The organism is Paenibacillus sp. GCM10012306 (assembly GCF_042649265.1).
Taxonomy (GTDB): domain Bacteria; phylum Bacillota; class Bacilli; order Paenibacillales; family Paenibacillaceae; genus Paenibacillus_AQ.
The window spans coordinates 1-57,671 of record NZ_JBHRYW010000015.1 but is presented as its reverse complement, the minus strand read 5'-3'; the positions used below and the strand labels follow the sequence as shown (position 1 = coordinate 57,671).

General features: G+C 50.0%; 47 protein-coding genes, 1 tRNA gene and 1 riboswitch. Of the genes, 12 read left to right on the top strand and 36 right to left on the bottom strand.

What is annotated here, in order from left to right; genetic code table 11:
* Positions 1-31: 31 nt before the first annotated feature.
* The 4 genes from glcT to ACFORK_RS25375 form a co-directional block, all read right to left on the bottom strand.
* Positions 32-910 (bottom strand): glucose PTS transporter transcription antiterminator GlcT, encoded by an 879-nt coding sequence (gene glcT / locus ACFORK_RS25390; protein WP_379204471.1) that lies wholly within the window; start codon positions 908-910, stop codon positions 32-34.
* A 119-nt stretch (positions 911-1,029) separates the two neighbouring features.
* The gene (locus ACFORK_RS25385; RefSeq protein WP_379204359.1) at positions 1,030-1,683 is read right to left on the bottom strand and encodes a YIP1 family protein; all 654 of its coding nucleotides are present in this window, start codon (positions 1,681-1,683) and stop codon (positions 1,030-1,032) included.
* 120 nt (positions 1,684-1,803) lie between these two features.
* Positions 1,804-3,372 carry a flotillin lipid rafts scaffold protein FloT gene (locus tag ACFORK_RS25380; protein ID WP_379204355.1) on the bottom strand — a complete coding sequence of 523 codons (1,569 nt, stop codon included), beginning with the start codon at positions 3,370-3,372 and terminating at the stop codon, positions 1,804-1,806.
* Positions 3,372-3,908, bottom strand: a complete 537-nt coding sequence (locus ACFORK_RS25375) for an NfeD family membrane protein (RefSeq protein WP_379204353.1) — start codon at positions 3,906-3,908, stop codon at positions 3,372-3,374. The genes ACFORK_RS25380 and ACFORK_RS25375 overlap by 1 nt, the downstream gene beginning before the upstream one ends.
* A gap of 228 nt (positions 3,909-4,136) precedes the next feature.
* On the opposite strand from ACFORK_RS25375, the gene ACFORK_RS25370 reads away from it, so the two are divergent.
* Positions 4,137-4,742 (top strand): DJ-1/PfpI family protein, encoded by a 606-nt coding sequence (locus tag ACFORK_RS25370; protein ID WP_379204469.1) that lies wholly within the window; start codon positions 4,137-4,139, stop codon positions 4,740-4,742.
* Positions 4,743-4,811: 69 nt separating this feature from the next.
* Here ACFORK_RS25370 and ACFORK_RS25365 read toward each other — a convergent pair whose 3' ends face one another.
* The 4 genes from ACFORK_RS25365 to ACFORK_RS25350 all read right to left on the bottom strand — a co-directional run bounded on the left by ACFORK_RS25365 (position 4,812) and on the right by ACFORK_RS25350 (position 9,982).
* Complete coding sequence (locus tag ACFORK_RS25365) at positions 4,812-5,975, bottom strand: iron-containing alcohol dehydrogenase (protein WP_379204351.1); 1,164 nt, start codon at positions 5,973-5,975, stop codon at positions 4,812-4,814.
* 245 nt (positions 5,976-6,220) lie between these two features.
* Positions 6,221-7,801, bottom strand: a complete 1,581-nt coding sequence (locus ACFORK_RS25360) for a UDP-glucose--hexose-1-phosphate uridylyltransferase (protein WP_379204349.1) — start codon at positions 7,799-7,801, stop codon at positions 6,221-6,223.
* A 13-nt stretch (positions 7,802-7,814) separates the two neighbouring features.
* The gene (gene galE / locus ACFORK_RS25355; RefSeq protein WP_379204347.1) at positions 7,815-8,801 is read right to left on the bottom strand and encodes a UDP-glucose 4-epimerase GalE; all 987 of its coding nucleotides are present in this window, start codon (positions 8,799-8,801) and stop codon (positions 7,815-7,817) included.
* A gap of 2 nt (positions 8,802-8,803) precedes the next feature.
* Complete coding sequence (locus tag ACFORK_RS25350) at positions 8,804-9,982, bottom strand: galactokinase (protein ID WP_379204345.1); 1,179 nt, start codon at positions 9,980-9,982, stop codon at positions 8,804-8,806.
* 215 nt (positions 9,983-10,197) lie between these two features.
* On the opposite strand from ACFORK_RS25350, the gene ACFORK_RS25345 reads away from it, so the two are divergent.
* Entirely contained in the window at positions 10,198-11,082 is an 885-nt protein-coding gene (locus ACFORK_RS25345) for an AraC family transcriptional regulator (RefSeq protein WP_379204343.1), read from the top strand.
* 137 nt (positions 11,083-11,219) lie between these two features.
* On the opposite strand, the gene ACFORK_RS25340 is transcribed toward ACFORK_RS25345, so the two are convergent.
* From ACFORK_RS25340 to ACFORK_RS25330, 3 genes are read right to left on the bottom strand one after another with little or no spacing between them, the layout of a single operon-like run.
* The gene (locus tag ACFORK_RS25340) at positions 11,220-11,966 is read right to left on the bottom strand and encodes an NAD-dependent protein deacylase (protein WP_379204341.1); all 747 of its coding nucleotides are present in this window, start codon (positions 11,964-11,966) and stop codon (positions 11,220-11,222) included.
* 32 nt (positions 11,967-11,998) lie between these two features.
* Entirely contained in the window at positions 11,999-12,766 is a 768-nt protein-coding gene (locus tag ACFORK_RS25335; RefSeq protein WP_379204339.1) for an HAD family hydrolase, read from the bottom strand.
* A 26-nt stretch (positions 12,767-12,792) separates the two neighbouring features.
* Positions 12,793-13,560: an alpha/beta hydrolase gene (locus ACFORK_RS25330; RefSeq protein ID WP_379204337.1), complete on the bottom strand. Its 768-nt coding sequence runs from the start codon at positions 13,558-13,560 to the stop codon at positions 12,793-12,795.
* A 179-nt stretch (positions 13,561-13,739) separates the two neighbouring features.
* On the opposite strand from ACFORK_RS25330, the gene ACFORK_RS25325 reads away from it, so the two are divergent.
* Both ACFORK_RS25325 and ilvD read left to right on the top strand, forming a co-directional pair.
* The gene (locus ACFORK_RS25325; protein ID WP_379204335.1) at positions 13,740-14,777 is read left to right on the top strand and encodes an acyltransferase family protein; all 1,038 of its coding nucleotides are present in this window, start codon (positions 13,740-13,742) and stop codon (positions 14,775-14,777) included.
* A 386-nt stretch (positions 14,778-15,163) separates the two neighbouring features.
* Positions 15,164-16,849: a dihydroxy-acid dehydratase gene (ilvD, locus tag ACFORK_RS25320; RefSeq protein ID WP_175374088.1), complete on the top strand. Its 1,686-nt coding sequence runs from the start codon at positions 15,164-15,166 to the stop codon at positions 16,847-16,849.
* A gap of 183 nt (positions 16,850-17,032) precedes the next feature.
* Here the strand turns inward: ilvD and ACFORK_RS25315 are convergent, their stop codons facing one another.
* Positions 17,033-18,427 carry a polysaccharide deacetylase family protein gene (locus ACFORK_RS25315; protein WP_379204332.1) on the bottom strand — a complete coding sequence of 465 codons (1,395 nt, stop codon included), beginning with the start codon at positions 18,425-18,427 and terminating at the stop codon, positions 17,033-17,035.
* Between the two features lie 248 nt (positions 18,428-18,675).
* Here ACFORK_RS25315 and ACFORK_RS25310 point away from each other — a divergent pair, with 248 nt between their 5' ends.
* Positions 18,676-19,881, top strand: coding sequence for an AI-2E family transporter (locus ACFORK_RS25310; RefSeq protein ID WP_379204330.1), 1,206 nt, complete (start codon positions 18,676-18,678; stop codon positions 19,879-19,881).
* On the opposite strand, the gene ACFORK_RS25305 is transcribed toward ACFORK_RS25310, so the two are convergent.
* The 11 genes from ACFORK_RS25305 to alaS all read right to left on the bottom strand — a co-directional run bounded on the left by ACFORK_RS25305 (position 19,842) and on the right by alaS (position 34,663).
* Positions 19,842-21,653 (bottom strand): peptidoglycan D,D-transpeptidase FtsI family protein, encoded by a 1,812-nt coding sequence (locus tag ACFORK_RS25305; protein ID WP_379204328.1) that lies wholly within the window; start codon positions 21,651-21,653, stop codon positions 19,842-19,844. The two genes, ACFORK_RS25310 and ACFORK_RS25305, sit on opposite strands and share 40 nt — an antisense overlap.
* 153 nt (positions 21,654-21,806) lie before the next feature.
* Entirely contained in the window at positions 21,807-23,861 is a 2,055-nt protein-coding gene (locus ACFORK_RS25300) for a methyl-accepting chemotaxis protein (protein ID WP_379204326.1), read from the bottom strand.
* A 235-nt stretch (positions 23,862-24,096) separates the two neighbouring features.
* Positions 24,097-26,358 (bottom strand): methyl-accepting chemotaxis protein, encoded by a 2,262-nt coding sequence (locus ACFORK_RS25295; protein WP_379204324.1) that lies wholly within the window; start codon positions 26,356-26,358, stop codon positions 24,097-24,099.
* 191 nt (positions 26,359-26,549) lie between these two features.
* Positions 26,550-27,881, bottom strand: coding sequence for a peptidase U32 family protein (locus ACFORK_RS25290; RefSeq protein ID WP_379204322.1), 1,332 nt, complete (start codon positions 27,879-27,881; stop codon positions 26,550-26,552).
* Between the two features lie 44 nt (positions 27,882-27,925).
* The gene (locus ACFORK_RS25285; RefSeq protein WP_379204320.1) at positions 27,926-28,858 is read right to left on the bottom strand and encodes a peptidase U32 family protein; all 933 of its coding nucleotides are present in this window, start codon (positions 28,856-28,858) and stop codon (positions 27,926-27,928) included.
* A 97-nt stretch (positions 28,859-28,955) separates the two neighbouring features.
* Complete coding sequence (gene mltG / locus ACFORK_RS25280; RefSeq protein WP_379204318.1) at positions 28,956-30,005, bottom strand: endolytic transglycosylase MltG; 1,050 nt, start codon at positions 30,003-30,005, stop codon at positions 28,956-28,958.
* 393 nt (positions 30,006-30,398) lie between these two features.
* Complete coding sequence (locus ACFORK_RS25275; RefSeq protein WP_379204316.1) at positions 30,399-30,707, bottom strand: DUF1292 domain-containing protein; 309 nt, start codon at positions 30,705-30,707, stop codon at positions 30,399-30,401.
* Positions 30,700-31,008, bottom strand: coding sequence for a DUF1292 domain-containing protein (locus ACFORK_RS25270; RefSeq protein WP_379204314.1), 309 nt, complete (start codon positions 31,006-31,008; stop codon positions 30,700-30,702). Before ACFORK_RS25270 ends, ACFORK_RS25275 begins: the two co-directional genes overlap by 8 nt.
* Before the next feature lie 11 nt (positions 31,009-31,019).
* A complete protein-coding gene (gene ruvX, locus ACFORK_RS25265) occupies positions 31,020-31,436 on the bottom strand; it encodes a Holliday junction resolvase RuvX (RefSeq protein ID WP_379204312.1) in 417 nt (138 codons plus the stop codon).
* Positions 31,433-31,708: an IreB family regulatory phosphoprotein gene (locus ACFORK_RS25260; protein WP_379204467.1), complete on the bottom strand. Its 276-nt coding sequence runs from the start codon at positions 31,706-31,708 to the stop codon at positions 31,433-31,435. The genes ruvX and ACFORK_RS25260 overlap by 4 nt, the downstream gene beginning before the upstream one ends.
* Before the next feature lie 321 nt (positions 31,709-32,029).
* A complete protein-coding gene (gene alaS / locus ACFORK_RS25255) occupies positions 32,030-34,663 on the bottom strand; it encodes an alanine--tRNA ligase (RefSeq protein WP_379204310.1) in 2,634 nt (877 codons plus the stop codon).
* Positions 34,664-35,152: 489 nt separating this feature from the next.
* Here alaS and ACFORK_RS25250 point away from each other — a divergent pair.
* Positions 35,153-35,226: transfer RNA gene (locus ACFORK_RS25250), tRNA-Pro, on the top strand.
* 33 nt (positions 35,227-35,259) lie between these two features.
* Here the strand turns inward: ACFORK_RS25250 and ACFORK_RS25245 are convergent.
* From ACFORK_RS25245 to ACFORK_RS25235, 3 genes are all read right to left on the bottom strand, one after another.
* Positions 35,260-36,222 carry a threonine ammonia-lyase gene (locus tag ACFORK_RS25245; RefSeq protein WP_379204308.1) on the bottom strand — a complete coding sequence of 321 codons (963 nt, stop codon included), beginning with the start codon at positions 36,220-36,222 and terminating at the stop codon, positions 35,260-35,262.
* A gap of 15 nt (positions 36,223-36,237) precedes the next feature.
* A complete protein-coding gene (locus ACFORK_RS25240) occupies positions 36,238-37,242 on the bottom strand; it encodes an ornithine cyclodeaminase family protein (RefSeq protein ID WP_379204306.1) in 1,005 nt (334 codons plus the stop codon).
* Between the two features lie 445 nt (positions 37,243-37,687).
* On the bottom strand, positions 37,688-38,548 hold the full coding sequence (locus tag ACFORK_RS25235; RefSeq protein WP_483874858.1) for an Rpn family recombination-promoting nuclease/putative transposase: 861 nt from the start codon (positions 38,546-38,548) through the stop codon (positions 37,688-37,690).
* 162 nt (positions 38,549-38,710) lie between these two features.
* Positions 38,711-38,812, top strand: a riboswitch (TPP riboswitch).
* A gap of 128 nt (positions 38,813-38,940) precedes the next feature.
* Between ACFORK_RS25235 and ACFORK_RS25230 the strand changes: the two genes are divergently transcribed.
* From ACFORK_RS25230 to thiH, 5 genes are read left to right on the top strand one after another with little or no spacing between them, the layout of a single operon-like run.
* Positions 38,941-39,585 (top strand): thiamine phosphate synthase, encoded by a 645-nt coding sequence (locus ACFORK_RS25230; RefSeq protein ID WP_379204302.1) that lies wholly within the window; start codon positions 38,941-38,943, stop codon positions 39,583-39,585.
* Positions 39,586-39,589: 4 nt separating this feature from the next.
* Positions 39,590-39,793: a sulfur carrier protein ThiS gene (gene thiS, locus ACFORK_RS25225; protein ID WP_379204300.1), complete on the top strand. Its 204-nt coding sequence runs from the start codon at positions 39,590-39,592 to the stop codon at positions 39,791-39,793.
* Positions 39,794-39,798: 5 nt separating this feature from the next.
* The gene (locus ACFORK_RS25220; RefSeq protein WP_379204298.1) at positions 39,799-40,833 is read left to right on the top strand and encodes a ThiF family adenylyltransferase; all 1,035 of its coding nucleotides are present in this window, start codon (positions 39,799-39,801) and stop codon (positions 40,831-40,833) included.
* A 30-nt stretch (positions 40,834-40,863) separates the two neighbouring features.
* Positions 40,864-41,634 carry a thiazole synthase gene (locus ACFORK_RS25215; RefSeq protein WP_379204296.1) on the top strand — a complete coding sequence of 257 codons (771 nt, stop codon included), beginning with the start codon at positions 40,864-40,866 and terminating at the stop codon, positions 41,632-41,634.
* Between the two features lie 10 nt (positions 41,635-41,644).
* Entirely contained in the window at positions 41,645-42,748 is a 1,104-nt protein-coding gene (gene thiH, locus ACFORK_RS25210; protein WP_379204294.1) for a 2-iminoacetate synthase ThiH, read from the top strand.
* Between the two features lie 13 nt (positions 42,749-42,761).
* Here the strand turns inward: thiH and ACFORK_RS25205 are convergent, their stop codons facing one another.
* The 4 genes from ACFORK_RS25205 to ACFORK_RS25190 all read right to left on the bottom strand — a co-directional run bounded on the left by ACFORK_RS25205 (position 42,762) and on the right by ACFORK_RS25190 (position 46,742).
* Complete coding sequence (locus ACFORK_RS25205) at positions 42,762-43,442, bottom strand: hypothetical protein (RefSeq protein ID WP_379204292.1); 681 nt, start codon at positions 43,440-43,442, stop codon at positions 42,762-42,764.
* A gap of 162 nt (positions 43,443-43,604) precedes the next feature.
* The gene (locus tag ACFORK_RS25200; RefSeq protein WP_379204290.1) at positions 43,605-44,192 is read right to left on the bottom strand and encodes a YjgB family protein; all 588 of its coding nucleotides are present in this window, start codon (positions 44,190-44,192) and stop codon (positions 43,605-43,607) included.
* A gap of 352 nt (positions 44,193-44,544) precedes the next feature.
* Positions 44,545-45,177, bottom strand: coding sequence for a LysE family translocator (locus ACFORK_RS25195; RefSeq protein ID WP_379204288.1), 633 nt, complete (start codon positions 45,175-45,177; stop codon positions 44,545-44,547).
* A gap of 173 nt (positions 45,178-45,350) precedes the next feature.
* Entirely contained in the window at positions 45,351-46,742 is a 1,392-nt protein-coding gene (locus tag ACFORK_RS25190) for an MATE family efflux transporter (protein WP_379204465.1), read from the bottom strand.
* 283 nt (positions 46,743-47,025) lie between these two features.
* Here ACFORK_RS25190 and pdxR point away from each other — a divergent pair, with 283 nt between their 5' ends.
* Complete coding sequence (pdxR, locus tag ACFORK_RS25185) at positions 47,026-48,462, top strand: MocR-like pyridoxine biosynthesis transcription factor PdxR (protein WP_379204285.1); 1,437 nt, start codon at positions 47,026-47,028, stop codon at positions 48,460-48,462.
* A 42-nt stretch (positions 48,463-48,504) separates the two neighbouring features.
* Here the strand turns inward: pdxR and ACFORK_RS25180 are convergent, their stop codons facing one another.
* The 6 genes from ACFORK_RS25180 to ACFORK_RS25155 form a co-directional block, all read right to left on the bottom strand.
* Positions 48,505-49,509: a FecCD family ABC transporter permease gene (locus ACFORK_RS25180; RefSeq protein ID WP_379204283.1), complete on the bottom strand. Its 1,005-nt coding sequence runs from the start codon at positions 49,507-49,509 to the stop codon at positions 48,505-48,507.
* On the bottom strand, positions 49,509-50,531 hold the full coding sequence (locus ACFORK_RS25175) for a FecCD family ABC transporter permease (protein ID WP_379204281.1): 1,023 nt from the start codon (positions 50,529-50,531) through the stop codon (positions 49,509-49,511). The genes ACFORK_RS25180 and ACFORK_RS25175 overlap by 1 nt, the downstream gene beginning before the upstream one ends.
* A gap of 13 nt (positions 50,532-50,544) precedes the next feature.
* Entirely contained in the window at positions 50,545-51,525 is a 981-nt protein-coding gene (locus ACFORK_RS25170) for an ABC transporter substrate-binding protein (RefSeq protein WP_379204279.1), read from the bottom strand.
* Positions 51,526-51,717: 192 nt separating this feature from the next.
* Positions 51,718-53,463 (bottom strand): extracellular solute-binding protein, encoded by a 1,746-nt coding sequence (locus ACFORK_RS25165; protein ID WP_379204277.1) that lies wholly within the window; start codon positions 53,461-53,463, stop codon positions 51,718-51,720.
* Positions 53,464-53,490: 27 nt separating this feature from the next.
* Positions 53,491-55,851, bottom strand: a complete 2,361-nt coding sequence (locus tag ACFORK_RS25160; protein ID WP_379204275.1) for a helix-turn-helix domain-containing protein — start codon at positions 55,849-55,851, stop codon at positions 53,491-53,493.
* Positions 55,852-56,075: 224 nt separating this feature from the next.
* Positions 56,076-57,200 carry a glycoside hydrolase family 88 protein gene (locus tag ACFORK_RS25155; protein ID WP_379204273.1) on the bottom strand — a complete coding sequence of 375 codons (1,125 nt, stop codon included), beginning with the start codon at positions 57,198-57,200 and terminating at the stop codon, positions 56,076-56,078.
* Positions 57,201-57,671 lie beyond the last annotated feature (471 nt).

The window sequence follows — 57,671 nt, the reverse complement described above, 5'->3', positions numbered from 1 at the left end:
TCGAACTTGCAAGTCACTTTTTTAAAAAAACTCATTGGTCGCCAGTACTCCGCCGCATATCTGCCTCATCTTCTTTTTTCTGAGCCAGGCGCTGCAGATGTATGGTCAGATAGCTAACCTCTGCGGGATATACGGGAATGCGCATACGCTGCTCGATTACCTTGGTTAACTTCCATGATAACGAATACATCTCAGGATACTCGCGTTTCATAAGTCCATCCAGCGACGACGTCTCCCGTACCGCCTCACCCCGGCGCAACCTCTCCAGCACAAACCGCAGATGGGTCACCAAGCGGGAGTAATCCAGCGATTCGCGCGGAATATGATACTCAAGGATGTTCTCTACCAAATTCACAAGATCCCCGATGAGCTGGGAATGCTCCTTGACCTCCGAGATATGTCTGTTGCTGATCGCACTAACAATATGCAATGCAACGAAACCCACCTCATCTGCCGGGAGCGTAACGCCCATGGCCTCGTTAATCCGGTCGATCGCATATTCAGCCATGCTGTATTCCTCGGGATAAATCTCCTTGGTCTCATATAAAAACGGATTATGAATAGCAATATCTTGTTCATGGCGACGTATGGCAAATGAGATATGATCGGTAAGGGCAATATGAATATGCTCATTCAGCGGCTGACGGCTGCTGTGCATGATGTGAAGTACAATCTCCTGAACAACCTCAATCAGTCTCTCTTCGACCTGAGGAACGAGCTGTTTATATTGTTCCTGCTCCTCACGACTGCGAAGAATGAACATCTTCTCTACGGAGGACAGATTAATATGATCGCGTACTTTGCGGTTAAAGCCAATCCCCTTGCCAATCACGACTACTTCGGCATACTGGGGATGATCGGCAATGATAACATTGTTATTCAATACCTTGGCTACGGTGATGCTGCTCAATAAAGACACCTCTTTTAGTTCTGAATCCCCGCTGCTGACAGCAGCCATATCGTTAAAGGGCACGAGTAGATTATACATGTGTAGCCAACCCTACAGCAAGGCTTCGGGAAAAGAAGGGCCTACTGCACCACTAGCATTACAAGGAAAAACAACACAAGTAGGATCAGGAAGGGCATTACACTGCTGAGTAGTGCTTTCCAGGCAGAGAAACGGTGTGCTTCTCCAATGGCCTTCATGGTGATTATGAAACTCCAGACTCCAAGTACAAACTCCAGGACTACGCAAATAAAATAAACGGCCGTTGCGGCCAAGTTGCTCTCCAGCGTCGGCATTTCCGAGGTAAACATCTCTTTGCCAAGGAATAGCAACTCCGGAACCCATAGCACCCCAAGCAGGACTGCTGGCATAAACAATCCTCGCGCCAGCGCCGTCTGCAGCTCTGCCCGGCTGCCTTGGCCTCCCAACCATCCGCCGATTATTTTCAGCAGGAAGCTGCTAACATAAAGTGCAAACAGCCCGCCGACAATGCCCGCTGGAATGGACATCAGGAAGATCGTGGGCAGCGACATTTCGTCGCCGAGGTTCTTGGAAGATGCACGCCCCAGCGCACTTAGGAATCCACCGGCCATAGACAGCCAAATCATATTCCGGCGCGGGTTAGCCGAATCCAGAAATCCTCGGATCGTTCGGCGCGGTGCAGTCCAAACGGCCAGCCATGGCGTCAGACTGGTCTTGGCTGGTCGAGTGTTGTTAAGATCTAGCTCAGTGTTCATTAATTAAGCTCCTTCAGGTGTCTTGTTATGTATGCACGGACAGGGATTAGATCGTCAGAACAACAAAATATGTCCGGCAAATTGCCGGACATATTTCACTGCAACTATATTAAGTATTCTCTACTCTCCAGGTTTTTCCTCTAAGACTGTTTTGAAATTTGTGACAGGTGCCTGAACCGAAGTTACTGGAGTCACGGCAGACACTGGGCTAGTGTTACCCGCTGATGCTGGAGTAGCTTTGCGAGTTAGTCCCTTGATCAACTCTTCCACATCAATCCCGGAGACGCTCTTCAGCATTTCAGGCGCAGTGGACATGAGCTGGGTCACATAGTTGCTGACCCGGGCTGCGCCCTCGCCGTTGCCAGTATCGACCACAGTTAGCTTGTCGATCGATGCCAGCGGCTCGGCAATTTTGCCTGCCAGTTCCGGCAACATCTTGACGATAATGTCCAGCACGGCTGCTTCGCCGAACTTCTGGAATGCTTCCGCCAGCTTCTCCTTGGCTTCCGCTTCCGCTAGACCGCGCAGACGGATAACTTCGGATTCCGCTTTACCTTTGGCCAGCTCCGCATCCGCAATCGCTTGACCCTCAAGCCGCTTCTGCTCTGAAGTCGCCTTTGCCTGCGTCTCAATGCTGTACTGCACCGCATCGGCCTCGCGCATTCTTTTCGCCTTATCGGCTTCTGCCGCTTGCTCTACCGCGTAACGGTCTGCCTCAGCCTTCTTCTTCACTTCCGCATCATATTGCTTCTCGCGGACTTGAATCTCTTTCTCCTGCAGGTCGATTTCCCGCATTTTACGAACGAGCTCAACCTTCATCTGCTCTTCCACCACAGTTTGCTTGGCGCGCGCTTCCTGAATGTGGTACGCCTGATCAGCTTCCGCCTTCGCCGTGTCCTGATCGCGTTTGAAGGCCGCTACCTTCAACTGATTCTCCTTGGAGGCCTCAGCAATATTCGTATCACGCAGCAGTTCCGCCTTCTGTCCTTGCTCCTCGGCGTTGGCCTTCTGGATACGCGCATCCCGTACGGCTTCCGCTTCAGCGATCTCCGCATCCCGCTTCACAGCAGCAATTCGCGGCTTACCGAGTGCATCCAGATAGCCGTGCTTATCGCGAACATCCTTAATAGTAAAGGAGACAATCTGCAGACCCATTTTCTTAAGATCGCGTGCCGCTACACCCTGTACTTCCTGTGCGAAGCGGTCCCGGTTACGGTAAACCTCTTCAACGGTCATTGTACCGAGTATGGCCCGTAGATGTCCTTCCAGCACTTCCTGGGCTTCGCTCTTCAGCGATTCAATCGGCTTGCCCATGAACTGCTCGGCAGCGGTCGCCACATCTTCAGTGGAGCTACCAACCTTGATAATGGCTACGCCGTCGGCGATAACCGGCACCCCTTGCTCTGTATACACTTCCGGTGTCGTCACATCGAGCTTATGTGATAGCAAGGACATGAATTCAGCCTTCTGAAAGATTGGAAGAATAAATGCGCCGCCCCCGCGGACAATCTTGATTTTCCGGCCGGAGCCATCATCGGAAATATGATTATTGCCAAGAAATGAACCTGTAACGATCATTGCTTCATCCGGTCCCACCGTTTTGTAACGGGCCCAGAAAGCTATACCAAGCACCAGCAGAACAGCAATTACCACAGCAGGAATTAACAAAAAGTCAGGTATGCCGAACATTAAATATCCACTCCTCTTCCCTCATCAAATTCTGTTACCAGCGCTACACCCTCGTTGACATCGACCACAACAACCTTCAATCCGGCCAATAAAGGGCGATGGTCGAAGCTGGACGCCGTATGCAAACTGTTACCAGCTCCGAATTTTACCATGATCTCCCCATAACCCTCTGCCGGGATGGGAACCGTAATCTCCCCGATCATTCCTGGCAGATCCCGCATGGAAAAACCATTTGAGGTCTGGCTCTTATCCATTGGTTTCACGAACCCCAGGAACAAGAGCACCCCCATGAATGCAGCAGTCAGCAGGGATAAAGCGACAATCGGCCCGTCATCAAGTGTGCTGTAGCGGGTTAGCAGAATGCCTGCGCCGCCGAATACGGTCACTACCCCTGCCAGGACGGTGGGATTAAGAAAATCAACGGACACAATATCGAATATCCCATCCAGTGCACTTCCGATCAGATCTCCCACCAACACGCTGACTATGGCAAAAATGACGCCTAGCGCCAAGCAGCCCAAATACAGCGTTTGCATAGTCTTCTCCTCCCGTCTTTGTTCCGGACTGTCATACTACATTAAACGTAAAAAGTTCGTCCTTGGTTTCACAAACTTTGGATTATTTTCTAATAATCCCTTTGAATACGCTTGTATTTCCGATTTCAATTGCAAACCTAACCCTTTAGAGCGATAGTCTAACAACTATTATTATAATACAATATGCACGAACCTATATTTTCAATTAGCAAAATCCATGAAGAGGTGATGAACGTGAACGTACGTACAGTAGGAATTTTCCTGTTTGATGATGTTGAGGTACTCGATTTCGCCGGACCTTTTGAAGTATTCGCCGTCACCGTTACCCAGCGTTTCACGCCCGAAGCCTTCGCGCCCTTCTCTGTTACGACTGTTTCTGAACAAGGGGGAATGATCACTGCCCGCAATGGACTAAAGGTCACCACCGATTACAGCTTTTCAAGTGCACCTGCATACGACATTCTCGTCATTCCTGGAGGGATAGGTACACGTAAGGAAGTGGATAATCGGAATGTGATCTCCTGGATTAAGGAGAAATTTCCGGAGGTAGAGCTTATGACCTCGGTATGTACAGGGGCGTTCTTGTTGGCGGAAGCCGGCATTTTGGATGGCAAATCCGCTACTACCCACTGGGCTAGCATCGAACGAATGAGAGAGACTTACCCAGCGGTTAGAGTCGAAGAGAATACGAAGTTTGTGGATGCTGGAAGGATCGTCACCTCAGCAGGTATATCTGCAGGCATTCATATGGCCTTTCATGTCGTTCAGCGACTGCTGGACACAGCTGTGGCGCAAGACACAGCTAAACACATGGAGTACGATATTCATTTCTAATCTTATTTAAAAAAGCAGCCTAGGCTCTTAACAAGCCCAGACTGCTCGCACCACATGGAGACGCTTGTCTTACAGCGCCATTGTATAAATCTCTACAACATCCTCACGGTTCAATTTGCGGAAGTTGCCGAAAGGCCCAAAACGCATCGCCTTATCCGCCATCACGCCAATTTGGCTGTCGTCGATTTCGTAATCGGCCAGTGTTTTTGGGGCCCCGATGGCATCCCAGAACCGGCGCAGCGCTTCAATGCCCTCGAGTCCAATCTCTTCGTCAGTCTTGCCCTCAGGGTTCACGCCAAAAGCATTAACCGCCAGCTTGCGGAAACGTGCCGGGTTGGTGGCGAGGTTATATTTCATCCATTGCGGGAACAGAATCGCTAGTCCGCCGCCGTGTGGAATGTCGTATACCGCAGAGACCGCATGCTCAATGTTGTGTGTGGCCCAGTCGCCGGCAAATCCCATGCTGACCATTCCGTTCAGTGCCATAGTTCCACAGTAGAGGATCGTCTCGCGAAGCTCATAGTTCTCCAGATCTTCCACCAGTTTGGGACCTGTCTCAATCACTGTGCGGAGCAATCCTTCGCAAAATCCGTCCTGTGCGAGAGTATTGCCATCGGTATGGAAATAATGCTCCAGCACGTGGGACATGATGTCCACCATGCCATACACAGTCTGGTCACGCGGCAGGGTAAAGGTATGCACAGGATCAAGAATAGAGAATGCAGGGTAAGCATGGATGCTGCCCCAAGCCAATTTCTCCTGTGTAACTTCGTTTGTAATCACAGAACCGCCGTTCATTTCCGAACCTGTAGCTGCGATTGTCAGAACCGTACCCAGTGGCAGTGCAGCTTGCGGTGCCGCTTTGCGTTCCAAGAAGTCCCACATATCGCCGTCATACTTGGCACCAACTGCAACGGCCTTCGCACAGTCGATTACACTTCCCCCACCCACAGCCAGGATGAGATCAATGTTGTGTTGATGACAGAGCTCCACCCCTTTATGTACTGTGGAAAGACGAGGATTCGGCTCAACGCCGCTAAGCTCAGTAATCTGCACATCCAGCTCCTTAAGATGAGCTATAACTTTATCGTAAAGACCGCTGCGCTTGATGCTGCCGCCTCCATACATCAACAGTACGTTCTTTCCGTACTTGGGAACTTCATTACGCAATGCTTCCAAGGTATCCCGGCCAAAGATCAGCTTCGTCGGGTTATAGAATTCAAAATTCTGCACGTGTACAGTCCTCCGTAAGTTCATGAATTGGTAATGCACCCACTATTATAGTCCTCTGCCAGTCTCCTTTCAAATCAGTAACGAAAATAACCAAATATAAAAATAGCAGTACCACCTAAACAGTAGCTGTTCCACTTGTCGTGAGGCGGTATTCCTCAAGAAAAGCACAACAAACGCAAAAAAACAGGGATGCTACAGGAGTCTACGACTCCCAAGCATCCCCGCCTATAAGGTTAATGAATAGATTACTGTGCGCCAAAGCTGCCGACAAATCTGCGGAAAGCCGCTTGACCTTCCGGCGTACGCTTGTAGACACCAGCATGCTCAAGAATTTGTGTGAATTTGATGCCGACTTCGTTCTGCACCGTCTTCACAGCAGCTTCCCGCTCCAGGGAAGTACCGAAACGCTCTACCAGTTCCTCTACCCAGGCGGCATGTAGCGCCAGTGGGTGATCAGTATTGCCTTTAAGCGCCTCGCGAGAAGCCGTATCTCCGGCTAGAATGCCAGCAATGGCATCCAGCTCTTCCTTCAGGCGGCCAGGCAGAATCGCCAGACCCATGACTTCGATCAAGCCAATGTTCTCTTTCTTGATATGGTGCATCTCCCGGTGCGGGTGGAAAATCCCCTCAGGATACTGCTCGCTGGTCCGGTTGTTGCGCAATACCAGATCCATCTCGAAGCTTCCATCTTCACCGCGACGTACAATCGGCGTAACCGTATTATGAGGCTGCTGCTCGCCATCCACTTCGCTGAATGCGAAGACTTCGGCTTCAGGATCGCTGTAAGCTTTCCAAGCTTCATAAATAGCATTGCCGCATTCCAGCAGTACGGCCGGGTCTTGGCTGTTCATACGCAGCACAGACATCGGCCACTTCACAATGCTGATGCTGACGCCCGGATAGTCCGGATGATTGAAGGTATCTTCCTTCGGTGCCTTCTGGATCGGGAATGTATGACGTCCACCCTGGAAGTGGTCATGCGTCAGGATCGAACCGCCGACAATCGGCAGATCGGCATTGGAACCGATAAAGTAATGCGGGAAAGACTCCACAAAGCCAAGCAGGCGCTTCAGCGTATCCTTCGTCAGCTTCATCGGCACATGGTCATGATGGAACACAATACAGTGCTCATTGTAATAAACATAAGGAGAATACTGGAACAACCATTTCTCCTTATTCAGTTCCAGCGGAATAACGCGCAGATTCTGGCGTGGCGGGTGGTTGACCCGGCCGGCATAACCGACATTCTCACGACAGAGCAGGCATTTCGGATAGACTGGCGGCGGAAGCAGCCGGGCCATCGCGATTTCCTTTGGACTTTTCTCTGGCTTGGACAGATTGATCGTCATCTCGATGTCTCCGTAAGACGACTCCTGCAGCCAGTAAACGTTCTTGGAAATACGATCCATGCGGATATAATTGGAATCAATGCTCAATTTATAGAATCGATCCGTTGCAGCTTCAACACCCTGTTCCTGTCTCAGAGTATTGAACTCCTGATTCACTTCCGAAGGACGAGCCATCAGTTGGCCCATAATCTTAGCGTCCAGCAGATCACGGTAAGTATCGCTGTTCTCTGGGAATAAGCCGATTTCGAAGCCGTAGTCGATCAATTGGTCCAGCGGACCCTGCGGGCCTTCCAGCACCGCCTGATCCACTTCTCCGGCAAAAGGCTCAGTGAACCCAAACTGGTCCAGTAACAGGTTGCGACTATAATCAACATCCGCAGGTTTGATGAGGTCTTGCCGCAGGGCGAACAGAACCAACTGCTCAATAGCATGCAGTGCCTCTTGCCCAGAGGCAGCCGTTATCTTCTCGTTGTCCATTTCAAATTCTCCTTTATTCCCCGTACCCTTGCGGATTAGCCGAATGCCAGTTCCACGCACTTTGGATGATGTTCTCCAGATCCGCATGCTGCGGATTCCAGCCCAGTACAGAGCGTGCTTTCGCCGATGAAGCCACAAGTACGGCTGGGTCTCCAGCCCGGCGTTCCTGAATGACTACAGGAATTTCTAGACCGGTTACTTTCTTGGCTGTTTCAATCACTTGCTTCACGGAGAAGCCCAGACCGTTTCCAAGGTTGAAAACGTTGCTTTCGTTTCCGCTGCGCAGATAGCTCACTGCACGCACATGGGCGTCAGCCAAATCACTAACATGAATGTAGTCACGTACACAGGTTCCGTCTTCTGTCGGGTAGTCGTCACCGAACACGGCGATGCTCTCACGCTGCTTCAGTGCAGTTTGCAGCACCAGCGGAATCAGATGGCTCTCTGGACGGTGATCTTCTCCGATCTTACCACTGGCATGTGCGCCTGCGGCGTTGAAGTAGCGCAAAGCCACGTATTTGATGCCGAGTACTTTATCGAACCAGGACATCATGCGCTCCATGGTCAGCTTGGTCTCACCATAGACATTCGCAGGCTCAGTGCGGTCAGTCTCTTCAATCGGCACCTTTTCCGGTTCGCCATAGGTCGCAGCCGTGGAGGAAAAGACGATTTTGTCCACGCCTGCCTTCTGCATAGCTTCGAGCAGACATTGAGTGCCGTAGACGTTGTTGTCATAATATTTAACCGGGTCCTTCATGCTTTCGCCCACCAGGGAACTGGCCGCAAAGTGAATGACCGCTTCAATATTGTTCTCGGAGAACAGCTTCGCCAGCAGTTCCTTGTCACGCAGGTCGCCTTCGTACAATTTGCCACCCAGTAGTGCCTCGCGGTGTCCTGTCAGCAAGTTGTCGATGACTACGACTTCTTCGCCGCGCTCCAGAAGCTCAGCTACCGTGTGGGAGCCGATATACCCGGCTCCGCCCGTTACCAGAATCGCCATGTTTACTTCTCTCCCTTCAGTTCTTCCACGCCATTGCCGATGCCGCATACATAGAACTCGCCGGTCAGACCGGATCTTTCCTTGTAAGCCGCGCCTACTTCACTAATAAAGCGTTCTACGTCATCTTCATGCACCAGGGATACCGTACAACCGCCGAAGCCTGCACCTGTCATACGCGCGCCAAGTGTGCCTGGAATGCGCTGTGCTTCTTCTACCATGATATCAAGCTCTGCACAGCTAACTTCATACAAGTCACGAAGTGAAGCGTGCGAATCGTTCATGTACTGTCCGAACTGCTTCAGATCGTTGTTCTTCAGCACCTCTACCGATTCAAGCACACGCTGGTTCTCTTCCACAACGTGACGTGCACGGCGTCTTACCGTCTCGTCAGCAATCTTATCCTGATGAGTCTCAAACTGCTCACGGGTGAGCTGGGCCAGATAGGACAGAGATGGAACTTCTTTTTGCAGAATGGACAGGGCTTCATCACACTGCTGACGGCGTTCATTGTACTTGGAATCCACCAGACCTCTGCGCTTATTCGTATTGCCGATGATAAGTTTATAAGAACCGGTCACGAAAGGCACCAGGTTGTATTCAAGCGTATCGCACATGAGCAGAATGGCATGATCGCGCTTGCCGTTGGCAACGGCGAACTGGTCCATGATTCCGGAGTTCACGCCAACATATTGGTTCTCAGCACGCTGGGAGAGCAGGGCAATCTCAACAGTGTCGGTATCGCCGCCTTCGAGCGTCAAGAATGCATAAGCGGTTACTACTTCAAGCGATGCGGAAGAAGACAAGCCTGCTCCGTTCGGGATATCCCCGTGGAACAGCAGGTCGTAACCTTTAGTCAGCGGCAGGTTCTTTTTCTGCAATTCAACCATTACGCCGATCGGGTAATCCACCCACTCACCAGTCTTGTTCTTGCCGATATCGCTGAAATCTATAGATGCTTCATAAGGGAAGTTAGTCGATGCAAAAGTGACCTTGCTGTCACTGCGCGGACGCACGATCAGCGTGGTACCGAATTCAAGTGCTGCGGGAAGCACATATCCACCGTTGTAATCCAGGTGCTCACCAATAAGGTTGACACGGCCTGGTGCGTAAAACACGCGTGCTTCCTGGCTGCTCTCCCCATATTTTCCGATAAACGTCTGGCTAAGTTGCTGTATGCTCATAAATGCCACTCCATCCTTTCACTGTTTGCGATCGCGGGATTTGGTAATGCTTTCTTTCTGCTTATATTATAATAAAATCAGACTTGGTCTGATAATGCAATCATGTGTGTAATGTATGGATATATGTGACTTTTCCGGATATAATCAATATTAAAAATAACGCCTGCTAATCAACCATATTTCTGAGCGGCCGACAAAAGGGGTTGTCCTGCCTAATGGATTCATCCAGTTCCAATTCATATACCTATTCCGTTGGCTCAAATCCCGTCTCTTACGACAGCCAACCGCTGCATGTACTGTTTGCCGGCGAGAGCCAGACGCTGCCGCTGCATCAGGCTGGCCCCAAGATCTACGATTATTATCTGCTGCACTTCATTGAATCAGGGTCGGGCAGCTTTCATACAGAGCAGCACAAGTACGAACTGGGCGAAGGGGACTGCTTCCTGATCCATCCTGCCCAGTTGGTTAGTTATATCTCCGATCCGCACCAGCCTTGGCGCTACCGCTGGGCAGCTTTTACCGGAGCGGAGGCCGACCGGCTGGTACAGCAGGCCGGCTTCAGTCCAGACACGCCAGTACTATCCTCTGCTGAGGGCAGCGTGATTCCCGAGGCGCTGGCCGGGATGATGGGCGCCTTCAATGCCAACCGGGAGAGCGCGCATCTCACCTCGCTGGGCTATTTGTATCTTATTATAGGAGAAGCAGCAGAGCGTTTATCCTCTCACTCGCGTCTACCTGGTGTGGGATCACAGGTGCAGCGAACCGTGAAGCAGATGATTCACTACATGTCCTCCCAGTATGCCCACCCTGTCTCTATTGAACAAATGTGCGACAGTCTGGGCTATAACCGAGCCTACCTGTCCCGAGTATTCAAGCAGGAAACCGGCTTGTCCCCGGTGACCTACCTGCTGAAGCTGCGTATCGATAAATCCAGGCAATTGCTGCGCGAACGCCCGGAGCTGTCTGTAGAGCAGGTGGCAGCCTCGGTCGGCCTGACAGACGCGCTATATTTCTCGCGCCAGTTCAGACGCTTTTGCGGCCAGTCCCCGACGGCTTACCGCATTGCCACGGCGAGACCTGGAGACAAATCCTCACGCTAGCCCTTGTCCTCAAATCTCAGCCCTGACACTAGAACAATAACAGCCCGTTTCTGTACAAGGAAACGGGCTGTTATTGTTCCTGCTGTAATTCCTTTAGGTTAAGACTACGCTTGAGCTTCAGTGCCACCTTTGGGGAATCAAGACTTTCGCAGCAGCGAACTCACCTTGCCAAGCGCCTCACCAATACGGTCTCTAACAATAAGATTCACTTGACGGTCATATGGCGTAGGTTCACCATTCAGCAATACTGTATGTCTTCCACGAAAATAAGTAATCAGGCTAGCCGCCGGATACACGGTCAGCGAGGTGCCGCCAATCAGCAGCAAATCGGCCCCCCGGATGGCCTCCACACTCTCAGTCAGCACTATTTGGTCCAGTTCCTCTTCATAGAGCACCACATCCGGCCTAATAATGCCGCCGCAGTCCGGGCAGCGGGGCACGACCTCTTTGCTCTCCATAATCTGCTCCAGACCGTAATATCGGGCGCAAGCCATGCAGTAGTTCCGGTGAATCGAGCCGTGCAGCTCCAGTACCCGGCGGCTGCCCGCTTTCTGATGCAGGCCGTCAATATTTTGCGTAATGACAGCCTTAAGCTTGCCTTGCTGCTCCAGCTCTGCCAGTAGGAGATGCGCCCCGTTCGGCTGAGCCTGTGGATGAATCATTTTGCTGCGATAGAAATCAAAAAAAATGTCCGGTGAGGACATAAAAAACGTACGGCTGAGCATCACCTCGGGAGGATATGGTGACTGATGCTCGGTCTGATACAAGCCTGCCGCAGAACGAAAATCGGGAATTCCGCTTTCTGTGGAGGTACCCGCTCCGCCGAAGAAAACTATAGATTCACTGTCATTGATCCAAGAAGTCAAGGTCTGTAATTGATCCATGGGCATTCAGTCCATCCTTTCTATACTGTAGTTTAGGAAGAAATCCGAAGTTCATGGAAGCCCGATATCACGATATCGGCATCCAGCAGATGTGCGCTTCCGCCGTCTTGACCAGCAATACCGATGGCCAGGGAGACACCTGCGCCTTTGCCGGTCTGCATATCCGCATTACTGTCCCCGATCATCACGGCCTCACCAGGACTCAGGCCAAGCTCGCGGCAAGCCCTCTCCGCCATTTCGGGGTCCGGTTTGCCGTTTACCACATGGTCTCTCGTTACCACCGTCTGAAAATAAGGTGCAATTCCAAGCCACTCCAACTGCTCAGCCGTCGTCTTGACTCCATCCGAAGTCACTACCCCCAGCTTCAGCGAGGCATCCGCACATTGCTTCAGGAAGGGCAGCAGCCCCGGCAGCGGATACGCCGCCTGTCTCTTGCGCAGCTCATTCATCGCTTCCTTGACGATGTGCTTCACCTTAGCTACGGCTTCGTTCCACGAAAGGCCTGAGGCATACAGATGCCACGCCAGCAGCCCCTCCGTTTCTCCCGCTGTTGCCATGGGGAGCGGTCCGGAGGGATCGTAGCCAATTACTTTCCCGTTGTCATCATGGATGGTACCGAGCAGTCCAGATATTCCGCCTTCCAGCCTTTTCCCCCTAATTGCCAGCTGTGTCTCCATCCCGCGCAGTACCAGTTCCGCCCAAAGTCCCCATGTAGCCAGAAGATCCAGCAACGTTCCGTCCTTATCAAAGAGAATGCCCTGGCAAGGAATAGTCGTATGATTCACATGTAATAAAGGCATGTTGTCATTGTCCCCCAGTCTATGGGTTAACCCAGATTACTCAACCAATCGAGCAGTGCGCGAACCGTGCGACTCTGCTGCTCTTCCTCGGAGATTGTGGCTTCCCCGTCTCCCTTTTGCTTACCATAACTACCAAACTGGGCATGATTTCCACCCTCCACGGAGTAATAAATGGTATTGTCCGGCAGATAGGAGCGCCCTTTGCGGTAGTTGGTCCTATTGATTACCCCATCCTCCGTACCCAGGATCGACAGAACCGACAGTGTTGTTGCTTTCAGACTGCCTTTCTCATCCGGATAGGACGCCAGAAAGAACACGCCCTTTAGTTGACGGGGATGCTCCGCGGCATAACGGGATGCCATAACGCCTCCCAGGGAATGCCCGCCGAGTACAAACGTCAGCTTGGGATGCACACGGATAATCTCTTCTGCGGCATCAGCCTTCGTCACTGCAAGATTAAGCGGCATCTTGGCGATATACACCGGATGACCAGCCAAGGCGATGGTCTTCGCGAGCGGAGAGTAAGCTTCCGCTTCCACCAGCCCGCCAGGATACAGGATTACTCCTGCGCCTGTGATAAGTCCCGGTTCAAAAGAAATCCAATTGTCGTTCTGTTCTACCGAAATGCCTCCGCCCGAGATAAGAGCCGTTTCGGCGCTCTGCTCAGGCGCATAGGGCGTCAAATATCTCCACAGAAGCAGGCCCGCAGCGGCGAGAATGATTAATAGGATGACGAACACGCGGCGTTTCGTTATTTTACCCTTCACATATGTCACTCCCGGCTGGTTCTGCATATACTGCTTCCTCTTAATATGAAAATTATAGTTGAATCGTTGCTTTCAAACAACCTTCAACACATCGCCACATTCATTTTGATGACAACGCTTACGCTAGTGAGATTAATCACAATTCAAAGAAATGGAATACGGTATTTTAAAATTAAAGTAATGGATACACTTGGAGGGACATCAGGATGGGAGACGACGCTCTGGAAGCACGCGGGGAGACCTTTTTTCTGAATCTGCGCTTTATGCTTATTGTCACTGTCTTCGTCGGGAATGCCATTGAACCGCTGGTGAGCGGGGTGAGTGTTATGCATCAACTATATCTGTGGATTTTCAGTTTCCATATGCCGCTCTTCGTACTCGTAACCGGGTATTTTGCCCGGAAAAATCTATACGGAACCGCCGGTCGCCGGTTGCTTCTGCAAATCGGATTGCAGTACATTATTTTTCAAAGTCTATATTCCCTGCTCGACAGTAATTACTTCCATGTAAACGGTATTCAGCATTCCTTCTTCGCGCCTTATCTGCTGTTATGGTTTCTTGCGAGTCACGCCTTCTGGCGGCTGCTGATGATTGGAATGAGAGGATGGAAGTTCCGCGCACAGCTAGCTTTTGCCATCATCGCGGGTGTGCTTGTGGGATACCTCCAGCTTGACGGCGTCTGGTTCAGCATTAGTCGCACCTTTGTATATCTGCCCTTTTTCGTGATCGGCTATCACTTTTCGTTTCCCGCCTTCCTCCGCATATTTCGCAAGTGGGCCAAAGCCTCTGCCTGCGTCTGCTCTATCCTACTGCTTATCCCCCTGGGATTATGGGGAACAACTCTTCCACACGGCTGGTTGTATGGATCAATGACCTACATGCAGCTTGACCATCATGAATGGTATGCCGGACTGTACCGTTTGGGACTTTACGGTTGGCAATTGGCAGCTTCCCTTACTTTTCTGGGATGGGTCCCTTACCGAATGAGCCGTATGACTGACTGGGGACGCCGAACGCTATATGTATTCTTGCTTCACGGATTTATTATCCGCTTAGCTGTGGTATCAGGTATATATGATGCTATCAACGGCGCTGCAGGAATTACAGTACTAATTGGTACGGCTGTATTACTGACTATTCTGCTGGCTCAGCCCGCAGTGAAACGCCTCTTGCACCGTCTGGTAGAGCCTTCAGTCAGTTGGATGGTTCACCTGCAACGCGAAGCTTTGCGTCGGTCGTTATAAAAAACTGGTTGGCGTATATCCAGCATCCAAAATAGAATATGAGATCGCTCCTTCTGTCAACAACTGTATTGGTGAATATCCATATCACCGGAAGGAGCGGTCTTTTTGTCTTGAAGAGCAGATATCCTTGACACAAGATCGGTAGAAAAAACTACCCGTTTGTGATAGACTCACTATTAACAATGACGAGTTCGGCTTCGGACAGCCGTCATTCACAGTCATCATAGGCTCATTGCAATCAGTTATAGAAACGGCTTCCCCTCTTCTCTTTGTAAGAAGCTGGACCCCGTTAATTCTATAAACCGCATCTCGTTGCCTCTTATGAGTGCAATGCGTTAATGCGCCACTATATCAGATTTAGCAATTTACTAGGGGGGAAATTCATAATGGCAGTCAAGAAAAAGCGTTCAGACATGATCACCAAAGGTTTCGACCGTGCCCCGCACCGCAGTCTTTTGCGTGCAGCCGGTGTAAAGGAAGAAGATTTCGGCAAACCGTTTATCGCGGTCTGCAATTCCTATATTGATATTGTACCGGGCCATGTACACTTGCAGGAATTCGGTAAAATCGTTAAAGAAGCTATCCGCGAAGCCGGTGGCGTACCGTTCGAGTTCAATACAATTGGGGTAGACGACGGGATTGCCATGGGACATATCGGCATGCGTTACTCCCTGCCAAGCCGTGAGATCATCGCTGATTCCCTGGAGACAGTTGTATCTGCTCACTGGTTCGATGGTATGGTCTGCATCCCGAACTGTGACAAGATCACTCCTGGTATGATGATGGGCGCTCTGCGTGTCAACATTCCTACGATCTTCGTCAGCGGCGGCCCGATGAAGGCTGGCGTGGACAGTAAAGGCAAGAAGCTCTCCCTGACTTCTGTATTCGAAGGCGTTGGCGCACACCAAGTTGGCAAAATCAACGATGCAGAATTGCTTGAACTGGAACAATACGGCTGTCCGACATGTGGATCATGTTCCGGTATGTTCACAGCTAACTCAATGAACTGTCTGGCTGAAGCGATGGGCCTTGCCCTGCCGGGTAACGGTACAATTCTGGCTGTAGCTGAAGAACGTAAAGACTTTGTACGTAAATCGGCGAAACAATTGATGGAACTGATCGAACTTGATCTGAAACCACGCGATATCGTAACTATCGAATCGCTCGATAACGCCTTTGCACTGGATATGGCTATGGGCGGTTCCACCAACACTGTACTTCACACATTGGCCCTGGCTAAGGAAGCTGAAGTGGATTATCCACTGGAGCGTATCAACGAAGTGGCTAACCGGGTACCTTATCTGGCTAAGCTTGCTCCTGCCTCCGATATCTTCATCGAGGACGTAGACCGTGCGGGCGGCGTTAGCGCCGTACTGAACGAATTGCTGAAGAAGCCAGGCGCATTGTACGGTGACTGCATTACCGTTACCGGCAAGACACTGGCCGAAAACGTAAGAGGACATGAGATTAAGGATACTTCCGTTATTCATACGCTTGATAATCCTTATTCGGAAGTTGGCGGCCTGGCTGTACTCTACGGTAACCTGGCACCGGAAGGTTCCATTATCAAGGTTGGTGCGGTTGACGCTTCCGTAGGCGGCTACCACAAAGGTCCAGCAATCTGCTTCGATTCTCAGGAAACTGCGCTGGAAGGCATTGCGAACGGTAAGGTTAAAGAAGGCCACGTTGTGGTTATCCGTTACGAAGGTCCAAAAGGCGGTCCTGGTATGCCAGAAATGCTGGCTCCTACCTCCCAAATCGTGGGCATGGGCCTTGGCGCCAAAGTCGGCCTGATCACAGACGGTCGTTTCTCCGGCGCATCGCGCGGAATCAGCATCGGGCACATTTCTCCAGAAGCAGCTGAAGGCGGACCGATTGCCTTTGTCGAAGATGGCGACATCATCGAGCTGGATCTGATCAATCGCAAGATTGAGCTGCTGGTAGACGAAGAAACCCTTGCTACCCGCCGAGCAGGCTGGAAAGGCTTCGAGCCGAAGGTGAAGACTGGTTACCTCGCTCGTTACTCCAAGCTGGTTACCAACGCTAGTAATGGCGGCGTGTTGAAAATCTAATTACGTCTCAGGCCATGCCAGAACGTAATTCTACATCAAAAGTGGTCCCTCACAGCATTCACCATGCTGTGGGGGACCTTTTTTTTATGCAACTAAATATAAAAAGGGAATGCCTTTCAGCCAAGTTTCGTTGGTCTGAGGCATTCCCTTTTTCCATGATTCAAACTATAATTTCTCTGTGCTTTAATGAACAACAGTTGCACCCGGCAACTCTACTTCATCCAGCGCATTGCTACGATCTATCTCTTCTTCCCTCAGTTCCCGTTTGCGGTTCGCGCTGCGCGGCTGCATCTTCTGATCATGCCGCTTCAACAGTTCAGACAGCGGCATCAGGATGAGCTTAGGCACAAGCACCTCAGTCCGCTCCTTCAGTCTTGCTCCACCAGCCGGATGTATTACGCTTAACAAAAGACTCAGGTAGAGCTTACTAGAGCGGGCGAACCAGCCGTCTGGCATATCCAGTACCGTGAAACCGAACTTCTCCGGTCCCCGATTGATCATGCTGACCCCATATAAAGCCTTGGCTTCCAGAAGGTCTTCGTCATGGGCAATCTCTTCCGCAAGCACCGGCATATCCTTCTCCATCCGGCGAATCATACGGATCGCAAGCTGAGCCGAAGAACGGGAATGCATCCCAAGCTCGAACAGCTCCCGATTATCGACATGTAGCTCGATCACCTTGTCACCTTTGCTTAGCGTGGTTCCATCATCCAAAGTGATCGGTTGTCCCTGATACTTACGCAGACGATAATGTAGGAAAGGCTCGGCCGGTGAAAGAGTTCTTAACTTAAACAGAAATTGAAATAATTTCTCCCATCCTAGCCACAGTCCCACAATCAGGCGTTTTCCGAAGGAAATTTGCTGAATGGACGATTTCTCAGCCGTCTTGATCATTTGGTCAATACGGATGCTACGCAGGCCGCGTTTTTGCGCTTCCTCCAAGGTTCGCTCCAAGGCAATCAGCATCAGTCCTGGAGCATCAGGATCGGCACCGAGCGTCGCACCGCTGTCATGCAGGAGCATCACTTCGCCGGGATTAAGGCGGGCGAGCATTTTCTCCGTAAGCTTCTCAGCCCCTTGCTTCTCGCGCCAATCGCCGAACATCGCTGACCACAATACAATCTTCACACGACGACGCTTCGAGAAATCGAACAAATTCACAATTCCCCAAGGCGGACGATAGTAAGTGCTGTGTTCCCCGGTAATGCTGTAAATAATTTCGTCTGTGCGCTGGATCTGTTTGCTTACCGTTGCCGGACGCATCAGCCAGTTGGTCTTGTGCACATAGTTATGAATACCGATGAGATGGCCCTCCGCATGAATACTGCGGATAAGGTCAGGATAAAGCTCTGCATGGGATCCCACCACGAAAAAGGTCGCCTTAGCGTCATAACGCCTCAGAAGTTCAAGCACCTTCGGCGTAAAACGAGGATCCGGCCCGTCATCAAAGGTCAGCGCAAATTCATGGCTTCCAGTTCCTTTACGGAACACGCGGTAACCGAAAATACGGCTGATAATACCGGGTATAAAGGCATAGAAAGATGAGATGTAAAACAACCAGAGCAGCAAAGTCTGCATGTCTATTCCCCGCTTTTCCAGAGTTGACTTTGGCTCGCCTTAGGTCTGCAAGCAGATACAGCGATACGGCCAAGTGTGTATAGCTTTAACCGCCTTTTTGCGGATATGTATCATCGTCACAAAAAAACGTTACCCCCTATTTTAACACAGCTAGCAAAGAAATAGACGCTTTTTAAGTAAAATCGTGTACAATGGACTCAAGTTGTAAAGACCTTACATATTATATGAAAAGGAGTCGTTAGAATCTTATGCTCCCCTTGTACAAAAAATATTGGCGCACCTTCTTTGATATTGGATTAATTGTACTTACAGTGTATCTGGTCATGTTTGCCTTCAGCAAGCTATACCATTTGGCCGCCCCTGTGTTCCTGTCTTTCTTCGTCTTTATCATTATTGAGCCGCTGGCCCGGTTTCTGAATCGTCGCGGGATCGGCAAACCGTTCGCCTCGGCCATCTCGGTTCTGTTATTCCTCATTCTGCTGTTGGGTACATTGTTCGGTGCTGGCCTTCTGATTACGACTCAGGCACTGCATTTTCAGGACAGCCTGCCCAGATATACAGCTATTGTGCAAGAGCATTTCGTTCAGCTTACCGGCTATCTTCAGAATAAAGTCGACACGCTCCCACCGGATGTGACTCATAAAATCAACGGGTATTTCAAGGATGCCACCGACATCCTCTCTTCATGGCTTATTGTCTTCTTTAAGTATATGATCGGACTGCTGGGCTCGTTCTCTTCTTTTATGGGGAATTTCGGAATCGCCATCATTCTGGCCTTTTTCCTCAGTATGGAGATCAAGGACTGGAAGAAAATTGTCCATGAGAAGATGCCAAAAACCCTTAAGACGGCTTATGCTTTTCTGCAAGGAAATGTGTTTAAAGCGATCGGTGCTTATATCAAAGCCCAGCTCATTCTCATCAGTATCACCTTCGTCATCGTGCTGGTTGGTCTATTCATCCTGGGCACTGGCAATGAGCTGACGATGGCCCTGATCTGCGCCGTGTTCGACGTTCTCCCGCTCCTCGGCGTATCGACCATCCTGATTCCTTGGATCGTGTATCTCTTCATCGTCGGCAATACCTCAATGGCGATCGGACTGATTATCCTTCTCGCTGTAGTGCTAATCCAACGTCAGTTAATGGAACCGAAAATCACTGGTAACTCCATCGGCGTATCTTCCGCGTTCCTGATGCTCTCGTTCGTAATCTTGTCCATGTCAGCGTTTGGCGTAGCTGGCTTGATCCTGTCCCCGATACTGTTGATTCTAATTAAGGAATTAATTCAGCAGGGCTACCTCCAGCGCTGGATCTATCTGCCGCAGGAAGAATTCATCGTCTCTCCGTTCGCGGCATCCGGATCAGAAGCGAAAGCCACGGCTGACCATACTGAACCTGAAACAGAACACCCGGGGGATCAAGCCCCGGAAGTCGACGAGAGCAAGTCGAATACTTGACCGAACAGCTTCGTAGCGGTGTGAGTACTGCCGGGAGACACGTTCTGAACAGACACAGCCACAGCATACCGCGGCTGCTCTACGGGCCCGTAGCCGATGAACCACTGATTATTTCGGGGGATACCCTTGACCTGCGTCTGGGCTGTACCTGATTTACCAGCCAGCGGCCAGTGGGCGGTGCGTAGACTCCTTCCGGTTCCCTCGGTCACTACCTGTCTCATCCATGACAAGAGCAGCCGGGTCGTGGATGCTGAGATTGTTCCAGCCCCGGACGGTGAGAGATGTCCCGGCAATTCCTCCAGCGTCTGGCCGTTCGCAAAAGTGACCTTCTGCAGGATACGGGGAGCGGTGACCTCCCCGCCATGTAGCAGGGTCACTACCAGATTGGCGGCCTGAAGCGGGGTGACCTGCACATCGCGCTGCCCGATGGCGGTCTGTACTCTTGCGCCGCTGTCATCTGGCACCAGGGACGTGAATATCGTCCCGTGCTGCTCCCCCGCCAGCGGCCTCAGAAGAGGCAGTCCCAGGGTATCCTCGGACTGCCAGCCAATGTCTCTTCCCAGTCCCAGCGCCAGCGCGGTGGACTGGATCTGCGCGCCGCTCAGACGTTCGGCGAGCGCGGCGAATACGGTATTGCAGGACACGGCGAACCCTTGCGCCAGCGTAAGGGAGCCGTGTCCTTTTCCTTTCAGGCAGGACAATCCGTACTTCTCATATTGGCCGGAGCAAGTGAAGACTTCCTGCGGTGTTGTAACACCAGCCTCCAGAGCCGCAGCGGCAGTCACAATCTTGAAGATGGAGCCGGGAACGGCGGCTTGCAGCGCTCGATTATTCCATTGTCCACCCTGGGGTGAGATATTCTCTGGATTATATAAAGGCAGAGATACCATTGCTTCAATATCCCCGGTCCGTGAGTCTAATACGACAATTGCGCCCTCCTTCATCCCCGCCTGAACCGCCAGCTTCTCAATACCATCCTGTAGCTTCTTGTCTATCGTTGTGTATAAAGACAACGGGTAATACGGGTTGCCTGGAGAACGGACTTTGAGCGGACTGTCCGGTATACGATTGCCCATGGCATCCACCTGCACATACGCCTCGGTATGCCCTACTCCTCGTAGCAAAGGCTCCAGCGTCTTTTCCAGTCCATCCGTTCCTGTCCTTGGAATTCGAAGGCCTGAAGCACTTGCCAGCCCGCCGTCTGCCTGCGGGACCGCTTCGGACAGGTAGCCAAGCCACTGTTGTCCAGACAACTGACCGTCATACCTGCGGGTAAATGGCAGCACCATCACCCCATCAATATCAAGTCGTTTCACTGCATCAGCTTGAGCAGCGGAAAGCGCCAAAGGCGATTTTCCTATCGGAGATGGCCATAGCAGAGGCTCCTTCTGAATTGCGACCCTGTTCAGCAGTTCCTGATAGCTGACTCCCAAGATGGCCGCCAGTCGATGCATAGGGTCGGCTTCGCTTCGCTCTACCTGTGACTTTACACTAGCCGCCAATTCTTTCTGCGGGAAAAGAGCAGCTGTCCAGATCGTTTCTCCCGCGAGAGGCACGCCGTGACGGTCATAGAGACGCCCACGCCCGCTATCCAGCACCGTTTCGCGCTCGCTCTGGATTTCCGCCATTTTGGCTAAGGAATATGGGCTACCAGGGACAGGCCGATCCTTTATTACGAATTGTACCCAGGCCAGCCGCAAGATCAATATTCCCACGGTAGCGGACAAGATCACTAACGAGCTGAACAGACGACGATGATTGTTGGTGCGCAATGTTGTCTTCCCCCCCTGACAGGATTCCTTATCCCTATTATGTCCCACCTTCCGTCATTAGAATCTTTCCCCTGGCGATTAACAAACTCAAGAGCAAGCCCTAACTTTCGGAGCCTGCTCTTTTGCAATTCACCTTTTAGATTTAATCCGTAACTATACTCTGAACCTTTCAAGACTAGCCTTTAATTTGGCGGAAGCCTTCTGCAAACTTGCGGAAAGCTCCACCAGGTGGTCACTAACACCCTGCTGCTCCCCGCCGAGCGAAGCCACCTCTTCTGAGGCAGCTGACGATTCCTCAGCAATAATACTGACGCTGTCCATCGTCACCGATAGCACCCGTTGCGATTCCCCGAGCCCGTCAATCGAATCGGTAACTGCATCCAGGAAGGTGATGAATTCATTCATCTGACCCTGTACGGATACGAAGAGATCACTGGTGCTTTGTACTGAAGCACTTTGCTCCCCGAACATCGGAGCCACCTCTGCGAGAACCGCGACCGTTTCGTTCATCTCTAGCATGATCTTGTCAGTGATTTCTCCCACCATTGCGATCGAACTTCTGGATTGATCAGCAAGCTGACGGATTTCGCTAGCTACGACCATGAACCCCTGCCCCGCATCACCGGCACGAGAAGCTTCAATGCTGGCATTCAGGGATAAAATATTTGTCTGCTGCGCAATGCGCTGCATGACATCCAGAACCTGAATCACGGACGAAGCTGTTGTCTGGAGGTTGTTCACCTTGTTAACCAGTGTCCGGGTTCTTTCCTCCGTGACCTGTGTCCGGCTCTTGAGTTCCTTCAGCATTGCTACACCTTCGGTGCTGAACTGGCCCACACTGTGCGCTCTGCCATTCATCTCATGCGTAGCGTCTGTTACCCTGTTCATCTGCTCCGAGATCTTTCCGGACAAGGCATTGCCATTGTCCGCTTCCAAGGCTAGGCTGCCCGCACCCCCAGCAACCTCCTCCATAGCGGCAGCAATATCTTTAGCTGCAGATGCCGTTTTGCGAGAAGCACTGCTCAGGATATCTGACATCTCCAGTACCTCCTGAGCGGTCTCATTGGTGCGATCGACAAGTTCTGTAATTCGCTCCATCATTGTGTTGAAGGAGAGCGACAATTGGCCGATCTCATCCCGTGATTTGAACGATGTCCGCACACTAAGATTCCCCTCAGCTCCCTGAAACATCAAGTCCTTGAGCCGGGTCAACGGTCTAGCAACCATCCGCACCATCCACAGCCCCACTAAAAGGGCAATAACAACGGCGGCTCCAACCGCAATGTAGGTCGTCTTCAGAATGCGTACCGTATCTTGGGTTAAATTCTCGGCAGGCACAACCCCCAGCAGCTTCCATCCAGAGCTTTGCATCGTTCCGTAGACCGCCAGAATCGATTTGCCCTCCTCATTCTTGGTCGGCAGTGCACCTGAAGAAGCTTGCTTCAGCCCCGTGAACAAGGTGCCTCCCAGACTTAAGTAAGTATCCGTCTCTTTCTGCATGGAGGATGCAATCAGCTCATCTTTTCCAGTCAGCAGCTGAATGTAGGAGCCTGTACCCAGATTTACCTCGCCTAGCAGCTTTTCAATCTCACTGACCTTTATATCGCTGATCGCTACATATTCTGAATCTGGAGTTTCTCCTGAAATCGCTTTCGCATAATGAAAAACCTCAGGAGCTTTTTCCCCCTTCATCTCTTTGGTCAACCACAGCCCTTCGGGCTTGTCTGGCAGCTGATCAAACCAGGATGCCGAGCGGATACTTTCCATAAAAGCCTCATCCCTCACACCCGCAGCCACAATAGGTATTGATCCATTCGCAGGAACGAGATATACGGCTTGCACACCCTTGGCGCTCGACAACCAGTTGCTGAGCTCTGCGGCAATAACATCGGCTGACAGTCCGGAACCAGACTGACTGGCCTCTTTCATAACTCTCTGTATCTCTTTGTTATAAGCAATCTGGCCCAAATTATCTTCATAACGGAGCATGGTAACATCCAGCTTCTCCGCCGTTTGAATGACCGTTTGCTGGTTGGATGACAATGCATTGTCTTCAATGGTCTGCTTGGCAACGGAATATGAGGTGTAACCGAGCGAGAGCACTATTGCCATAGTGGCAATGAAAAAAACGAGAAAAAGCCGCAGCCCCAAAGACTTAGCGGGATGCAGCCGGTAAAGAAGACTGCGTGGTTGGTTTGTTGACTTCATAAATACAGATCACCTGCCATCATTTACAGTTATTGTTTACTTTAAATATTACAAACTACTATTTTAAACCAAAATTTCCGTGATTGCTGTGATATAGTTGTACGCAGACAATTTGAGATGCAACTCCTTATTTACTTATTTTTTCCTCCTTGAAAAATAAAACTGCCGCCTCTCCAAGGATAAGAGGCGGCAGTGACCGGTATTCGTAGGCCCGGTAGCTTGTCAGTAGTGTTATTTAAATTGTGAACAAGGACAGCTTTTCCTTCAATTGCCCTGATGCGCTTTCCAGCTTCCCGGACAGCGATACTAATTGATCGCTGACATTCTGCTGCTCGCTGCTTAGCGAGGCTACTTCTTCCGAGGTCGCAGACGATTGCTGGGCAACGGCACTTACATTGCCCATCGCTTCAGACAAGACCCCTTGAGAATGACTCAGACTGTTGATGGAGGCCGTTACAGACTCCAAACTCATAATAAATTCATCCATTTGTTCTTTTACGGATACGAAGATATCACTAGTGTTCTTCACCGAACCCATTTGCGCCTCAAAGAGTGGCGTAACTTCGGACAAGACAGCGACTGTCTCATTCATCTCGGTCATGATCTTGTCAGTAATTCCGGCCACCAGCGCAATCGACTGCTTGGACTGGTCTGCCAGTTGGCGGACCTCTCCGGCAACAACCATGAAGCCCCGGCCGGCTTCGCCTGCGCGTGCGGCTTCAATTGTAGCATTCAGGGACAGAATGTTCGTCTGCTGGGTAATATTCTTCATGACATCCAGTACTTTGATGACAGAGAACACCGTTTCTTTCAGATTGTTGACACGCGCGACCAGCGCTCCTGTCATCTCTCCCGTACGGCTCGTCTGACCCAGTAGCTCCTCCAACTGATTAGCACCTCTGCTGCTGGCCTCTCCGACACTGCGCGCTGCTTCATCCATCTCGGAATTGGCAGACACAACCGTCTGCATTTGCGTAGCGATCAGTTCAGTCAATTCATTGCCGCGCTCTGCCTCCAAGGCCAGACTGCCTGCACCACCGGCAATCTCTTCTGTGGCTGCGGCGATTTCTTTGGCAGACACAGCTGTTTTGCGTGAAGCATCGCCCAGCTCTCCGGCAGTTTCCAGTACGTCACGTGCCGTTTCGGTCGTCTGCGCCACAAGCTCTGTAATTCGTCCCATCATCGTATTGAAGGATGCGGACAATTGGCCGATTTCATCCTGCGATGCATATTCGGTACGAACACTTAGGTCGCCCTTTGCCCCTTCTACCATCAGATCCTTAAGCCGGGATAGCGGACGGGCAATCATGCGAACCATCCAGTAGCCAAGAAGGATGGCAAGCAAGGCTGCTCCCCCGGCAGCAACAAAGGTAGTAAGGAGGATTGGATAAGCCTCCTTGACCAACTCCCCAGTAGGAATAATACCAGACAGCTTCCAGTCCGCTTTGGTCATTGGATTGAAGACAGCCAGAACCTGCTTTCCTTCTTCGTTTGTATTCTCCTGACTTTTATTCTTTGTCTTGCTGTCTTTGATAAATGCAAACTTGGATTCCTTCCCATCATCTGCGAGTATATTAGAGGCGATGACGATACCATTAGGATCTACCAATTGGATACGGGCACCGTCGCCCAGCTTAACACTCTTGAAGGCGTCTTCCAGCATATTATTTTTCAGTTCTAGCAGCATCACATACCCTGAATTCTCACCGAGATTTCGGAGTGAGCGTACCATAGCGATATTCGTTCCGCCTTTGCCCTCGACTGCAGTAGAGAACCAGTAATTCTGTGCGCCATTCGTATCGGAATAATGCGATTTATATTCTTTGGTCCGTTCAACCGCCTGCTTGAACCAATCCGTGTCTCTGATCCCTTCAAGCACCAGGCCCGAGCTACCAGTGGTAATAACATCGGAATTCGCCTCTTCTGGAATCAAAGAGATGCTGACTACGTTGGAATCGGAGGTCGTTTGGCTCGATAGCTTCTTGCCGATGGTACTTGAAGCTACAAATTTATCGTAATAGGTATCCGCTTTGCTCAGTGACGTCAGATCACCCTGAATCTGCGGATCAAAAAACAACTGAAGCGCAAGCGTCTCATATTGTTTGAGTATGATGTCCATCTTCTCCGAGGTCTGAATGACCGTTTGACGGTTGGCCTCTGCGACATTACTCTTAATCGTACTTTTCGCTTTTGAATACGACAACAAACCCAGAAGCAGTACGACAATCACGATGGACGATAAAAAGATCAGGAACAGCTTGACCCCGACAGATTTCACCGGATTTACTCTTTTCATCTGACTCACCGAGCCCCGCAGCACGCTTTTCATGCTTACGCCTGATTTTACGCCGCTTTTGAGCTTGCCGATACTGGATGCACCGGACTTACGCTGGTTCTTTTTCTCTGTGTTTTCTTTCACCGACTTCTCATTCTTTCCCACTCTCATCCTTCTCTCTTTCTGCTCATCACTCTTACTCTCCTGTTCCGGAGTTCCCATTAGATCACCCACCAGTTAGATTAGAGATGTATGTAAGCGTTGTCTGACATATATATCGGCAAACAGTCCTTTTTTTCTTAGGTTTTTTGAATAATCTTTTCCATGAGTTTGTAACTTTTAGCCTATTTAGGAAACTCAAAAACGGGACCATCCTCGCTTGAGAGAGGAAAGTCCCGTATCTTTGTCAATTCTTATTTTCTTTTACGCATCATGTCAAAATAAGCCACTGGTGCATCTACCTTCATGCGCACCTTCTGCAGCGGGTGACGGGCGGCATCCAGCGAATTGCCTTCCTCGTCCCAGATCTCTCCTACCGTCTGCTTGAAAAAGGTATCGTTCGGTCCAAAGAACTCCACTTGCTGGCCCGGCTTGAAGTGATTGCGTTGCTGAATCAGTGCGGTACCTGTCTCAGCATCATACTCCAGCACCAATCCGGCAAAATCATACGGAGCCGCTTTTTCTTCAGGTTCATAGATATGATCCTCATGGTCCGGCGTATCGTAGAAAAAGCCTGTGTTCAGCGGACGGTTCGCCGCTTTGTTCAGCTCTTCCAGCCATTCTGGCTTCAGTACATAGCCTTCAGGATCAGCCATGTAGGCATCAATCGCCTTACGATAAGCATTTACTACGGTAGCCACATAGTGAATGGATTTCATCCGGCCTTCAATCTTGAAGCTGTCGATGCCGACTTCGATCAAATCGGGGATGCTCTCCAACATGCACAAGTCTTTGGACCCCATGGTGAATGGATTGTCCTGTGGCTCATGCAGTGGAAGCTGAGTCACTCCTGGCAGCAGACGCTCAGGAGACTGCATAGCTTCCGCCTGCTCTTCTTCAGACACCCAGGTTCCTTCCGGACGCGCATCCTCGAACAGATCGTATTTCCAGCGGCATGACTGACAGCAGCCCCCACGGTTAGAGTCCCGGTCTGTGAAGTGATTGGATAGTACACAGCGACCGGAGTAGGAGGAACACATCGCGCCGTGGATAAAGCTCTCAATCTCAATATCCACATGCTTCTTGATCTCGGCAATTTCCTCCAGGCTAGTCTCCCGGCCGAGAACGACACGAGGCAGCCCCTCCTCCTTCCAGAAGGATACAGCTTGCCAGTTCAAAGTAGACTGTTGGGTGCTGAGATGCACCTCCAGACCCGGAACCAGGCGGCGAGCCGTATCGACAATGGCTGGGTCGGCTACAATGATCGCGGCGATGCCGGCTTCATATAAATTACGCAGGTATTCTTCAATCCCCGCGACATCTTCATTGTGAGCATAGATGTTCGTTGCTACAAAGACTTTCGCGCCATATTTCTTGGCGAATTCTACACCTTCGCGCATTTCCTCAAAACTGAAATTGTCAGCATTGGAACGCAAGCCATATTTCTGGCCGCCAATATAGACGGCATCTGCACCATAATGTACGGCGAATTTCAATTTTTCCAAATTGCCCGCCGGAGCCAGGAGCTCCGGTTTGTCCAGACGATAACGTTTGCCCTTATGCTGCGGCTTGGTCATGGTACTCATTCCTGTTCTCCCCTCCATTTCCCCATTCTGCGGGGTCTATACGTTTAGTACACTTGCTCTTTATAAAAGAATCCGAAGGACAGCTCGCGCTCAGGGTCCTGCAGCTTACGAACCTCATCCAGCCATTCCTCCTGGAAGGCATAACCTTCAGGATCAGCTGCATACGCATCAATCGCTGTGCGGTAAGCTCGAACAACGGCAACATTATAAGCTGTCGGCTTCAGCAGCCCTTCAATCTTAAAGCTCTGCACACCTGCTTCCAGCATGATATGCAGGTCTTCCATAATGCAAATATCATCCGAACTCATAATATGAGTGCCGTTGTCATCTTCATAAATCGGAAATATCTCACCCGGACGCTCGGCTTCAACCAGGAATAGACCGCGCTCCTTGCCCAGGCTTCCGCCATCTGTTGGACGTCCTTGGTGGGTCATGTAACTCGCTACGAGCTTACGCTTGGAATGATAAATATTCGTCATGCCATGCACCTGAACCTGGGCCTCTATTTCCAGCAGCGGCACCATCTCCGTAATCTCGTCCATATTCAGCTCACGAGCCAATACAACCCGGGATGCGCCTTTGCGTCCCCAATAGTTAGACGTAGCGTAGTTGGTGGATGTCATCTCCGCGTTCCAGTGCAGCTTGAGGCCCGGTGCCTCCTGTCGCACGGCAGCCAGCACCGCCGGGTCACCGAATTCAATAGCGTCAACACCCAATTCGCCTATAGCTTTCACATAGGCTGGCAGTTCTTCCAGCAAGCTGTTGGGCATCAGACCGCCCAGCCCAGCAACGATTTTGCAGCCCCGGGCATGGGCCATCTCTACGACTGCCTTGGTATCTTCTAATGTAAAATGCCCAGCCAACCTCATGCCAAAACGGTCATCCCCGATCAACAGCGCATCTGCGCCTGCATCCAGCAAGACTGCCGCTTCTTCCAGCGATGCTGCCGTCGCCAGCAGCTCCGGTTTTTTGTTCATTGATAATCCTCCTACGTCTGTCACAGCTTGCAAGCCGGTGATGACCTGCGGCACCTTGAGCAGGCCCACAGTATGCACCACCCTCCATTGTAATGCGTTACTGCGAAGTTTGTTTGCTTTTTTGAATATTGGCTAAATGTTCCTTATACGTCTTGGCAAAGAGATGACCCTTGCTGCCATCCTTCTTCGTGACATAGAAATAATAATCAGAAGCTTCCGGCTCCAGCGCCGCCTGGATCGACGGCAAACCAGGGTTGCAAATTGGTCCCGGCGGAAGCCCTGCATGCCTGTACGTATTATAAGGACTCTCAATCTCAAGATCCTTGTAGAGCAGTCTTTCCTTCGGTTGATCCAGCAGGTACTGAACCGTGGCGTCAATCTCCAGCTTCTGTTCTTTCTTCAGCCGGTTATAGATCACTCCCGCTACCAGCGGACGTTCCCTGTCAACTACAACCTCACGTTCCACCAGGGAAGCGACGGTCAGCAACTCATGCAGACTGAGGCCTCTTGCTTTGAGCTTTTCGTGCCAATTCGGAATGGTATCAAGCTTCTTCGCCAGCTGTTCCAACATCGCTTCCAGAATTTCCTGTGGTGTACTATTCTTCGGCAACTCATAGGTTTCCGGGAACAGATATCCCTCCAGACGATGACGCAGCATTGGTTCCTGGGGAATACCAAGGACGTCGGCTTCTTTCAGCGCCTTGCCGGAATTCATAAGATCCACAAAGACAGCCGCATTCAGCTTGGAGGCAACAGCTAGCTTGTCTGCCACCTGTTCTGCCGTGTACCCTTCAGGAATGGTGAAAGTCAGGGTCTCTTCCTTGACCACATCGCCAGCGTTTAGCCTTGCAATTAGCTCATCATAGGTGTCGCCTGGTTTCGCCATATAGGTGCCAGCCTTGAATTTCGAGCCTTCTTTGGTCCATTTCAGATATCCTTTGAAAAAAAGACTGTTGCGGATTATCCCGTTCTTCTCAAGCAGGTCAGCAATTCCTGCGCTTCCCGTGCCCTTCTCAATCGTGAACGTTACGGGCTGTCCGGCAGGAGCTACCGGTTGCATCCCGTTCCAAATATACCACGCTCCTCCACCTCCCACTGCTATTAGCAGAAGAAGGATCAGCAGCACAGTGCGGATTGCGGATTTCAATGGATCTCCTCACTTTCCGACTGAATCGATTTCATAATGCGGATTTCAATCCGAATAGGTATGATATCTAGTTACACCTAAACCATGTCCAACTAGATATCGATGATTAGACGCTCACTTATGGATTATGAAATCGATTCGACTATAAAGTATAAAATTCTATCGTCCCAAATTCAACCTATAATTTTATGGCTCTATACCAAAATCAGCGGTTGACGCTGCATGGGGGCATTACGGGCTCAGAGGGTTCTTCCGATCGCTGTCAAAGCCCAATTTATAGATTATACAAGGAATTATAGGTCCAGTTAAATTAAGCCTTTCCAAGCAAAAAGAGCGCGGAATACTCCGCCCTCCTTCATGCCAATTCTAAATGTGATGTACGCCGCCAGCGTCCTATTCCAAATCTTCCTCTGGAAAAGTAAGCTCGTCATACAGCTCTGAAATATCTTCCCATTCTTCATCGTCGACGATGACTTCCAGTTCAGGAAGCCCGTCAGGCGAGACTACAATCCGAAGAATATCATATTCTCCGTTCTTGCCGGAACCCTCCAGCACCGCATAACCGCGGCCACCGACTTCAAACTCCGCAATAATATCGTAAACGGAAGATTTGCCCTGCTCATCTTCCAGTTCTACAGTCTCTCCATACGCATCTTTAAGACGGGAAGTCCATACCGCCTGATCAGCGGACAACTCAGTCATTCTCTGCTCCCCCGTCCAGCTCGTCGACCAGGGTATTGAACGTCTCTTCGACGATCTCCCACTCCTCGTCATTCTCGATCATGAACAGTTGCAGATCATCGCCGTCTTCCTCATAGCGGAAGGCGTACACTTCGTCGGACTCTTCGTCTTCGGAATCCAGCGGAACTACCATCATGTACTTGGCATCCGAACCGTCAACCTCAAACTTCATGATGACCTCGAATTCCTCTTCATTACCTTCCTCATCGGGAATATAGATAATTTCCGGTTCTTCTTCTTGGCCAATATGTTCGTTTGTCATATGCGCACCCCTCACCTTTTACTGTTAGCATCCAAAAAATTTTGCAAAATCAGGGCTGCAGCCATTTTGTCCACAATCCCTTTGCGCTTCTTTCGGCTCACGTCCCCTTCAATCAGCACCCGCTCGGCGGATACCGTCGTCAGACGCTCATCCCAAAGGTGTACGGGCATTTCCAATTGTTCCCGAAGCTTGTCAGCGAACTCTATGCAGATTTCACCACGGGGACCTACGGTGCCGTTCATGTTCTTCGGCAGCCCAACCACGATTTCTCCGATTTCATGCTCCTTGACGAGTTCGCGGATGCGTTCGAACTCTCTTCCGTCTCCGCGCCGCTCAATGGTCTCCAGAGATTGTGCCGTCCAGCCGAAAATATCACTTGCGGCGACGCCGATTCTACGGTCGCCATAATCCAAACCTAGCATCTTCATTTGGTTTTATCCACCTGATGATTGGCTAAGTAGAACCGCACCAGTTCCTCAATCAGCTCATCACGTTCTTTTCTCCGGACCAAACTTCTAGCATTGTTGTGACGGGGAATATAAGCCGGATCTCCGGAAAGAAGATACCCTACGATCTGGTTGATCGGGTGATACTCCTTATCTACGAGCGCATTATATACCGCAAGCAGAATTTCCTCGGGAGAAGCTTCCTTCTCGTCGCCCTTCACATTGAATTTAACTGTTTTGTCCATGGAGTCCATATGTGACACCTTCCTTCTGCAAATCACCTGTAGCAGGCGCCTTCGCAAACTCGCTGCTGTACAGCTCACTTGCTGCCCTCATCATAACATATTCATGCCCCAACAAGAAAATCCTGCCTAGATATAACGCTTTTTTTGGCATTTCATCTACAAAAAACGTGAATTTTTTGGTCTTTAAGCTATTGCCAAAACCATATTTCACCTAAATCAGATGGCCCAGCCACGAAGCAGCGGTACTGAGAGGAAAGACTCAGTACCGCTGTCTGTCTTCGCAAATGAAATTTCGGCTTTGGCCCTTTGGACCAAAGTTCGAACGCTCGCTTATCCCAGGGCTGCTACCAGTTCTTCAGCCTTGGCCAAAGCCTCGGCCAGCTTCGAAGCATCTTTACCGCCAGCTTGCGCCATATCTGGACGTCCGCCGCCACCGCCGCCGCATACCGCAGCAACTTCCTTCACCAGCTTGCCGGCATGGTAGCCGCGCTTCACCAGCTCTTGAGGTACGGCTACGACAAAGTTCACTTTGTCGTCCATGGCTGCGCCCAGAACAAGCACTGCGTCAGGCAGCTTGGCCTTCAGCTCGTCGGCTGTGGAACGCAGTGCATCCATGCTGCCTGCTTGGACAGATACAGCCAGTAGTTGCGTGCCGCTACCAACCGTCTTGACACTACTAGTAAGCTCAGCTGCAAATGTAGCACTCAGCTTGGATTGCAGTGACTCGTTCTCACGCGACAGCTCACGCACTTGACCATGCAGAGCTTCAATCCGTTTCGGCACATCATTCAGGGAAGACTTCAGCAGTCCTGCGGATTGTTTGAGCAGATCCAGCTGACTCTCAGTGAACTGGTATGCATAGCGTCCAGTTACGGCCTCGATCCGGCGCACACCGGAGCCGATGCCGCTCTCGCTGAGCAGCTTGAAGATACCAATCTGCGAAGTATTGCTAACGTGGCAGCCACCACACAGCTCCAAGCTGTAGTCGCCAACCTGAACCACGCGGACGATGTTGCCATATTTTTCACCGAACAATGCCATAGCTCCCATTGCCTTGGCTTCGTCAATCGGTTTGTTCTCAATTACTACATCCAGACCGCGCCAGATTTGCTCGTTTACACGGTGCTCAATTTCACTGAGCTCTTCAGGCGTAATAGCACCAAAGTGTGAGAAGTCAAAGCGCAGACGTCCACCTTCTACCAAAGATCCTGCCTGATTAACATGTCCGCCCAGCACTTCCTTAAGCGCTTTGTGCAGCAAGTGAGTAGCGGTGTGGTTCTTCACGATGTCCTCACGCTCAGCGCGATTGACCTCGGCACGAACGGTATCGCCTACCCGCAGCTCGCCAGCTTCTACTGTTACCAGGTGTACATGCTGTCCATGCGGTGCCTTGAACAACCCCTTGACTTTAGCGGTTACGGAACCGCCGCTCAGCACACCAGTGTCACTTACCTGACCGCCACTTTCCGCGTAGAACGGTGTGGTATCCAGAATAACTTGGGCCTCTGTGCCTTCGCCAGCGATATCTGCCAGCTCATTGTCGACAACAATCGCCACAATTTTGGATTCGGTTACCGAGTCATTATAACCAACAAACTCGCTTTTAACCGTCAGTTCAGAAAGGGCTCCGCCCTGAATTTTCATACTGCCGCCATCCTGGCGTGCGGCTCTCGCACGGTCACGCTGCTCCTGCATTGCTGCATCGAAGCCTTCGCGGTCCACGGTCAATCCCTGTTCAGCTGCAAAATCTTCTGTCAGGTCAAACGGGAAGCCGTAAGTATCATACAATTTGAACGCATCTTTACCACCGATCACATTAGCGCCGCTCTCTTTAGCTTTGCTGCTGATTTCACTAAGGATGGCCAGACCGTCGGACAGTGTCTCGTGGAAACGCTCTTCTTCCGTACGGATAATCTTCGCGATATATTCGCGGTTCTCCACCACAGACGGATAGTACACGCCCATAATGTCGCCTACGGTTTCAGTCAGCTCATGCAGGAATGGACGATCCAGACCCAGTGTCTTTCCGTAACGGACTGCGCGGCGAAGCAAACGACGGATAATGTATCCACGACCTTCATTAGAAGGAAGAACGCCATCACCCACAGCGAAAGTAACTGTACGCACATGGTCAGCAATGACTTTAAGTGCAATATCCTGCTCCAGGCTATCCTTATAATTTACACCTGCAAGCTTGGCTGTCTTCTGAATAATCGGCTGGAACAAGTCCGTATCGAAGTTGGAATCTACATCCTGCAGGATCGAAGCAAAACGTTCCAGACCTGCGCCTGTATCAATATTCTTGTTAGGAAGCGGTGTATAGCTACCGTCTTTATTATGGTTGAACTGGGAGAATACCAGGTTCCAGACTTCCAGCCAACGCTCATTTTCCCCGCCTGGATACATTTCCGGATCCGTCAGATCGTTGCCGTAGGCTTCGCCGCGGTCATAGAAAATCTCCGAGCAAGGTCCGCAAGGGCCTTCGCCGATATCCCAGAAGTTCTCGTCACCTAGCTTAATGATGCGTTCAGCCGGCAAGCCGACTTTTTCGTTCCACAGCTTGAAGGCTTCTTCATCCTCAGCGTATACAGTTACAGAGATGCGGTTTGGATCAAAGCCGATCCACTCTTTGCCCGTCAGGAATTCCCAAGCCCAGGTAATCGCTTCTTCCTTGAAATAGTCGCCGATAGAGAAGTTACCCAACATCTCGAAGAACGTATGGTGACGACGTGTCTTGCCGACGTTCTCGATATCGTTGGTACGGATACACTTTTGGGAATTGGTCAGACGTGGATTCTCAGGAATCTCCCGGCCGTCAAAGTACGCCTTCAGCGGCGCCATCCCGGCATTGATCCACAGCAACGATGGATCGTTGTGAGGTACGAGCGAGGCGCTCGGCTCGATTTTGTGACTTTTACTTTCGAAAAATTGCAACCATTTGGAACGGATTTCACTTGCTTTCATCGTATACAGCCCCCGTCTTATCCTTAATTTTGAGATCACGGTTATTTCGAAAAACAAATGGAAAACAAAAAAACGCCCCTGAAAATTCAGGGACGATTAGATCGCGGTACCACCCTGGTTATCGCCTTATCCCGTTATAGCGGGAAAACTACAGACGATCGCCTTGTCGCGGCTGTTAACGGGAACCCCCGGCGGACTTGAACCCGCACTCCGAAATCAGCTTTCCACCGGCCTGTCTCCAGGGTTCTCACAGCCATTACGAACATCTTCGTAAAGGAACCCGTTCTCTGTGCAAGCCATCTTCCGGTGTACTCCATTTCATCAACGTTTTATCACATTTGCTTTTTAACATTTCAAGTATATCCACAGCCCTGATTCCTGTCAATCTAACCCGCACATATTCCGCAACTCGTCACCAAAATTCCAATTTACACCACGTTAACACAAGCGTATAATCTCAATTAACTAGAGCATTACGACTGCTAACAACGAGACGTGGCTCAGCTTGGTAGAGCGCTTGCTTCGGGAGCAAGAGGTCGCAGGTTCAAATCCTGTCGTCTCGATTTCTTTTACAGTTAACGGGTTCGCCACTACAATCAATACTTGCTCAATATAGATGTTAAGACATCCCCATCAATGTTGCCTCCGCTTAGAACAAGCGCAATGTTTGTTCCTCCAACTCTTTCTCTGTAGTCCATAATGGCTGCAACTGCTGTACCACTTCCTGCTTCTATAATATATTTCTCTTCTTTGGCTATAAAACTTACAGCTTTGGCGATAGAGTCTTCTGAAACGGCTATGAAATCATCAACATAATCTTTTGCCATCTCATAACTCAGTTTCCCAACCCCACCAAGCAGAGCATCACACAATGATTCTTCGCTAGGATATTCTTCATAGAAGACATTGTCTTCGTAAGACTTTAACATTGCAGGACAAGCCTCTGTTTGTACGCCAATAATACGGATAGATGGTTTAATAAATTTCGCCGCAACCGCGATCCCCGTAATAAGACCTCCACCGCCTACCGGAACTACTATAGTATCAATATCTTTATTCTGTTCCAGAATTTCAATGGCAACGGTACCTTGTCCACCATAGATTTCTGGATCACTATAGTAGGCGTCAATATAGGTTAACCCGTGCTCACGAATATACTTCATACCTAATGAATGAGCCTCATCAAAAGTACCACCTAATAGCATTACATTCGCCCCAAAATACTTAATTTTATCTATCTTACTTTGAGGAGTTGTTTGTGGCACAATTACAGTTACATTTTTGACTCCCAAGATGGATGCTGCATAGCTTACGGCACTTCCATGGTTTCCTGAAGAAATGGCTGCCACACCACAGCTTTTTTCTTCTTCCGTTAACGTCATCATTTTGTTTAAAGCCCCACGGATTTTGAAACTTTTCGCCCTTTGTAGAGACTCAAGCTTGAAAAAATATCTTCTGTCTTCATCACCTAAGTAAAAGGACTCCTCAAGTGGTGTTTTTTTCAAATAAGTCTTGATCCGATCATAAGCATTTTTCACATTTTCATAGCTAAAAGTCATTTTCTTATTCTCTCCTTAAAGGTTAAACTCGACACCAAGATCATTTTCTTCTGCACGTTGTAATGCAATTTTCGCTGCGTAGATATCCAAAATCGCCATACCTGTAGCATCAAATATAGTGATTTGCTCATTATCCGTTCTTCCAGTTGTTTTTCCTAAAATTAAATCACCTATCTCACCAGCTATATCACTTTCATTAATAATGCCCTGTTTAAGAGGAATCTCAATTTCGCCAACCTGCATACAGTGTTCTTTGTCATCTAAGAAGATGCTGGCACCTGAAAAAATGCGTGAGTCTAGTTCCTGTTTTCCTGCCATGTCTGCACCGATACAAGAAATATGCGTTCCTTTTTTTACCCACTCCATGTGGATGATAGGAGTTCTTGAAGACGTCACCGTTATGATAATGTCACTATTCTTCACTGCATCCTCTAAACCATCTACTTCTTCAAAGATAATTGCGTTGGCTTCCATCCCAAATTCATCTTGAAGTCTATGCGGTATACTATCGACAAAACTTTTCAATTTCACTCTATCTCTGGCAGCAACTCTGACTACTTTCAAATTCGGCAGCGCATATAAAGCACATGCAATTTGATATATAGCTTGGTTGCCAGATCCTACAACAAAAAGGTTCTCAGATTCTTTTCTAGCCAAATATTTGGCTCCGATCGCCCCCGAAGCCCCCGTCCGTATTCCTGTAATGAAAGAACCGTTAGTAACGCCTAACGCTTGCCCTGATTCCGCATCAAATACAGTAATCAGCCCCATTAAAGTCGGAATATTTTTCTCCTCATTATCAGCAAACCATGTAACTGTTTTATGCCCAAACACTTTGTCTTGCTTGAGGTAGCCTGATTTAATGTCCATATCTGCCTTGCCTGGATCAAAATCATAGAAAATAGTTGGCCATGTCTCAGTTTTATTATCGCTTCTAGCTCTGTAAACTGCTTCAACAAGGTTAATTACCTGCTGAACATTCAATACTTTTTTAACATCCTTATCACTTAAGATTCGCATTCGTGGCACCTCTGGAAAGTAGAATTATATAAGCCGAACAAAAGAAAGTAACGAAAAGCGAAGAGGAGTGAAGGGGGAAGTTTGGAACTGTAGGAGCGAAGCGATCGCCTTTGTCACCAGATTCCAACCGCTAGAAGCGGTATTAAAGAGGAAATCTGGGGACAACAGCGACCGGAAGTCCAAACATTCCACCGTAGTGACGATGAGCCTTACGTTCGGTTCTTAAGTTCGTCTTATATAGGTTTAAAAAAAGCATTGAATCTCACCCCTCCTAATAAATAGGCCCTAACGGGAATGAGACTCAATGCTTTTCTTCGTTTTTACCCGGGGATAAAAACAAGCACGGTATTTATTTGTAGCTATATAATAGCTAATTATTCTTAAATTCACAATAAAACTTGCTGTAGTTTTCCACGGAACAGAGTTGACTATTTCAATCCTCTAGCTACTTTTTCAGCGCAAGAATCTCTTGTTCCGACAATCCAGTTGCTTTGGAAATGGTAGCGATATCCATATTCAAGGACAGCATGTTCTTGGCAACCTCTTTGATCCCTTCTTTGATCCCCTCTTTAATTCCTTCCTCAACACCAGCTTTAAGTCCGGCTTGCTTCGCCCCTTCGATCATTGACGCTTCGTCATGCAGATATTTCTGACGGGCTTCATACAAACGGCGGGCCTCCGAATCCTGGCTTAAGTACTGCAGGGTGTCCATAGCCTTTTCCAGTCCTGGTTCATTCATCTTCAGCACCTCCCAATGGGTTGGGTCTACTCCTTTGAGGAACAGCAGCCAATTTTCTAGTCCGCTATTCGAAGGAATCATATCTTCAAGCTTCGGCAGCTCCAAAAAGTGCACCTCGATATCATCAATAAACTGTATTCCAGTGCGGTCTTCACGGAGATGAAATACACTGTGGTATTCGTCATTTGACAGGAAAGCATAGTTCAGAATGTTGATCGTCACACACTTCTTCAACTCCTGGTACTTTTCACCTTCCTTAAGCTGACTGGCATACCGTTTGCTCCAATAGAACAGCGTCCGCTTTTCAATATCATACTTGTTGAATAACTGCATCTCGATATCGATCAGCTTACCCTCAGTTGTCTTTGCATAAACATCGAATATGGACTGCTTGTCGAGCGGATCGTCCTTGTCGGTGTAAGGGTTCATCAGGATAATCTCGGTAAGCGGTGGTTCTCCAGCCTGAATAAATATACGGTTCAGAAAAGCCAACAACACATCCTTGTTATTCTCACTGCCAAAGATTCGTTTGAACACAAAATCGACTCTCGGATCGAGCAATTCCATATCGGTTAGCTCCATTCTTCTTATCGTTTATTATACCAAGATAGAACAACCTTCGCCCTCATTTCTATGAATTTTATCCGTCTACTCTTATTCAACATTTTCCCAATTTCCAATTGTATCTCCCTGAATAATCGTGTATAGTGACATTAACAATCTCATACGAACCGACACTAGGGGAGCCGCGTGGCTGAGACGAATGCAATATTCGGACCCTTTGAACCTGATCTGGTTAATACCAGCGTAGGGAAGTGCGCGTTAAGAGTCCGGGCTTGCCTTTTGTTATGGCTTGTTTTCCGTTGTCGTGCTTAGCCGTCTTCCGATCAGGAGGGCGGCTTTTTGTGTTGGATTTTATGGAGTGCAACACCATTACGTAACATGGAGCGATTCCTTTTATGAAAAAACGATTTCCCGCCGCTAACGGCCCTGAACTGCATCTGATCTCCCCGGAAGGAATATCGCTTGCAGATTGGCTGCGTCTTTCCCTAGCTGTTCTCCCCTATGTAGACTATTTCCACCTGCGGGATAGACAGCTTACAGCCAAAGCGCTTTTCGAAATCGTAACCCAAATGCACCAAGCAGGCATCCCTCTGGAAGCTATTGTTGTGAACGATCGATTGGATGTCGCTCTTGCCGCAGGGACCGGCGGTGTACAGCTTGCAGGACATAGCTTACGTGTAACTTCGGCGCGACCTTTAGCCCCAGGAATGCGCATCGGCTGCTCCATCCATTCGCCACAAGAAGCAGTCAGCGCGGCGGGTGAAGGAGCAGATTATTGCCTTTTTGGCCATGTCTATGAATCTGCCAGCAAGCCGGGTCTGCCCCCACGTGGTCTGGACATTCTCGAAGAAACCGCAGCTAGATGCCCGGTTCCGGTCATTGCCATCGGAGGAATTCAGCCGGACAATGCCGGAGCAGTCATCAGGCGCGGTGCAGAGGGGATTGCCATTCTATCTGGCATTAGCAGCGCAGCAGATCCAGTGGCACAAGCAGAAGCTTACCACACAGCCATTCAGACTGCATGGCTTGAGGGGAGGTGAAGATATGCAGGTTCAACTGAATGGAAAAGACACCCTACTAAGACAGCATTGTGTTACTGTTGCCGATATTTTGGCAGAGACACCCTGGAAAGGGCGGCGAGTTCTGGTGGAAGTAAACGGTGAAGTGGTGCCCAAGGACGCATATGGCGTCACCCGGCTGTCCGAAGGTGACCGGATAGAGTTTGTACATTTTGTGGGGGGAGGTTGAACGAATTGACTCTAACTACGGAAGAACAGGAGCGGTACAGCAGGCAGGTACGTTTTCACGGCATAGGCGCGGAAGGTCAAGCAAGACTAGCCGCCTCCAGTGTGCTCATTCTGGGTGCAGGCGCACTGGGGTCTGCTATTGCCGAGACGCTGGTCCGCGCCGGGGTAGGCAAAATAGTGATCGTCGACCGGGATTACGTGGAGTGGAGCAATCTCCAGCGCCAGAATTTGTACAGTGAAGCCGATGCAGAGCAAAGATTACCCAAAGCAATCGCAGCGGCACAGAGACTACAGAGCGTGAACTCTTATGTGACTGTGGAAGGAATTGTAGCCGATGCTGCCGCCGATGAGATTGTAGAGTATGCACGTGGGGTCGATTTGATTCTCGATGCCTCCGATAATTTTGAGGTCAGAATGATTATTAACGATATTTCGGCCAAGACAGGTATCCCTTGGATTTACGGAGCTTGCACAGGAAGCAGCGGTATATCTATGACGGTCGTCCCCGGAGAGAGCGCCTGCCTCCACTGCCTGATTGACGAGCTTCACGCCGAAGGGGATACTTGCGACTCGGTGGGTATTATTCAGCCGGCTGTACAGATGACTGCTGCTTACCAGACTGCCGAGGCGTTAAAATGGCTCTCCGGACAGAAGGAATCTCTACGCGGGACACTGGTTTCCTTTGACCTGTGGGAGAATCGGCATGTCTCGATCGTTACGGAACAGCTTAAACGTACCGACTGTCCCAGCTGCGGCGAAAAACCCCTCTATCCCTTCCTGTCTGCGACCAATCTGTCCAAGACCGCTGTATTATGCGGCAGAGAGACCGTGCAGATCCGCCCGGCCCGTTCAAGCCGCCTAAATCTGAAACTATGGGAAGAAATTCTCGCAGTGCATGGAGAGGTGAGACGAAATCCATACATGCTGTCGTTGGACTTAGCAAAACACCGGATTGCTCTGTTCCCGGATGGCCGGGTATTCATCCACGGAACCTCAGATACTGCTGAGGCCCGTACAGTATACCATCGATATTTTGGCTAAAAAATCGGATTATAGAGAGGGGTTCTCAGCATGAACGATATCTTCCAGATTGGCGGCAAAGCGCTGACCAGCCGCTTGTTCATCGGCACCGGCAAGTATAACCGCAATACCCTGATTCCCGAGGTGATTGCAGCATCAGGTGCAGAAGTCATTACTGTTGCGTTAAGGAGAGTCAATCCTGAGTGGGGGGAGGAAAATATTTTGCAGCATATCCCTGACAGTATGACGCTACTACCCAACACCTCCGGTGCCCGAAACGCAGAAGAAGCCATCCGTATCGCCCGGCTCGCCAAGGCGGCTGATATGGGCAATTGGATCAAACTTGAGGTTATTAAAGACCAACGCTATTTGCTGCCTGACAATATGGAGACGATTCGCGCAACGGAAGTGCTGGCTGCAGAAGGCTTTATCGTGCTCCCTTACATGACCCCCGACCTGGGCGCTGCTCTGCGGCTGCGGGATGCCGGGGCGGCAGCGGTTATGCCGCTTGGATCACCCATCGGCAGCAACCGGGGACTGCGGACCAAAGAGCTGGTCAGCATCATGATTGAGGAAGTAGATCTGCCTGTCATCGTGGATGCAGGGATCGGCCGCCCTTCGGAAGCAGCGGAAGCCATGGAAATGGGCGCCGCCGCTGTACTGCTGAATACAGCCATCGCCACGGCACGTGATCCGCTAGGTATGGCGGCTGCCTTCCGGAATGCGGTAACAGCAGGAAGGCTTGCTTATTTGTCAGGGCTGGGCCCGGTACAACAAGAAGCCGCCGCTTCTTCGCCCTTGACGGGATTTCTGAGCCAATAGGAGGATAAATATGAGCTTCTATGATAGATTACTGGAATTGGAACGCTTCCCGTTTCGAGAGCGGTTGTCGGAATATACAGACCTGAATATCCAGCGCATTTTGACTAAACAAAAAATCACTGAAGAAGACCTGCTTGCCCTGCTCTCCCCTGCCGCCAGCAGACATCTGGAGGCTATCGCTCAGAAAGCGCAGCAAGTCACCCGCAGTCAATTCGGTCATGTGATGCAGCTCTTTACGCCGATCTATGTATCAGATTACTGTGTGAATCATTGCGAATATTGCAGCTTTAGCTACGTCTATGATTTTCCGCGCAAGAAACTAGACATGGCTGAAGTCGAAAAAGAAGCTAGGGCGATTGCTGAGACAGGCATCCAGCATATCCTGCTGTTGACCGGCGAATCTCCTAAGGACTCCCCTGTCAGTTATATGAAGGAATGCGTTCAGGTGCTGCGGAAGCACTTCTCTTCCATCGGTATCGAAGTCAACCCATTGTCCGTTCAGGAGTACCGTGAGCTTGGAGAGGCCGGCGTAGACAGCTTGACGCTATTTCAGGAAGTCTATCATCAGGAGACATACAGAAAGCTACATATTAAGGGCCCTAAACGAAATTTCCGGGCTCGTCTGGATGCTCCTGAACGAGGCTGTGCGGCTGGATATCGCTCCGTCACGATAGGCGCGCTGCTCGGCCTGCATGATTGGCGGCAAGAGGCTTTTATTACAGCACTGCATGCTAATTATCTGCAAAGCAAATATCCCGACTGTGAACTCAGCCTGTCGATCCCGAGATTCCGCCCGTTTCTGGGAGACTATCACCCACATTCGGATGTAACCGACAGTGCGTTGGTGCAGGTTATACTTGCCTATCGTCTTTTTCTGCCCCGGGCCGGGATCACTCTCTCCACCCGCGAGCCAGCGCATCTGCGCGATCGCCTCATCCATCTTGGCGTAACCAAAATGTCAGCAGGTGTATCCACCGCAGTAGGCGGACACGTCAGCGACGGAGGCACGCCCCAGTTTGAGATTTCCGACGGACGCAGTGTATCCGAGATCCGGGAGATGCTGTATCAGAACAGGCTGCAGCCGGTGTTCAAGGATTGGGATATACTGGTGTGATAGAGCGCAGACACTACTTGATTTTCGAGAAATCCACTTTATAAGTAACAGTATCTTTGTTACTGCCATATTGATAGATTAACTCCGCATCCTGAGCATAGTTAATCTCAAAAATATCAAAAGGTACAAATAACCGATTTATGTACGCAGGCGAATTCGGCCAGTTTTCAGATTCTGCAGCATCATTATCTTTATTGATGATGACGTAAGAATGGAGAACTGTACTTCCCTGCTTTAAGGAAATATCAACGTTGCGTGCAAAATCAATCTCATCCCCCTTGGCTGTGACTTCAAAAGATAACAATAGCAAATTTGCATAATCATCTACTACCTTCTTGGCATCGGTCAAAGAAAAATCTTCGTCATTTTCAAATTTCATATAAGCTTTTCTCACAGTCAACAGATAAGGTGTAATTAATTTTACTTCTGGTTGATCGTGATGCACCTTATCAGTAGTGATCGGTAAATACCGAGAACGTTCGAAGGATTGAAGGACAGTATCATCTGCTCTAGCCAAGGCAATCGCATCGCTCAGGGTTTGATCAGACAGCTTAAATATCTTATCTTTGATGATTTGACTCATTTGTGCAGACTTTGTCTCAGCATCAGCTAAGGCTTCGGATAAGGATGACTTCGAAGCGCTCCCAGTACTTAATAAAGACAACACTACAATAGAAACAATTAATTCCTTCAATTCCCAATAACTCCTATCACTCTTGGTCACTTCATATTATCCTATGAAGAGTAAATAGGTCTATTCTATATTTGAATAAATAACAGCGCCTCCTTATTAGGGAAGCGCTGTTCTGCTTTTTTCTATTTCAAGCCGATAACATCGGCTTCTTATATCATGTCATCAAGAATGCAGCAAATTAATATGATCCAAATCCGTGCTGCTGTTGAAAATAAACTCCAGCTTATAATCACCGCGAACATAGGTTAATTTGGTTTGTTTGAGCTTGCCATTTTTAATGGTAGTTGTGGAGTTAGGGGCAAACCAATTTTTCTTCAGCATGCTCATGGTGATCCCGCCAATGTTGGTTTGGCGTTCGATATTCGTACCGAAATAACGCATTTCGCGGATTTTGTCCAGCTTGTAGGAGAAGGCATATCCCGGATGGCCCATTTCAGCATGATAGAGTTCAAAAGCGTCCGCATCATTGCCTTTTTGTTCCGGCTTACCAATTGTTTTGTACACATCCTTACGTGTACTTTTGCCTACGGTCAGGCCGCTAACAGAACCAGGAAACTGACCTTTCAATGCTGGCTTGTAGAAACTGTTTAATGTCTTGAGTGCTTGCGCTGTATCGGCTACGGGTGCGCTTGCAGCTGCAGCCTGACCCGCCGGTAAAAAGCTCGGACTTACTATAACGGCCCCTGCGGCAACCGCACCGGTCAATGACGCTGCAAGGGTGATTTTTAGAAATGACTGTTTCAAACTCATCGTAAACTTCCTCCTTGTGTATAGCACTTATGATAGGACCAGACCATCTTAGCATGGAGAATCCTGCGGTAAGTAACGATTCAATGAAAGAAAGCTTACTGGTTTGTAACTTCGGGCCTACTAATTAAAACCCTTACATGGAACTATCCTTCTCTAATTTCCAGCATTAGGTGTATTGTATTAACCAGAAATGCATCCAGCTTAAACACCTGGTAGCCCGTACTTCGATTAAATAATAAGCCTTACCGTCAATAAAAAAAAGCCGCGTTCAGTCACCACATGCTGCTTGTGGCGTACTGCGCAGCTAATTTTGTCGGTTTTCCAATCTTCGTTACAGAAAATTCATAAAAGATCAAAAATATTTTTTCACACTCACACCGAACTGGTAAAAGAAATATCCTGCAAATCCAATCAGGACAATGCCTGCTGCAATCGTCACCCATTTGATCGCTGTGTGGTTCATGGCCTTACGGGTGGTAGCTACAATCGTCATTAGTCCCAAATCGTGAATCAGGATGCCCAGCATAATGCCTAGACCGACAATCAGAAAACTGCCGGTATTGGATTTGTCGAATGAATCGGCCAACACAGTACCGAAGACACTCACCCAAAACACCAGGTTCCCTGGTGAAACGGCTACAAGCAGTCCATTTTTATAAGAAGAAAATAGCGATTTGGTCTTCTTTTCCCCAGACAGCGAGATATCATGATCTGCATTTTTAATACTGTCATAGCCTACGTAACACAAGAACAGCGCCCCAACCAACCACATAATGACTTGTATAATAGGTAGAGATAGCACGGAAGCCAGGCCCAAATACAATGCGATGATTAACAGCGCATCTACGGTCATCCCGCCAAGTCCGACGATCCAGCCGTGCATAAATCCATTTTTGAGCCCTTGCTTTGTCATTTCGATCGTAATCGTACCGACTGGAAGGGCTATAGAGAAACCTAGTAAAACGTATGTAAGGAGCATTGCCATGGTAAAATCACCTCTGTATATTTATGCGCAAAAGTTTATTTTACACGAATATCCAGTCATAGGCAATCTATCTTTTAAAGAAAAGGTACTCTAGTAAAAATAAAGAGAGCTGCACATCGTGTGTTCAGCCCTCGCTAAACTAAATGGTCGATCCCATTTTGTTCCTTATAGCTCTAAATCAATTTATGCGCATACCACTTCTTGCCACGGAACCGCCACAGGAAAATGCCTCCGCGGACCGCCCATTCGCTGTTCATGGCCAGCCAAACCCCCAGAATACCGTAGCCGAGTACGATTCCCAAGATGTAGCCAAGAATTACCCGGAACAGCCACATGGTCAGCATCGAGGTGATGGAAGTAAATTTGGAGTCTCCCGCCGCCCGTAGCGCGGATGGCAAGACAAAGCTGATGGCCCATAGCGGCACCTGAGCGATGGAATTGACCAGCAATACCACAAACAGATCATGAATGATCTCCGGTGGCGGCGAGAAGATCGATACCAGCGGGTGGAACAGTGGCATCAGAATCAAGGCGATCACTGCTAACGATCCGGAACCGATCCAGAGAAAGGCCTTGATGAATTTTCTTGCATCAGAGACATTACCTCGCCCGATAGATTGACCTACCACCGTTACAATCGTCAAGGAGAGTGCACTGACCGGAATCTGGAACACCATCGCCAGCGAGCCGGCAATAGCATTGGTCGCAATAGCATAGGTGCCCAAGCTAACGATGAACACCTGGGTCAACAGCTTTCCGCCGTTGAAGAACATCTGCTCCGCGGCGAATGGCAGGCCGATGAACATGATTTTCCGAAGCATGGTCATTGGGATATGAAATAAGTCGCGCACACGGACACGCAGTGTAGTGTCTATCTTGAACAGATAGTACAGGGCACAGGCCATGCCCACATAACGGGCGATATTAATCGCAAGCGTCATCCCCAACACACCCATATGCAGCAGGCTAATGAAAACCACGTTGAGAACGACGTACAGCAGGTTCATAATCAACGACAGCATCAAGGATGCCCGGGTCTTGCCGACACCGCGTAAGGCCCCGCACACCGCCTGAACTACGGCAATCCCCAGGTAAGAGATACTGCTGCCGATCAGATAAATCCGCGCACTATCCAGCACATCAGCCGAAGCTGAACCAAACAGAAGATTAAGTATAGGGGTGTGGAAGCCCATTAGCAGAAGGCCGATACCAAGCGCGATCAGTGACACCGAAGTAACGGAGCCTGCTGTCGCCTGAGAGACCATACGGTCATTGCCGCTCCCCTTATACTGTGCGACTACTACCGTTCCCCCAGTGGCAACCGCGACAAAGACGTTGATCAGGAAAATATTCAGCGAATCCACCATATTTACCGCACTGACCGCCGATACCCCCGACGAGCTGATCATCGCGGTATTCACCAGGTTGAGCCCGATAATAAAGGCCTGATCAATCAGAATCGGAATAAACAAAGCTATAATTTGCCGATAATCCATACTCTCCCCGGACAGATATTTCTCCAGCAAGCCTTTCTTCGGAAGACGAGCGCGAAGCTGCATAACCATCATCACATTCTTTTCTGTAAAATTGGAAAAAACTCTTCATATGAAGAGCCTTTTCATGAAAAATACCAACTTATCCGTGACCGCTTTACATTCAGTTTACACTAAATACGTTGTTAAGTCTGTACTCCAAGACAACATATTTACCTCAAAAGTTGGAATACGGTTAGACTGGGTTGTCCACGCTGGATAGTGTAGAATGAAAAAACAATCCTAATTAGGACTAGCAGTTTGGAAAATCAAGTTAGTTCTATTACAGAATAGCATTATGGCAGGTGATGAATATATGTGGAAACCGAATCGGCAAAGCAGCAGGCCAGTGTATCTTCAAATCGCTGATCTTCTGGGAGAAAAAATAGTACAAGGTGAGTACCCGCCGGGCAGTCGGCTGCCCTCGGAACGGAAGCTGGCGGAGCAGTACAAAGTCAATCGCAGCACGGTGGTACTTGCTTATTCGGAGCTGCGCTCACAGGGCATAATCGAGACCCGGCCCGGCAGCGGGACACTTGTCAGCCCGCTCAGACAAAAAAGTGCGCTCTCTACGCCGAGTTGGCAGGCTTACGCGGACAGCGGCAACTTTTTGCCCAATCTTCCGCTGCTCCGTCGTGTCCGCGAAGCGCTGGGGCATGATCCAGCGCTGATTGATTTTGCCAGCGGAAAGCTTTCGCTAGAACTGTTACCGACAGATGAGATCAATCGGATTATTTCCGAGTACCGTTATTCGCCCCATGAAGGGCCTGATCTCCCCCAGGGGTATCTCCCCTTACGTCAGGCCTTGGCGGAATTTCTTGCGCGTTACAGAGGTATCCAGACGACCCCGGATTCCATAATGATCACCTCGGGTTCACAGCAATCGCTTCACTTAATAACCCAATGCCTGCTGTCTCCAGGGGATGCCATTGGGGTCGAGTCCCCTTCTTTTTTCCGTTCATTGTCAATGTTCCAGTCGACAGGCTTGCGGTTATTCAGGCTGCCAGTGGACGATCAGGGCATCTGCCCGGACAGTCTGCGCACATTGCACAGGAAGCACCGGATCAAGATGCTCTTCATCAACCCCAATTTCCAGAATCCCACTGGAACGCTGCTGGGCAGGGAAAGACGCAGGCTGCTGCTGGAGACAGCCAGCGAGCTGCGGCTTCCCGTTGTAGAGGATGATCCGCTGGGCTTGACCGGATACAACGGAGAAATGGCCTTCCCGTTGAAATCAGAGGATACGGCCTCCGGTCTGCTCTATACAGGCTCCTTCTCCAGAATAGCTGCACCGGGCCTGCACATCGGCTGGATTGTTGCACCGAAGTCCGTCCTCAGTCGCCTAGCCGATGCCAGACGGCAGATGGATCTTGGCTTCAGTATCATACCTCAGCATATTGCGGCTGAGTTTATGTCCTCGCCCACCTTCGTGTCACACCTGGAGTTTTTACGGCAAAGGCTGCTGTACAAGCGAGATTTAACCATCAGCTCATTGGAACAAGAGCTGCCTGGGATAGTTAGCTTCAACAAGCCTGAGGGGGGAATCTATTTGTGGTGCAAGCTGCCAGGCGAGATCAATGAAAGTCGATTGCTGGAGGCGGCGCTGCAGAGAGGGATGGCGTTTGTGCCGGGCGGGGTATACGGCGCTGAGTCAGGTTATCTGCGGCTGGCCTATGGCAGGCCGACAGACCAAGACATTCTACCTGGCATAGCCAGGCTAGCAGACGCTGTACGCGCCGAATTGCAGAAATAATATTTGAAGATGACATTAAACAAACCAAACAAGAGCCAGCCCTTAGCGGGACCGGCTCTTGTTTGGTTGTGCTCTGCGAATGAGCAGCAGATAGATAAAATAAGGCGCACCGATCAGCGCGGTGAAGATTCCTGCCGGAATTTCCAGCGGCGGCAGAACTACACGGCCGGCCAGATCTGCCAGCGTTACCAGCAAAGCTCCGAGCAGAGCCGCTACTGGCAAGTACAATCGGCTGTCAGGACCGACAAGCCATTTGGACAACGGCGGGATGACCAGGCCGACAAAGCCGATCGTGCCGGAGACAGCCACAGAACTAGCAGACAGGCCTACCGCTGTAAGCAGCAGCAGCACGCGCACCATCTGGATGCGCAGCCCTAGACCGGTTACGGTATCTTCGTCCAATTGCAGCGCATTGATCTGCCGGTGACTGAACAATGCCAGAATCACTCCCCCCAGTGTCCAGGGCCAGAGCATCTCCACATGCTGCCATGAGCGGGCATAGAGGCTACCCTTCAGCCAGACAAGCGCCTGGGAAGAATCCAGCGCATATTTGACGATCAGGAACGTAATCAGTGAGTGAAAGCCCAGGGATACAGACACACCAGTCAGTGCAAGCCGGGTAGGCCGGATTCCGCCGCGCTGGTAAGCGAACAGGTAGACGATCACAGCAGCGGTCACTGCCCCGGCAAAAGCCGCTAACGGGAGTCCCGCCGCGCTCCATGTCGGAAAGGCAAGCAACACAACCACCGCACCAAAGCCGCCGCCAGCGGTGACACCGACAATATCAGGTGCAGCCAGCGGGTTCCGGGTGATGCTCTGCAGAATGGCCCCGGAGACGGCCATATTGATCCCAGTCAGGACTGCGATAATCAGCCGCGGCAGACGATATTTAAGCACCAGCGGTTCTCCGCCAGCCAGCTCGGCCAGAATCTCCCGCAGCGGCGTATTCACCGCACCAAAACGGAGACTCAAGACCGCCGCTACTATCAGCAGCAATATTAACACCGCAACGATCTGCCCAAAACGACTCCATTTTCTCAGTTTCATTATCGATGGCCCTCCTTCTGCCTACGCAGCAGGTACAGAAAGAAAGGTACCCCCATGAATGCTGTAATAATACCTACTGGCAGATCAGCAGGATAAGTCAGCCATTGTGACAAAAAATCAGCAGCAGACAGCAGCACCGCTCCCATGATAGCGGATAGCGGCAAAATGACCTTGTGATCTAGACCGCCCAGCCGTTTGGCCATATGCGGCACCATGAGACCAATAAAACCGATCGGTCCCGCTACGGCGACGGCACTGCCTGTCAGAATAACGATCAGTACACCGATCAGTTGCCGGACACGGGGTACATTTACCCCAAGCCCGGTGGCCAGTTCTTCCCCTTGACCCAGCAAATTCAACGTTCTGGCCAACAAAAAAGCCACGATCAGGGCAGGAATATCCAATGCCCAGACCAGTTTGTTGTCACTCCAGGTCGTCCCTGTCAATTTTCCAGCCATCCAGTACAAAATCTCGATAAGCTGCGTCTCATAGAGCAAAATAAATCCGGTCGTTAAAGCACCCATGAATGCGCTTATCGCAACACCCGCCAGCATTAGCCGGGAGGCATCATTTCCACTGTAACGGGATAGCCAGGAAATTAAGAGACCGATTGCCCCGGCACCGCATAAAGAAGCCAGCAGGATCACTGTCGAGCTGTCCTTTTCACCAAATCCGACGATGGCAATGACGGCAAAGCAGGAAGCACCCTGGTTAATGCCCAGAATCTCAGGATCAGACAGCGGATTGCGGGTCATACTCTGCAGCAGACAGCCGGCAATCGCAAGTCCGGCGCCCAAAATGATGGACAGAAGCAGCCGGGGTGCGCGTATGGACCACAATGTGTAATTCAAGACTTCATCGCTAGTCGTGGAGAAAAGCGTCGACCAGGTCAACCCCTTTACCCGGTAGCTGAGGGTGACAGCCGCTATAACAAGCAGAATCACTCCGAGAATGCTGAAAACCAACCACAAGGGGAGCGCTTTACGCGCCTCCCCTTCTTTTTTCAAACCAATATCACTCAAAAGAGATCTCTCCCTACTTGGATGCACTGTTTGCTTTCAGTATTTCCTGAAATTCTTCCAGGATTTTAGTGGCGGCAATCGGACCGCGTCCACGCGCCCAAAGATTCCGGTCCACAGTAAGGAAATGTCCCTCTTTTACAGCCTTCAGGTCCTTAAACAACGGATTGTCCTTAAGCTTATCGGGGCTATCTCCATAGAGTAGCAGATAATCCGGATTCAATTCATGCACCCGCTCAAGCGCCATTCTCGATACCTCGCCCTTGCCTTCCGTACTGGTTACTTCACCGTTGAACGAATAGTTCATGCCTACCCGATCTATCAATGTACCAATGAAGGAATCCTTAACCCATACAGAGAAGCTGTCGTCAAAATAACCACTGACCAGAATTGTCGGATTTCCCTGAACCTCCTGTTTGAGAGAAGCAATCTTATCCTCCAGGTTCTGAATCACCTGCTTGGCTTCTTCCTTCTTGCCTAGTAACTCGCCGATGGTAGTTACATTAGCAATCACTTGATCATAGCTTGCATCGTCAAAAGCAATGGTAGGCGCAATGCCTTCCAATTCCTTCTGGATCATACTGTGCCGGTCCACACTGGCAATGATCAGATCCGGCCGCAGGGACTGGACGACCTCCAGATTGGGTGCCTTGCGCTCTCCCACATCGGCCACTCCAGTGTCTTTATCCGCCAAATATTCAGGAATCTTGGTTTTGCCTACGCCCGCATTCCCGACTGGCGTCACTCCAAGGGCAGTCAATGTATCAATAAAGGAAAAATCCAGCGTAACGATTTTTTGCGGCGTCTGTGCAAACTCTGACTCGCCCCATGCATGTTTTATAGAAACGGACTTGGAAGCTTGCTCGGTAGGAGCGGCACCCTCTGATTTTGTGTTAGAGCCGGAAACCGCCGCTTGGTCTTTATTGCCGCAGCCAGCCAAAGCTAGACTTAGCAGAATAGTAAAAACAATCCCCATATGTAGCTTTCTTTTACGCATCTCTATTTTTCTTCCCCTCTTATGAAAATGATAATTATTATCAATGATTAGTTTAAGACAAGACTGCATCTTTTACACCATCCAGTTTTTCAAACGGAACCTCATCCAGTTTGCCCAGGATGCATAAAAAAGAACCCTGCCACTTATCCGGCAGCGTTCTTATGATGCTATATCTTCATTAACCTGTCTCCTTCACCGCTCGGAGTACCGATTAAGCGCAGCTGTCTGGATCTCTATAGCCCGGTCGATCTTCAAATCCTTGATCTGGGCTACATAGTCGTCGAAGCTCTCCAACGGCTCGATGCCAAAAATAATCTTCAGAGACATTTCATCTACCAAAGTCGTAACATCCGCCATGATCGCAGAGAATTCCGCACTCTCCTTCTCCGTCTTGGAAATTTGCGGCAGCAGGGTGTTTCTGGCATCGGTTCCCGACCAGATCTCAACGGCATCCTGCTGCTCCGGCAGGAAGTAGTACTGCTCCAGATAACGAACGTCCTGCACAAAAGGGCCAAAATAGCTGGCTCGCGTGTACATGGCAAGCGACTGGGCTGGAGCCAGTCTGTCTGGATTCTGCATGATGAGATCGGTGTAGGCAGGATAACCGTCCTTCATCTCATAACTGACGCCCTCCATACCAAAGTTGAAGAGCAGATGTCCTGCCGGGCTGTAGCCGTAATCCAGCATACGAACTGCTTCCTCCACATTCTTGCTACTGCTGGAAATCGCTACGCCACCACTGCCCATGTAGGCATTGGCCCGCTGCCCAAATTTCGGCTTCTCTCCGGCATGAAGCACCGGATAGGGAGCCGGAACGAACTTGGCCTGCGGCCATTTGTCCTTCACTGCGGGCTGCCACATGCCAATACCTGCACCCGCGTTCCAAATGCTGGCCCCGCTTCTGCCAGAGATCATATTGGCATCAAGCGTCTTGGTGTCAACCGAAGCCATATTTTTGTCGATCAGACCTTCTGCATACCACTGTCGAAATAGAGCCAGAAAGGATTTGTACCCAGGTTCTACTGCCCCGTACTTCACTTGACCTTGATCCAGATAAAAGCCTTTCTTGATCCCGTAGGCCCCGACAAAAGCCCCACTCTCGATACCGAATAAGGGGCTAGGAACGCCCAGAAAACTTAAGGGTGCCGCAATACCCTTTTTCTCCTTGAAGGCCTTAAGGGCAGTATGCCAATCGTCAATGGTAACAGGCACCTGAAGCCCCAGTTCATCCAGCCAATCCTTGCGGATAATCGGACCCTGATACGTAAGCAGCCTTTCATCCCCTTGAATAAACGGGAATACATAATAGCTGCCGCTGTCCGTCTTGATCTGCTTATCGATCTCGGGATGCTCACGGAGATATTGTTTCAGATGGGGTGCATATTGGTCTATAACTTCATTCAGGCGCAAAATGTACCCGTCATTAATCGCTTTTTCCGGTCCCCCAGGAAAGCCGGCCCATTCATATTCCAGCATATCCGGTAGATCTCCGGAAGCTAGTAGCACATTCATGGCTTCTCTGGCCTGGTTGGCCGGAGGCTGAATGAAATTCAGCTTCACCCCGGTCCGGCGCTGCCATTCCTGAAAGAAGGGAACGTCCTGAAAGGTGGGTTTGATATTGCCAGCGTTGCCATTCAGTTCTGCCCAATAAGTGAGCGTCTTGTTCGTATGGAGCGGATAACCATCCTCTTGGGGAATCTCCTCTATGCTCTTTTGCGCCAAAGATGGCAATGAGGCCTCCTGCTGCTTCGGCGCCTGTGCCTTGCAAGAGGAACCTAACATTGCGAGTATCAGCAGCAGCCACAGGATGTACCGGGATCGCCGGAATCGATTCTGCTTGTCAGCCTTAGCTGATACGTTATGATCTTGCACACTGGCTGTATTCTGTTCTCCCCCGCCTCTCTCTTCACCATTGCTTTCCGTTCCTTCCCCCCTCATGAAACGTCCTCCTTTCTTCCGGATATGTCACGTCATTTCCTTGAATTTCCCCGGAGTAATTCCCTCATATTTCTTGAACACACGAATAAAGGTTGCCACCTCGTTGTACCCGGCCTGCTTGGCAATATCGGAAATTGAAGCCTGTCTTGTCTTCAACATCTCCTTGGCCTGTCCAATCCGGTATTTATTGATATAATCCAGCACGCCTTCCCCGGTCTGACTCTTGAACAGCTTCGATAAATAACTGCCCTTCATGTTAAAATGCTCGCCGATCATATTGACGCTCAGATTGGAATTACTGTACTCGTCTTCGATATGCGCTGTAACCTTGAGAACCAGATCACGCAGCGATTCTGCCCGTTCGTGTGAGACGTTCTGCTCCAGCTTGGCCGCGGCAAATGCACAGACTTCCGCAACCAGTGTCTGGAGCTCTGCCTTCATCTCCAGGATTGTGTCACAAGCTATGATTTGATCCAGCCATAACGGGTTATCGCCCAACATGCCGCTGTTCCCGTCGCCAAGCTCGTTCATCGCCTTCACCATGGTTCCAGCTAAATTAAAGATCAGACAGCGGGCAAGCGTCAGTGAAATAATCGGCTGATTGAAGTTGCGGTCTGTCACCTCATCGATGATTTTCGTGACCTGCTCTATATCTCCAACCTTGATTAGATTGATAATCTGTTGCTCCACCTGCAGCGGATAATAATATCCGGTCTGCGAATGCTCCGTAGTCTCTCTGCGAATTTCGTCATAGGTGATGATCTCCTGCTTGCCCAGCACCATTTTGTAGGCCATAGCATCTACAGCTTCGCGGTATGCTTCAGCGATACCTGTCAGGGAGGAATGAATACCGCCAATAGACAGAGTCAGTACCATGTGATAGCTGGCTAGAAAACGCTGCGCTTCCGCGGCAATAGCTTTCAGGTCTTCTTTGAAAACAGCCGACTCCGGCTCTCCGCAATTCACCAGACACACCATCATGTCATCCACTTCCACCACATATCCAACATGATGGTACTGAGCGGCCAGTTCCTCCACCACGTTGCTAATAATGAACTGAATCAGCTTGCTTTTCTCATGCAGATCAATACCGGGTAGCTGAGCGGACAGACTTTCGCCGTTCTCCACCATGAACAGGATCACGGCAAACTCCTCGGATAACAGCTTGATGTCAAAAGACTCGAAAGCCTCTTCATAGGGAATAAGATGGTCCGACTTGCCTTTGAGGAGCCGATTGAGCATATTGGAACGCAGCACATGCTGATGTGATTCCAGCTGTAGTGCAATTTTTTCCTTTTCACTTCTCGTCTTCGAAATCGATCTTTGGATAAAGCTTAGCTCGTTCCAGTCCCTACGTTCTTCATGAGAGTTCTTGTCTGTCAGAAGCTGCACAAGCTGCTGAATCGGTGAATAATTGCGGCGCATAAAGAACCAGGTCAGCACCCCTGCGCTCACAACACTGAGAAAGAGGCTGATATAAGTGAATCTGCGGACATACTCCGCTTTTTCCCAATAAATACTGCTCGGGATCATCAGGACATATTTTAATTTGGAGATGGAAGATTGGATGTAAAAAAGCTCGGAATCCCCGTCTCGTGTCGGGATATTCATCACTTGGCTGCTGTCGGCCGGCAAATCCTGCAATAACAGATCCTGATTGATCGAGACTGGCAGGTTGGACAACAGGACCTCGTTCTCCTCATTAAGAACCAGGACCTGCCCGCCGCTGAAGCCGGATATGCTCTCGATGGCCTGCTGGAACCTGGCGGTATCCGCCATGACCACTACTGTCCCCGTCTCCCTACCGTTCAGATCCTTGGGCAAGTGGGTTAGGTAGGCTATGCTGGTCTGCGGTTTGGCCGAATCTAGATGAGGTAGTAGCAGAAAACGGTTATTCGTCGATTGATGGATCGTATCCAGCCACTGTTCATAGGTCAGGACACCGTTATTGTGAATTGTATTGAAAGCGGTTTCCAAATCACGCACATTACCAGACCGGATGACGGAACCGTCTTGATCCCAGGTGACATAGAACTCATCAATAGAGGCATACGAAGTCTGGTACATCCGCAGTTCTTTGACCAATTGATAGACCGTGAACTGGGCATCGCCCTGGGTTTTGCTAGAATACATCAGATCCTGCAGCTTGCTGTTCCAGGTCATCTCCATATTCAGACGCTTCATGAGATCAATCTGGGTATCAATGGTATATCGAACCTGTCTCAGCATGGAGTCATTGGCACGATGAATCTCACTTTTCAGTGCCTGACTTGACTGAGCGTATACCAGCAAGCTGACGATCATCGGCACGAACAAGACGGCGCTGTATGAGATTAACCAGGTCACGATGATACTTTTCCGTTTCTCCCACAAAAATTTTAGATTCAAAAAAACCCCTCATCTTCTGATATGATTTGAATTCGGCGTATCCTTATTATAGCGATCATTTCAGCAGAGGGAATGTTCAAAAAGTTAAAACGGATAGATAAAAATGACAATTACCCGAGTGGAGGGTTCCATTTCGGGTCATTGTCATTTGGGTGTTTACATCTGGAAAAAGCCGCAACCACGCGGATATGTGGTGACAACACCTTAAAAAATTGGTGCTGCCATCAAAAAATCCGGTGCTCCCAGCCCTTCAGCTTCGCGATGGCCTCCACGAAGAAGTAGTCGCCATAGATCAGCGACACATCCACGTTCTCACCGGCCGGTTTGTGGCCGGTGCCGTGGCGGAGGATGGCCTCATGGCTTTCATCCTCCCATGTGCTGTAGTGCGCATCCAGCGAATACAGGATGCGCTCCGCCGCCGCGCGATAGACTCGGCCTTCGGCCGGTGTCAGACGCTCGGCGATCTCCAGCAGCCCCGACGCTGCGCAGGCGGCTGCTGAGGAATCGCGCGGCTCGCCATCAAGGCTCGCTGCCGCGCGGAAATCCCAGTGTGCGACACCATCCTCCGGGAGGTTCGCGAGGAAAAAATGGGCGACTCGCCGCGCCGCATGCAGGAATACCTCATCGCCGGTGTGGCGATAGGTATTCGCCATGCCGTAGAGCGCCCATGCCGCGCCCCGGCTCCAGCCGGAATCCGGGGCATGGCCCTGCCCGCCGAGCACTTCGAGGCGCTCGCCGGAATCCGGGTCGAACACCACGATGTGGTTCACCGACCCGTCATCCCGGATGAAGTGCTTCAGCACGGTCTCCGCATGGGACCGGGCGATCTGCGCGAACCGGGGATCGCCGGACTGCTGCGATGCCCAGAACAGCAACGACAGGTTCATCGAGGTATCGATGATGGACCAGCCATGCTTGTCGCCATTCCAGGCCCGGATAAACTGGCCGTTCAGATTGTATCGTCCGGCGAGGAAATTCGCCGCGAACAATCCGCGGCGCAAAGCATCTGCATCGCCAATCAGCAGATGCTTAAACACCGCTGTGGGCAGGAATTGAAAGCCCACATCATGATCGTAGCTATTCGGCTCCAGCATGAGCCGCTCAAGCCGTTCATCCCAGCTCCAGGCGGCTTCTTTATATGCTTCTTTGCCGGTCATGTCATACATGAGCCACAGGATGCCCGGCCAGAAGCCGGACGTCCACCAGTCGATCCGTTTATCGTCATACTTACCGTCTTTCCCGGCTACATGCGGGGATTTATCACCAATCAGGCGGAGCATAAGCTCCGTCTTCCGCTCCAATCTCCCCCACACTGCGGCGGCATCGAAGGTATTTTGTGTTGTTTCCATAATAGAGGTGCTCCTTTCTATTGATCTTTTAGCTATTTTTGTTATCTCAACAGTTCTTTAATGTCTTGTTAGCCCTTTAATATCTCGTTAACTCCTTGTTATTTAGATGACTATTTATTACCTTAGTTATATGGGAATTTAAAATTCAAACAGTGTTCCCCGTGGCTCTCCAGCAAAGACGAGCTTTCGGCCACCGTTGTCTTGGACTCCATAAAGATGATCAACGGTATTTCATTCTGCATTCCAAATTAGCGGCATTTTTGTACCTTATATTTCTTGTTTTAAGGGAAATTAAGGATATAAGAGCAATATTGTACCTTATTTTGTGAAAAGTGTCCTCCTAGGACCGCTTCAGGAAGAATTAGCATACAAAATGCAATTAGAATAAATAGTGGACACCCGTTAACGGACAGACCGATAATGAAATCAGTGGAGGTGTGTTCACTTGGGAGAACAAAGACAACGATATAA

Coding starts and splice junctions, on each gene's coding strand:
- ACFORK_RS25180 (WP_379204283.1), bottom strand. CDS start 49,509: ATGAAACTGAGAAAATGGAGTCGTTTTGGGCAGATCGTTGCGGTGTTA.
- ACFORK_RS25345 (WP_379204343.1), top strand. CDS start 10,198: ATGGATTCATCCAGTTCCAATTCATATACCTATTCCGTTGGCTCAAAT.
- ACFORK_RS25370 (WP_379204469.1), top strand. CDS start 4,137: ATGAACGTGAACGTACGTACAGTAGGAATTTTCCTGTTTGATGATGTT.
- ACFORK_RS25340 (WP_379204341.1), bottom strand. CDS start 11,966: ATGGATCAATTACAGACCTTGACTTCTTGGATCAATGACAGTGAATCT.
- ACFORK_RS25310 (WP_379204330.1), top strand. CDS start 18,676: ATGCTCCCCTTGTACAAAAAATATTGGCGCACCTTCTTTGATATTGGA.
- ACFORK_RS25230 (WP_379204302.1), top strand. CDS start 38,941: ATGAAAAAACGATTTCCCGCCGCTAACGGCCCTGAACTGCATCTGATC.
- ACFORK_RS25245 (WP_379204308.1), bottom strand. CDS start 36,222: ATGACTTTTAGCTATGAAAATGTGAAAAATGCTTATGATCGGATCAAG.
- ACFORK_RS25260 (WP_379204467.1), bottom strand. CDS start 31,708: ATGGACTCCATGGACAAAACAGTTAAATTCAATGTGAAGGGCGACGAG.
- ACFORK_RS25190 (WP_379204465.1), bottom strand. CDS start 46,742: ATGGTTATGCAGCTTCGCGCTCGTCTTCCGAAGAAAGGCTTGCTGGAG.
- pdxR (WP_379204285.1), top strand. CDS start 47,026: ATGTGGAAACCGAATCGGCAAAGCAGCAGGCCAGTGTATCTTCAAATC.
- ACFORK_RS25375 (WP_379204353.1), bottom strand. CDS start 3,908: ATGCAAACGCTGTATTTGGGCTGCTTGGCGCTAGGCGTCATTTTTGCC.
- thiH (WP_379204294.1), top strand. CDS start 41,645: ATGAGCTTCTATGATAGATTACTGGAATTGGAACGCTTCCCGTTTCGA.
- thiS (WP_379204300.1), top strand. CDS start 39,590: ATGCAGGTTCAACTGAATGGAAAAGACACCCTACTAAGACAGCATTGT.
- ACFORK_RS25330 (WP_379204337.1), bottom strand. CDS start 13,560: ATGCAGAACCAGCCGGGAGTGACATATGTGAAGGGTAAAATAACGAAA.
- galE (WP_379204347.1), bottom strand. CDS start 8,801: ATGGCGATTCTGGTAACGGGCGGAGCCGGGTATATCGGCTCCCACACG.
- ACFORK_RS25350 (WP_379204345.1), bottom strand. CDS start 9,982: ATGAGCATACAGCAACTTAGCCAGACGTTTATCGGAAAATATGGGGAG.
- ACFORK_RS25385 (WP_379204359.1), bottom strand. CDS start 1,683: ATGAACACTGAGCTAGATCTTAACAACACTCGACCAGCCAAGACCAGT.
- ruvX (WP_379204312.1), bottom strand. CDS start 31,436: ATGAAGATGCTAGGTTTGGATTATGGCGACCGTAGAATCGGCGTCGCC.
- ACFORK_RS25285 (WP_379204320.1), bottom strand. CDS start 28,858: ATGAACAAAAAACCGGAGCTGCTGGCGACGGCAGCATCGCTGGAAGAA.
- ACFORK_RS25215 (WP_379204296.1), top strand. CDS start 40,864: ATGAACGATATCTTCCAGATTGGCGGCAAAGCGCTGACCAGCCGCTTG.
- ACFORK_RS25165 (WP_379204277.1), bottom strand. CDS start 53,463: ATGAGGGGGGAAGGAACGGAAAGCAATGGTGAAGAGAGAGGCGGGGGA.
- ACFORK_RS25315 (WP_379204332.1), bottom strand. CDS start 18,427: ATGCAGACTTTGCTGCTCTGGTTGTTTTACATCTCATCTTTCTATGCC.
- ACFORK_RS25275 (WP_379204316.1), bottom strand. CDS start 30,707: ATGACTGAGTTGTCCGCTGATCAGGCGGTATGGACTTCCCGTCTTAAA.
- ACFORK_RS25360 (WP_379204349.1), bottom strand. CDS start 7,801: ATGGACAACGAGAAGATAACGGCTGCCTCTGGGCAAGAGGCACTGCAT.
- ACFORK_RS25240 (WP_379204306.1), bottom strand. CDS start 37,242: ATGCGAATCTTAAGTGATAAGGATGTTAAAAAAGTATTGAATGTTCAG.
- ACFORK_RS25200 (WP_379204290.1), bottom strand. CDS start 44,192: ATGAGTTTGAAACAGTCATTTCTAAAAATCACCCTTGCAGCGTCATTG.
- ilvD (WP_175374088.1), top strand. CDS start 15,164: ATGGCAGTCAAGAAAAAGCGTTCAGACATGATCACCAAAGGTTTCGAC.
- alaS (WP_379204310.1), bottom strand. CDS start 34,663: ATGAAAGCAAGTGAAATCCGTTCCAAATGGTTGCAATTTTTCGAAAGT.
- ACFORK_RS25325 (WP_379204335.1), top strand. CDS start 13,740: ATGGGAGACGACGCTCTGGAAGCACGCGGGGAGACCTTTTTTCTGAAT.
- ACFORK_RS25335 (WP_379204339.1), bottom strand. CDS start 12,766: ATGCCTTTATTACATGTGAATCATACGACTATTCCTTGCCAGGGCATT.
- ACFORK_RS25270 (WP_379204314.1), bottom strand. CDS start 31,008: ATGACAAACGAACATATTGGCCAAGAAGAAGAACCGGAAATTATCTAT.
- ACFORK_RS25295 (WP_379204324.1), bottom strand. CDS start 26,358: ATGGGAACTCCGGAACAGGAGAGTAAGAGTGATGAGCAGAAAGAGAGA.
- ACFORK_RS25380 (WP_379204355.1), bottom strand. CDS start 3,372: ATGTTCGGCATACCTGACTTTTTGTTAATTCCTGCTGTGGTAATTGCT.
- ACFORK_RS25300 (WP_379204326.1), bottom strand. CDS start 23,861: ATGAAGTCAACAAACCAACCACGCAGTCTTCTTTACCGGCTGCATCCC.
- ACFORK_RS25290 (WP_379204322.1), bottom strand. CDS start 27,881: ATGAGTACCATGACCAAGCCGCAGCATAAGGGCAAACGTTATCGTCTG.
- ACFORK_RS25170 (WP_379204279.1), bottom strand. CDS start 51,525: ATGCGTAAAAGAAAGCTACATATGGGGATTGTTTTTACTATTCTGCTA.
- ACFORK_RS25235 (WP_483874858.1), bottom strand. CDS start 38,548: ATGGAATTGCTCGATCCGAGAGTCGATTTTGTGTTCAAACGAATCTTT.
- ACFORK_RS25155 (WP_379204273.1), bottom strand. CDS start 57,200: ATGGAAACAACACAAAATACCTTCGATGCCGCCGCAGTGTGGGGGAGA.
- ACFORK_RS25195 (WP_379204288.1), bottom strand. CDS start 45,177: ATGGCAATGCTCCTTACATACGTTTTACTAGGTTTCTCTATAGCCCTT.